The organism is Streptomyces sp. NBC_00354, from assembly GCF_036106915.1.
In the GTDB taxonomy this organism is placed as follows: Bacteria; Actinomycetota; Actinomycetes; order Streptomycetales; family Streptomycetaceae; genus Streptomyces.
In genome coordinates this window covers 3,835,902-3,893,572 of the sequence record NZ_CP107983.1, presented here as the reverse complement: position 1 = coordinate 3,893,572, position 57,671 = coordinate 3,835,902, and the positions used below count along the sequence as shown (strand labels likewise).

The 57,671-nt window shown below is 69.2% G+C and carries 46 protein-coding genes, 1 tRNA gene and 1 pseudogene (2 of these 48 cut by a window edge); 24 read left to right on the top strand and 24 right to left on the bottom strand.

All coding sequences use genetic code 11. The features are described from left to right. Together OHT74_RS17450 and OHT74_RS17445 are read left to right on the top strand one after the other, a co-directional pair. A protein-coding gene (locus OHT74_RS17450; RefSeq protein ID WP_266996223.1) for an alpha/beta hydrolase crosses the window boundary here: on the top strand, nt 1–290 show its final stretch. Its footprint begins 1,279 nt before the window's first position; 290 of the gene's 1,569 nt are visible here — the last part of the coding sequence; its start codon lies beyond the left edge, outside the window; it ends in the stop codon at nt 288–290. A 200-nt stretch (nt 291–490) separates the two neighbouring features. Beyond that, a tRNA-Thr gene (locus OHT74_RS17445) sits at nt 491–564 on the top strand. 288 nt (nt 565–852) lie between these two features. Here OHT74_RS17445 and OHT74_RS17440 read toward each other — a convergent pair. The 7 genes and pseudogenes from OHT74_RS17440 to OHT74_RS17410 all read right to left on the bottom strand — a co-directional run bounded on the left by OHT74_RS17440 (nt 853) and on the right by OHT74_RS17410 (nt 15,429). Continuing rightward, a complete protein-coding gene (locus tag OHT74_RS17440) occupies nt 853–2,058 on the bottom strand; it encodes a DNA sulfur modification protein DndB (protein ID WP_328620680.1) in 1,206 nt (401 codons plus the stop codon). A 233-nt stretch (nt 2,059–2,291) separates the two neighbouring features. Next, nucleotides 2,292–2,585, bottom strand: a pseudogene (locus OHT74_RS17435) (tyrosine-type recombinase/integrase); the annotation flags it as partial. A gap of 673 nt (nt 2,586–3,258) precedes the next feature. After that, a complete protein-coding gene (locus tag OHT74_RS17430; protein WP_328620679.1) occupies nt 3,259–5,124 on the bottom strand; it encodes a DUF1998 domain-containing protein in 1,866 nt (621 codons plus the stop codon). After that, on the bottom strand, nt 5,121–8,378 hold the full coding sequence (locus OHT74_RS17425) for a helicase-related protein (protein WP_328620678.1): 3,258 nt from the start codon (nt 8,376–8,378) through the stop codon (nt 5,121–5,123). Before OHT74_RS17425 ends, OHT74_RS17430 begins: the two co-directional genes overlap by 4 nt. Next, nucleotides 8,375–10,279, bottom strand: coding sequence for a UvrD-helicase domain-containing protein (locus tag OHT74_RS17420; RefSeq protein ID WP_328620677.1), 1,905 nt, complete (start codon nt 10,277–10,279; stop codon nt 8,375–8,377). Before OHT74_RS17420 ends, OHT74_RS17425 begins: the two co-directional genes overlap by 4 nt. Next, complete coding sequence (locus OHT74_RS17415; protein WP_443047708.1) at nt 10,276–15,039, bottom strand: sacsin N-terminal ATP-binding-like domain-containing protein; 4,764 nt, start codon at nt 15,037–15,039, stop codon at nt 10,276–10,278. The genes OHT74_RS17420 and OHT74_RS17415 overlap by 4 nt, the downstream gene beginning before the upstream one ends. Nucleotides 15,040–15,216: 177 nt before the next feature. Continuing rightward, nucleotides 15,217–15,429, bottom strand: a complete 213-nt coding sequence (locus OHT74_RS17410; protein WP_328620676.1) for a hypothetical protein — start codon at nt 15,427–15,429, stop codon at nt 15,217–15,219. A gap of 541 nt (nt 15,430–15,970) precedes the next feature. On the opposite strand from OHT74_RS17410, the gene OHT74_RS17405 reads away from it, so the two are divergent. Genes OHT74_RS17405 through OHT74_RS17395 form a run of 3 tightly spaced genes read left to right on the top strand, consistent with a single transcriptional unit; the run spans nt 15,971 to nt 19,992 of the window. Next, nucleotides 15,971–18,118, top strand: a complete 2,148-nt coding sequence (locus tag OHT74_RS17405) for a helix-turn-helix transcriptional regulator (protein ID WP_328620675.1) — start codon at nt 15,971–15,973, stop codon at nt 18,116–18,118. 3 nt (nt 18,119–18,121) lie between these two features. Next, the gene (locus tag OHT74_RS17400; protein ID WP_328620674.1) at nt 18,122–19,117 is read left to right on the top strand and encodes a hypothetical protein; all 996 of its coding nucleotides are present in this window, start codon (nt 18,122–18,124) and stop codon (nt 19,115–19,117) included. Continuing rightward, entirely contained in the window at nt 19,114–19,992 is an 879-nt protein-coding gene (locus tag OHT74_RS17395) for a DUF6339 family protein (protein WP_328620673.1), read from the top strand. The genes OHT74_RS17400 and OHT74_RS17395 overlap by 4 nt, the downstream gene beginning before the upstream one ends. A 16-nt stretch (nt 19,993–20,008) precedes the next feature. Here OHT74_RS17395 and OHT74_RS17390 read toward each other — a convergent pair whose 3' ends face one another. The 4 genes from OHT74_RS17390 to OHT74_RS17375 all read right to left on the bottom strand — a co-directional run bounded on the left by OHT74_RS17390 (nt 20,009) and on the right by OHT74_RS17375 (nt 23,661). Beyond that, nucleotides 20,009–21,373, bottom strand: a complete 1,365-nt coding sequence (locus OHT74_RS17390; RefSeq protein ID WP_328620672.1) for a DNA cytosine methyltransferase — start codon at nt 21,371–21,373, stop codon at nt 20,009–20,011. 11 nt (nt 21,374–21,384) lie between these two features. Beyond that, entirely contained in the window at nt 21,385–22,377 is a 993-nt protein-coding gene (locus tag OHT74_RS17385; protein ID WP_328620671.1) for a DNA cytosine methyltransferase, read from the bottom strand. Nucleotides 22,378–22,958: 581 nt separating this feature from the next. Further along, nucleotides 22,959–23,189 (bottom strand): hypothetical protein, encoded by a 231-nt coding sequence (locus OHT74_RS17380; RefSeq protein ID WP_328620670.1) that lies wholly within the window; start codon nt 23,187–23,189, stop codon nt 22,959–22,961. A gap of 7 nt (nt 23,190–23,196) precedes the next feature. Beyond that, nucleotides 23,197–23,661 (bottom strand): hypothetical protein, encoded by a 465-nt coding sequence (locus OHT74_RS17375; protein WP_328620669.1) that lies wholly within the window; start codon nt 23,659–23,661, stop codon nt 23,197–23,199. A gap of 191 nt (nt 23,662–23,852) precedes the next feature. Here OHT74_RS17375 and OHT74_RS17370 point away from each other — a divergent pair, with 191 nt between their 5' ends. From OHT74_RS17370 to OHT74_RS17355, 4 genes are all read left to right on the top strand, one after another. After that, entirely contained in the window at nt 23,853–25,100 is a 1,248-nt protein-coding gene (locus tag OHT74_RS17370) for a serine hydrolase domain-containing protein (RefSeq protein ID WP_328620668.1), read from the top strand. A 4-nt stretch (nt 25,101–25,104) separates the two neighbouring features. Next, complete coding sequence (locus OHT74_RS17365) at nt 25,105–25,566, top strand: GNAT family N-acetyltransferase (protein ID WP_266665250.1); 462 nt, start codon at nt 25,105–25,107, stop codon at nt 25,564–25,566. Between the two features lie 56 nt (nt 25,567–25,622). Next, nucleotides 25,623–26,138, top strand: a complete 516-nt coding sequence (locus OHT74_RS17360; protein WP_266665248.1) for a SigE family RNA polymerase sigma factor — start codon at nt 25,623–25,625, stop codon at nt 26,136–26,138. A gap of 62 nt (nt 26,139–26,200) precedes the next feature. Next, nucleotides 26,201–27,436, top strand: coding sequence for a hypothetical protein (locus OHT74_RS17355; protein ID WP_328620667.1), 1,236 nt, complete (start codon nt 26,201–26,203; stop codon nt 27,434–27,436). A gap of 93 nt (nt 27,437–27,529) precedes the next feature. Here OHT74_RS17355 and OHT74_RS17350 read toward each other — a convergent pair whose 3' ends face one another. After that, on the bottom strand, nt 27,530–29,218 hold the full coding sequence (locus OHT74_RS17350; protein ID WP_328620666.1) for a bifunctional 3'-5' exonuclease/DNA polymerase: 1,689 nt from the start codon (nt 29,216–29,218) through the stop codon (nt 27,530–27,532). Between the two features lie 329 nt (nt 29,219–29,547). Here OHT74_RS17350 and OHT74_RS17345 point away from each other — a divergent pair, with 329 nt between their 5' ends. Then, nucleotides 29,548–30,750 (top strand): DUF2786 domain-containing protein, encoded by a 1,203-nt coding sequence (locus tag OHT74_RS17345; RefSeq protein ID WP_328620665.1) that lies wholly within the window; start codon nt 29,548–29,550, stop codon nt 30,748–30,750. Here OHT74_RS17345 and tatA read toward each other — a convergent pair. Beyond that, complete coding sequence (gene tatA / locus OHT74_RS17340) at nt 30,747–30,926, bottom strand: Sec-independent protein translocase subunit TatA (protein ID WP_443047421.1); 180 nt, start codon at nt 30,924–30,926, stop codon at nt 30,747–30,749. The two genes, OHT74_RS17345 and tatA, sit on opposite strands and share 4 nt — an antisense overlap. A gap of 311 nt (nt 30,927–31,237) precedes the next feature. On the opposite strand from tatA, the gene OHT74_RS17335 reads away from it, so the two are divergent. Further along, nucleotides 31,238–31,474 carry a DUF397 domain-containing protein gene (locus OHT74_RS17335; protein ID WP_030868010.1) on the top strand — a complete coding sequence of 79 codons (237 nt, stop codon included), beginning with the start codon at nt 31,238–31,240 and terminating at the stop codon, nt 31,472–31,474. Between the two features lie 142 nt (nt 31,475–31,616). Here the strand turns inward: OHT74_RS17335 and OHT74_RS17330 are convergent, their stop codons facing one another. Next, nucleotides 31,617–32,135, bottom strand: a complete 519-nt coding sequence (locus OHT74_RS17330) for an ATP-binding protein (protein WP_266665238.1) — start codon at nt 32,133–32,135, stop codon at nt 31,617–31,619. Between the two features lie 345 nt (nt 32,136–32,480). Here OHT74_RS17330 and OHT74_RS17325 point away from each other — a divergent pair, with 345 nt between their 5' ends. The 6 genes from OHT74_RS17325 (at nt 32,481) to OHT74_RS17300 (ending at nt 39,331) form a co-directional block, all read left to right on the top strand. Further along, entirely contained in the window at nt 32,481–33,359 is an 879-nt protein-coding gene (locus OHT74_RS17325; RefSeq protein WP_266665237.1) for a helix-turn-helix domain-containing protein, read from the top strand. 89 nt (nt 33,360–33,448) lie between these two features. Next, on the top strand, nt 33,449–34,906 hold the full coding sequence (locus OHT74_RS17320; protein ID WP_266665236.1) for an aldehyde dehydrogenase family protein: 1,458 nt from the start codon (nt 33,449–33,451) through the stop codon (nt 34,904–34,906). A gap of 74 nt (nt 34,907–34,980) precedes the next feature. Next, nucleotides 34,981–37,062 carry a penicillin-binding protein 2 gene (mrdA, locus tag OHT74_RS17315; RefSeq protein ID WP_328620664.1) on the top strand — a complete coding sequence of 694 codons (2,082 nt, stop codon included), beginning with the start codon at nt 34,981–34,983 and terminating at the stop codon, nt 37,060–37,062. A gap of 85 nt (nt 37,063–37,147) precedes the next feature. Then, the gene (locus OHT74_RS17310) at nt 37,148–37,660 is read left to right on the top strand and encodes a DinB family protein (protein ID WP_328620663.1); all 513 of its coding nucleotides are present in this window, start codon (nt 37,148–37,150) and stop codon (nt 37,658–37,660) included. A gap of 84 nt (nt 37,661–37,744) precedes the next feature. Next, on the top strand, nt 37,745–38,503 hold the full coding sequence (locus OHT74_RS17305) for a MerR family transcriptional regulator (RefSeq protein WP_328620662.1): 759 nt from the start codon (nt 37,745–37,747) through the stop codon (nt 38,501–38,503). 84 nt (nt 38,504–38,587) lie between these two features. Then, a complete protein-coding gene (locus tag OHT74_RS17300; RefSeq protein WP_323139564.1) occupies nt 38,588–39,331 on the top strand; it encodes a DedA family protein in 744 nt (247 codons plus the stop codon). A 115-nt stretch (nt 39,332–39,446) separates the two neighbouring features. On the opposite strand, the gene OHT74_RS17295 is transcribed toward OHT74_RS17300, so the two are convergent. The 3 genes from OHT74_RS17295 to OHT74_RS17285 form a co-directional block, all read right to left on the bottom strand. Next, a complete protein-coding gene (locus OHT74_RS17295; protein WP_328620661.1) occupies nt 39,447–40,172 on the bottom strand; it encodes a hypothetical protein in 726 nt (241 codons plus the stop codon). Between the two features lie 275 nt (nt 40,173–40,447). Then, the gene (locus OHT74_RS17290) at nt 40,448–42,088 is read right to left on the bottom strand and encodes a threonine/serine ThrE exporter family protein (RefSeq protein WP_328620660.1); all 1,641 of its coding nucleotides are present in this window, start codon (nt 42,086–42,088) and stop codon (nt 40,448–40,450) included. Nucleotides 42,089–42,240: 152 nt separating this feature from the next. Beyond that, complete coding sequence (locus tag OHT74_RS17285; RefSeq protein ID WP_266672831.1) at nt 42,241–42,735, bottom strand: inorganic diphosphatase; 495 nt, start codon at nt 42,733–42,735, stop codon at nt 42,241–42,243. Between the two features lie 133 nt (nt 42,736–42,868). Between OHT74_RS17285 and dacB the strand changes: the two genes are divergently transcribed. From dacB to folE, 6 genes are all read left to right on the top strand, one after another. Continuing rightward, nucleotides 42,869–44,347 (top strand): D-alanyl-D-alanine carboxypeptidase/D-alanyl-D-alanine endopeptidase, encoded by a 1,479-nt coding sequence (dacB, locus tag OHT74_RS17280; RefSeq protein WP_443047420.1) that lies wholly within the window; start codon nt 42,869–42,871, stop codon nt 44,345–44,347. A 48-nt stretch (nt 44,348–44,395) separates the two neighbouring features. Then, nucleotides 44,396–45,523 carry a zinc-dependent metalloprotease gene (locus OHT74_RS17275; RefSeq protein WP_266665222.1) on the top strand — a complete coding sequence of 376 codons (1,128 nt, stop codon included), beginning with the start codon at nt 44,396–44,398 and terminating at the stop codon, nt 45,521–45,523. A 321-nt stretch (nt 45,524–45,844) separates the two neighbouring features. Beyond that, on the top strand, nt 45,845–46,906 hold the full coding sequence (gene tilS / locus OHT74_RS17270) for a tRNA lysidine(34) synthetase TilS (protein ID WP_328620658.1): 1,062 nt from the start codon (nt 45,845–45,847) through the stop codon (nt 46,904–46,906). A gap of 65 nt (nt 46,907–46,971) precedes the next feature. Then, on the top strand, nt 46,972–47,532 hold the full coding sequence (hpt, locus tag OHT74_RS17265; protein ID WP_030158549.1) for a hypoxanthine phosphoribosyltransferase: 561 nt from the start codon (nt 46,972–46,974) through the stop codon (nt 47,530–47,532). Between the two features lie 197 nt (nt 47,533–47,729). Beyond that, nucleotides 47,730–49,751 (top strand): ATP-dependent zinc metalloprotease FtsH, encoded by a 2,022-nt coding sequence (gene ftsH / locus OHT74_RS17260; RefSeq protein ID WP_266665217.1) that lies wholly within the window; start codon nt 47,730–47,732, stop codon nt 49,749–49,751. Between the two features lie 111 nt (nt 49,752–49,862). Continuing rightward, on the top strand, nt 49,863–50,471 hold the full coding sequence (gene folE, locus OHT74_RS17255) for a GTP cyclohydrolase I FolE (RefSeq protein WP_133897299.1): 609 nt from the start codon (nt 49,863–49,865) through the stop codon (nt 50,469–50,471). 104 nt (nt 50,472–50,575) lie between these two features. On the opposite strand, the gene OHT74_RS17250 is transcribed toward folE, so the two are convergent. The 6 genes from OHT74_RS17250 to OHT74_RS17225 form a co-directional block, all read right to left on the bottom strand. Beyond that, entirely contained in the window at nt 50,576–51,064 is a 489-nt protein-coding gene (locus tag OHT74_RS17250) for a DUF3180 domain-containing protein (protein ID WP_266665212.1), read from the bottom strand. Between the two features lie 72 nt (nt 51,065–51,136). Next, nucleotides 51,137–51,745: a 2-amino-4-hydroxy-6-hydroxymethyldihydropteridine diphosphokinase gene (gene folK, locus OHT74_RS17245; RefSeq protein ID WP_266665210.1), complete on the bottom strand. Its 609-nt coding sequence runs from the start codon at nt 51,743–51,745 to the stop codon at nt 51,137–51,139. Beyond that, nucleotides 51,742–52,101: a dihydroneopterin aldolase gene (folB, locus tag OHT74_RS17240; protein WP_030158540.1), complete on the bottom strand. Its 360-nt coding sequence runs from the start codon at nt 52,099–52,101 to the stop codon at nt 51,742–51,744. The genes folK and folB overlap by 4 nt, the downstream gene beginning before the upstream one ends. Before the next feature lie 129 nt (nt 52,102–52,230). Further along, the gene (locus OHT74_RS17235; RefSeq protein ID WP_266665208.1) at nt 52,231–52,674 is read right to left on the bottom strand and encodes a nuclear transport factor 2 family protein; all 444 of its coding nucleotides are present in this window, start codon (nt 52,672–52,674) and stop codon (nt 52,231–52,233) included. A gap of 49 nt (nt 52,675–52,723) precedes the next feature. Then, a complete protein-coding gene (gene folP, locus OHT74_RS17230) occupies nt 52,724–53,596 on the bottom strand; it encodes a dihydropteroate synthase (protein WP_266665206.1) in 873 nt (290 codons plus the stop codon). A gap of 156 nt (nt 53,597–53,752) precedes the next feature. Next, entirely contained in the window at nt 53,753–55,612 is a 1,860-nt protein-coding gene (locus OHT74_RS17225) for a phosphatidylglycerol lysyltransferase domain-containing protein (protein WP_266665203.1), read from the bottom strand. Between the two features lie 152 nt (nt 55,613–55,764). On the opposite strand from OHT74_RS17225, the gene OHT74_RS17220 reads away from it, so the two are divergent. Beyond that, nucleotides 55,765–56,874: an alpha/beta hydrolase gene (locus OHT74_RS17220; protein WP_266665201.1), complete on the top strand. Its 1,110-nt coding sequence runs from the start codon at nt 55,765–55,767 to the stop codon at nt 56,872–56,874. Here OHT74_RS17220 and OHT74_RS17215 read toward each other — a convergent pair. Beyond that, nucleotides 56,871–57,671 carry the 3' portion of an ABC transporter ATP-binding protein gene (locus tag OHT74_RS17215; RefSeq protein ID WP_328620657.1) on the bottom strand. The gene runs 162 nt beyond the window's last position, so only the last 801 of its 963 coding nucleotides appear in the window; the start codon falls outside the window, past its right edge — the gene reads right to left on this strand; the stop codon is at nt 56,871–56,873. The genes OHT74_RS17220 and OHT74_RS17215 overlap by 4 nt on opposite strands.

Sequence of the window (57,671 nt, the reverse complement as noted above, 5' to 3'; positions counted from 1 at the left end):
CCTGGGCCTCGCTGAACTGCACGTACTGGCCGGTCAAGGCCACCGGCACGGCCGGCGCCCTGAGCGCGAAGGGTGCCCCGCCGATCGTGGTGGTCGGCACCGTCCGGGACCCGGCGACCCCGTACAAGTGGGCCCAGGCGCTGGCGCAGCAGCTCGACTCGGGCCTCCTGCTCACGTACGACGGCGACGGGCACACGGCGTACGGCCGCGGCAGCGCCTGCATCGACACGGCGATCAACAAGTACCTGCTGACAGGAACTCCGCCGAAGGACGGCAAGAAGTGCACCTGACGCCCTGCCTCCCGCCGATCGCCCCGGCGGCACGGGATACCCACGCCTCAGGCGGGCCAGACGTCACCCATTGATCCCGATATGACCCACGCATCCCACCCCTCCACAACGCGGTTCAGGGCACCCCGTTTCAGCCTGTAGACTTGGCGCCGCTGCTGATGAGAGCTCCTCTCCGAGGGAACACTTGTCTGACCAGCGGTGCCGCCTTAGCTCAGTTGGCCAGAGCAACGCACTCGTAATGCGTAGGTCTCGGGTTCGAATCCCGAAGGCGGCTCTGTAGAAGCCCCAGGACTCACTCGCCGTGACCTGGGGCTTTTGCTATTTCGCACATTGGCGACGGCACCGAGCCCGGACTGCTCGGGGGCTCTCGGTCTCAGTTCCGGTCTCAGAGGCGTCCCCGGGCGGCCGCCGGGTTGGTTTGGGCGGCCTGTGCCGGCAGCACCGGAACCGAGCCGCCTTGCGCGGGCTGTCATGGGTGTGATGCAGACTGACGGTGGGACCCCCGGACCTCAATTCCGGGGGTCCCACTCAGCGACGGCATCGGTTGGCTGGACCGCCCGTGTCAGTTCTGACGCATCTTGGCGGCCAGCTTCTCGGCTGCCCCCTCCCAGGCGTCCCGCCCGGTGAGGGCCTTCTCCTTAGCCGTCAGGTTGCCGCCACCGTCGTACTTGGCCGGCTCGACGAGGGTGCCGTGGAACGTACTCCCCGCCCGGGTGAAGTCGATGATGGTGGCCGCCTTCATCGCCTCGGCGATGGTCGCGCCGGTGCCATCGGTGACCTCGCGCACCGCTGCGGCAAGCGCGTACAGGACGTTGGCACTGGTCAGCCAGGTGGTCTCGCGCAGCTTGACCATTCCGCTGGGAACCGACAGGGCGGTGGCCACGTCAGGCAGTGCGCCGAACCCGTTCCAGAAATCGATCATCTTCTGCAGCGCATCATCGTGCTGGGTGGTGGCGATACTGACGGCGACAGCCTCGTCCCAGGCTCGTGACGAGCGGGGTCCGGTCCCCACCAGGAGCGTGCCAGTGGCGTACCTGAGCGTTTTGAACCCTGTCAGCTTCGGCGAGAGCTTACCGGGCGAGTCGGTGAGGAACTCGACCCGCTTGCCTCCTTCGAAGAGCGCCACCCGGCCGCCTTTGATCACCTCTTCCAGCAGCATCTTGTTGATCGCCTGACGCCGGTCCATCGACTGCGCGATCGAGGCGTTGAGCGGCTTGGCGTTCTGCTGCAGGTCGGTGAAGTCCTGCGCTCGGCGTGCCTGGTCGTCGTCCAACACCACGATCACGGGCTGACCGTTGGCCTGCAGCCTGTGGAGTACCTCGTCGCCGTGTCGGTGGGCCTCGATGACGTCTCCGTAGGCGGAGGTGCGGTGACCGCCGTCACCCACCTTCGCCTTTGCCCCGGGCCGTACGTAGAGAGTTCCCATGCTGATCGGGGCCTCGGGGTCGTCCGCCACGAACTCGGCGTCGTCAAGGCTGTAGTACACGAGGACCGAGTTGAGGACGTAGTCCTCGGTCTCCTCGATGTACTTGGCGATGGCCTGACGGTGGTTCTTGTCCTCCTTGCGGTTGGTCCCGGTCCCCAGCAACGGGTCCCAGTTCTCGCGGTCACCGACAGTCCCGACGTAGGTGACCGGGTTCATGACGGTGGTCACCATCTGCCGGCTGCCCATCTTGTAACCGATGCCCGGATAGGCGACCTGCCCGTAGTTGATCTTCGGTCGCGACGGTGTGGTGGATGCGGGGCTGGTGTCTATGGAGTCTTCCATGGCGGGTATCCCTTGATCGCGAACGTCCAGTGCGCCTGATGCGAGACACGCTACGCAAAAATTTTCACGTAGACCACTTTGAATGCAGCGTACAGCCGCAGGTTGCGCAGGAGTTGAGATGCTGAGCTGTGAAAATGCGCCGTAGAAGCACTCCATGATGGTGTGTCACCACGACGCGACGGCCATCGCTTCGCGTTGCACGCTCAACTCATGTGGCCCTGGGCTGGGTTATCTCAGCGAACCTTGCGACGACGCCGGGCGCGCGCCGCACGGGTGCTCTGGTCTCGTTTCTCACCTCGGTGGGGGCCGCTGGACCGGGCAAGAAGGCCTCGCCCATCCGGCGCCTCCCGGGAGAGCTCGGAGCGACCCTTCACGTAGCGCCGTGTCTGGCTGATCTAGGTGTGCCTGAGGATCTCCATGATGGTCGGCATGTCGATGCCCAGCTCGTCCGGGATTGTCCCCGCCGTATGGCGGCTCCCGTCGTGCTGGCGGCGGTCGCTGATCCCGGCCTCCTCGAGTGGCTCCTTGATCAGACGGACTGCGGCAGGAGTTGAGCGACGAACGCGTCGATGGCGCCCGGAAATGGTGACCTTACCGACCGGGAGGGAGGTCGCCCGGCGGGTGGCTCAGCCCGTGTCAACGAACTCGTGTCCGACGTGATCACTCACGTCGTCCGGGGCGCTGCCGTGACGCAGGCCGTTTCCATGAGCGGCACTCACCTTCGTATCGGGGACCACGATCCGGACTTAAGAGCCTCATCGGTTCTCGTCGAGGCTACCGATGATGGCGAGACGGGTCGCAGCATGGCATTCGTCGCTGCCCACTCTGATTGGTGGGGCGTGCAACTTTTGGCCCACCGCAAGGTCACCTGGGTGGAACTCGCGACCAGTCTGAGCACCCCGCACAGTCACAGCCGGAACGTGAGGCTTCCAAGAAGTGCGGCAGCCTGCGGTCGAGGCCATCGCTGACCTACTTCATCGGCTCCGGGTCCACGGTCATGACGCGCAGGAGGTCCTCGACCGGCCCAGTTGCGCTTCGGGGCGGACGCAGAGCGTATGGCGCAGTGAGGGATTCGATGCTTGGGCTTGTGCCCTCCCGAAATTCCGGAGCCGTTGCGGCAGTTTCTCCGGTTCCGAAACCGGGAGAGCGGCATGGGTCGGATCACCGATCACCATCGGTGCCATTACGGATGATTCGACGTCACTGCCCCAGGACGCTCTCGAAGTACCCGAGTCGAGGATCATGGGAGGTACCGACGAGGAGGGCGCGGTCGAGCAGGATGTTGTTGTGCTCGCAACTCGTCTCCGGCAGCATCACGCAGGCGTGGCAGGCCGCCAGATTGATTCCGCCGGCACCGGATGCCTCGGTCTCCATGCAGAGCGGGTCAGACGAGCACCACTCGGCACGGCGGACGGCCGAACGCACCGTACGACCGAGAGCCTCCGGTTCACCTTGGGCGACCAGACCGCCGAGGCTGCCCGCCGAGTCGCTCGTCGCCGTGTAGACGAGCACCCCTGCCATGCCGTCGGCGGCGTACAGGCGCTCGCGCAGGGCCGCGGCCGGGTAGCCCGCCTCCAGGCTCCACTCGTTGATGAGGATGTGGGCCAGCGTGTGCAGGAGCACCATGCGAGGGGTTGCCGGGGAGGGTACGACCCTGCTCGGGTCATCGGCCCGCTGTGCGAGCACCCGCTGGTGGGCGATACGCATCCGCTCGACCCGGGCTGCCACCGCCAAGCTTTTCTCCCAGGCGCCGAGTCGGTCTTCGTTCAATCGGAGGAAGACTCCCTCGCCGCGCACTTCCATGGCCGGGAGCCAGCGCAGGCGCCGTTCCGACAGCGGCATCTCCCTGGAGTCGGTCGTCGACTCGGCGTCGGCGAGCCGGGTGAACGCCGCCAGGGCGCGCACCTCGCGAAGCTTCTTGACCAGCATGGGGCCGGTGACGCCGAGCGGGTCGAGCCCACTCTGGTCGCCCAGCGGGGCCTCACAGACGAATTGCTCGTCGTGGGAGTGGTCGCTCTCTTCGTTGCCCGCGCGGAGCCGCTCGTACTCCTTATTGCGCAGAGCGAGGTAGCGGTGGTCGAAGGTAGGGGTGGACTCGCTGTCGGGGGCCTCCTCGCGCTCCGCGTCGAGGAGCGCCATCACCTCGTTCAGCGGCACCGGACACCCTCCCTTGAAGGCGCCCTTGAGATAGATCTCGACTTGCTCGGGTGCGTCGTACTCGCGGAGCGCAGCCCAGTGTTCGGCGAGCGGATCCGACCGACCGTCGCTCCACGGCGGAATGGATAGAGCCGACCTCAGGACCGGCTGCCACAATGCCGACGAACCTCGCTGAAGTGTGCGCAGAGCGAGTCCGCACCCCGGAGCCGGGACGGACGCACCGAGCCACGGGCGGGTTCCTTGACACCGTAGGCCCAGGTCCTTGAGCGCGTTCCTGCGGAAGGAACCTTCCATCGAGACCTCGGGGACCTGCCCACAGGTGCAGGAGACGAGAATGGAGCGGAGCGAGGATGTGCGCCCTGACGTGCGCATTTTGAGCTTCCCACCGCACTGTGCCGCCCTCGCGTCACCACGGTCCGTGGAGCGGTGCAACCACTGTCGGTACGGGAACTCGCCGAGGTGGCCGGCCTCGCAGGCGACGACGAAACGGGAGGGGACCAGGTCGACCTCACACGTGCCGCAGACGCTTCGCCCGGCGGGCGGGTTGAAGTCGCGGTGTCGTTGCAGGTCGTTGCACTCCGGGCAGAAGTGCATCAAGGGGAATCGTCGGACCCGGAGCCCGTCCTTGCTGGTGTCGTCGGAAGCGGGCGGCAGCCGGAAGGAATCGACTTCGAGCACCCGGGCCAGGCGCCGTTCGTGGATCCTCGGAGACTCGTCACGGCTCCAGCTCTGCTCGGCATCGTCGAGTCCCGAGACGATGAAGGACTCGTGGTCGACTGCGATGAGCGACCCGACGCCGTACGTGGTGATCACCTGGGCCCGGCGGACTGCACCACGCCGCGGGAGGTTGTGGGCGGGTGCGGCGCCGTACGCACCGGTCCGTTGACGGCGGGCGGGGGGTGGGGTCATCGGGTTCCCTCCATGAACAGGGCGGTCTCGGCGTCCACGTCGCGCAGGCTCCACAGCGTGGGCCACGCCTCGGCGTCCTGTGATTCGTCGTCGTACGCCTTCAGCAGCGAGGGGGTACGCCTGCCCCTCTGAGGCTCGAACAGCAGGCCGTCGTGGATGTCGGCCTCGGCGCACCACCACTCGACGAACTCGTCGAAGGCCTGCGACACGGTGCTGGTCTCCTCCCCGGCAACCGCCTCCACGCGTTCCAGAAGGATCGACTTGATGCGTCCCCGGAGCACGTGTTCGTACGACTCGACCTTGCCGGCCCCCTCATTGGGGCGAGCGGTCGGAATCATGATGCGGGCGAGGGAGACGATCACCGCGTGCAGGCCCCGGTCGCGGGCCCGGGCGGAGAACGGGGTTACGGAAGTGGACTCGACCTCGCGGTACAGGGCCGAGTGGAAATGCTGGAAGCTCTCGTAGTGGGAGCGGTCCCGGGACCGGGTCGAGTTGAACATGACCGCGACCAGACCGGGGTGCGCCCGGCCGACCCGGCTGGTGGCCTGGATGTACTCGGCGGTCGTCTGCGGCTGGCCCATCACGGCCATGAGACCGAGGCGGTCCACGTCCACGCCGACCGCGATCATGTTGGTGGCCAGGAGCACGTCCACGGTCTCATCGCCGGGCAGCCGCCTCTCGATGCCTTTGAGGCGGCTGGGGATCTCGCTGGCGTCGATACGACTTGTCAGCTCCGAGTAGTTGGTGACCGAACGGACCTCCACCCCCTCGCGCTCGGCGAGCATCTCCAGGTAGGCCACCACGTCGTCATGGACCTGGAGTTCGGCCGCGGACAACAGCCGAAGGCTGTTGAAATAGCCGACGAGACTCCAGTACGCGTCGCGCACCTCGTCCTCCGTCTCCGCCTGCTTGGCCCGGTGCAGCAGGGTGGCGTACGTGCGGATCAGGAGGGTTGACTGGCTGGTGCCGGGGGCCAGGAGGCCGACATAGCGGCGGCTCGCCTTTTCCTCACGTGGGGTCTCCACGGCGAACCACGAGTCGCGGGCGTCCAGGCCGGCGGGCGGGAACTGCCGCACTTCGCGAGCGAAGAGGTGGCGGCCCTGATCGGCTGCGCGACGGATGGTCGCCGTGGAGGCGATCACCTTGGGCCGGTCGGCGAGTGCGTCCACGGCGGTCTCGTAGAGACCTGTGAGCGTGCCCAGCGGTCCGGAGATCAAGTGGAGTTCGTCCTGGACGATCAGTTCTGGGGGCGGAGTGCCGCCCTCCGGGTCGTCGTCGCGGTTGAAGAGCGCGGAGGTCTGCGGGCGCCATGGCATCGACGCGAACTTGTCAACGGTGGCGATCACCAGGGTCGGTCGTGCGGCGTACACCGCCTCATCGATCAGATGGACGGGCAGGCCGTCGGTGAAGTCGCAGTCCGGGCCGGGGCATCGGACATGCATGCGCTTGGCGTCCCCATCGACTTCGTAGTTCCGTGCGTCGAGGCGGGTCCCGCACCAGGGGCAGGCGTGCAGCTGAACGGGATTCTCGGTGGCGAGTCGCTTGTCGAGATTCTTTTGCAGCTCATTGAGCTTCTGGCCTGCCACGACCAGTGTGTTGGGGGTGGCCGAACGTCCCACCCACATGCCGACGGAGAACGCCTCGTGGCCCAACTCGGGCGTTCGGCGCCGCATGCGCTCCATGGCGCAGAGCAGAATCGCGGCGCGCTCGAACTGCTGGAGGGTGAGCAACCGCAGCGTGTAGCGCATGAGGACGGTGACACCGCCACCGTCCGCTCCCTTGCGGATCCGACGCAGGAACGACGTGAAGGCGATCAGCCCGAGGTAGGCCTCCGTCTTGCCACCACCAGTGGGGAACCACAGTAGGTCGGAGATCCGCCGGTCGTGGTGCTGGGGGTCGTCGATGCCGGCCAGGCAGAGCAGGACGAACGCGATCTGAAAGGGGCGCCAGTGCCCGGCGGCCGGATCGGGGGCCCCGACCCGGCCGTCCTTCACCCACTTGCTGCGGGCACGCTGGTCTGCCATGGCGCGGTTCGCGAGACGGAACGCGTGCATGAGATCGGACTTGGTCCGCAGTAGCTCGATTCCCTCACGGATTCGGTGGAGCGCTTCGCCGCAGGCTTTGACCTGCTCCCGCGCGGGCACCTCGTGAGGGCCGTCCGTCAAAGCCTCTGCCTCGGCCGACTTGCTGTCGATCCAGTGCTGGTAACCCGTGGCGAGATCCTCCAGAGCGGCCAGCACCTCGGCATCGGACTGCTCTGCCAGCCCGAGCATGGACAGCGCCGAACTGTCGATCTCCGGGTTGGAGTCGGTGAGCAGCACCTCCACGGTGGGCACGAACTGGCTCCGCACCTCGGGGACGGCGGGCGTTTCGGCCTCGGTCATACCGACCGGCTGGGGGGTCCAGTCCCACTCGGCGGCGCATCCGTGACCGACCGCGAACGTCGGGGCGTGGCGGTGCAGCAACCGACTCGTGGCGATCTCGGGGTCGTGGGTGGCGGCCGGGGCCGGACGCTCGACGAAGGCGGTGGAGCCGTCGGCGGCCCGGACCGTCAGACCACACTGAAACAGAGAGAAGGCGTCCTGAAGATCCCGCTCGCCGACTTTCTGCCCATTGATCAGTGTGACCGTGACCGTGACCGTGTTGTGGACCGGATCGAGGGGCCGGACGTTGACATGCAGCGATGCCTCCGGAGTGAGCTCGATCGTCTTCTTCGGATCTGATCGGGTCACGTCAATGTGCTGGTCGGGGAGTGCGAGTTCCCTGCGCCGCCACTGCTCCCGCTGGTCGGCGGTGGTACGGGCCTCGGCGCGGCGAGCCGGGACGGGCGTGCCGTCGGCGTCGGTGGGTACGTAGGCAGCCGCGCGCGCAGAGACCACGATCACTCTGCTTATGGTCGGGCGGACCGCGAAGGTGAGACCCATCGAGGAAGGACGCCTGTCCCCTGAAGCGCCCACCTCCTGCGCGGTGCCGGACTCCTCGGCCTCTTCTCGGTTGAGCAGGGGGGCGGCGTCCAGGCCGTCCTGCTCGGCTGCGTCCTCGTCCTTCCGCTCCTTCGCGGCTTTGTCCGCCGCCCGCGGATAGAGCACGCCGGTCAGATAGCGGTCGATCGGTGCGTCCTGGGTGAGTACCTCGTCCCGATCGTCCGGCACGGCCTCCTGACCGGGGCCGAGGAGTTCACGGCGAAGCCCCACCAGTAGCTCCTCGTCCCGGACCCGGTAGTGCTCGGAGTGGGGACCTGCCACCTGCGTCATGAGCGCTGCTCCTCGTAGTCGTCGGCTCTCCGGTACCGGCCGATGCCGGTGATCCGCGGGGCGATCCACACACCGCGCTCACCCAGTCCGGCGTTCGTGCCGGCGGCGGTGCTGCCCGTCACGGTCTCCAGGGTGTCGATCCGCAGGTCATGGATCTCGTCGGGCCACCAGGGGTCCCAGTTACGGTTGACCTTCTGTACCTGGAAAAGATCCTCACGGAACCGCTGCGAGGCCTCCCCTATCTCCATGCCGTCGCGCATCAGGGCGTACGGCGGGCTTTCGACCTCGCCCATCGGCAGGTCGTGGCGCTTGCGCAGCAGCACCTCCTGGCCGGGCCGCACCCGTTCCAGGAGATACGCCTGGGTGGCGACGGCATCGGTCCGGTGGCCGGGCGGGTCGTTGCGGCAGACGTCGCCCGCCTCGGCGACGATCCCGTACCTGTCGTACGACCGCCACGACCCGAGGTAGCGGCGGCCGTTGCGCCGGCTTCCCGCTCGCCTGAAGTGCGGCAGTTCGGGAGGGGCCACGTGATAGAGATCCTGGCGAGCGCGCGTCATGGCCACGTACAAGGCGCGGGCTTCGGCGGGAAGGTCCAACTCGTCCTGGTGTTGCTTGTGGAGCTCGGCGGGGGTCGGTGGCGTCAGGACGATCACCCGGTCGAACTCCAGGCCCTTCGCGCGGTGCACCGTCGAGACGACGATGCGGGCGGTCTCCGGATCAGCCGCTTCGTCCGGAAACCGGCCATCGGCGACCGCACGGCGCAGCCGGTCCAGGTCGAGCACCCCGCGCCCCGCTCCGCGCGCGACCCTGCGGAGCACCGTCCACAGGGCGGTGGCGTCGGGTTCGTAGGGAAGAGGGATGTCCGAGAGGAGCGTACGGAACCGGTCCTCGGTGAGGCCGGTCGCCTCCGTGCGACGCAGCAGCTCGGCCACCCAGTACGGCACCGGACGCTCCTCCAGTGGGCGCTTTATCCGGTGGTCGATGCCGTGCGCGTGCAGCAGTGCGGAGATCACGAGGGCTTGCCGGTTGTCGCGGGTGAGGACGGCGCAGGTGTCCGAGAGGTCCCGCAGCCCTTCCAGGGTGAACTCGTCGACGAGATCACCCATGCCGTTCGCCGGATCCAACAGGAGATCGCGCAATTCGTCGTAGTGCTGCTCTGCTTCGTCCGGCTCGGTCACCTGCTGGAGGAGAGGGCCGTGCGCCAACGCGATCCCGGCCTCGGCGGTGGTGGCCCGGAAGTTCCTTGTGAGACGCAGCTCCACCAGGTCGTCGGGGTAGGAGCAGCGCAGCCAGTCGAAGAACCGACCGGTCTCGTCGGCGCGTTCGCCCAAGTCCTCGATCTGGAAGCCGTACACGGACTGGGCGGCGTCTCCGACGACGGTGAACCCGCAGCTGTCCTGGTACCGGTCGAGGAGCGTCTCCACCAGCTCACGGCGCCCGCCCAGCAGGTCCTGCACCTCGTCGATCACGACATGGGCCGGTGGCACCGCGTCGCCGTCCTCCAGCGCGCCCTTCTCGATCGCGCGGGTCGCGGCGGCGATCCGTGCGTCGAACCCGACCGCACCCCACTCGCCGTCCGGGTGTGCCTGAAGGAGCACCTCATAAGCCCACGCGTCGAAGGTACGGGCGCGCACTCGGTGAGCTCGTTCCCCGTGCCGAGAGATCCGTTCGCGCAGTTCCCGAGCCGCCGCTCGGGAGAAGGTGAGTACCAGGATCTCGGCGGCTTCCAGCGCCTGCTCGGGGTCCTCGTCACTGCACAGCGCGTCGAGCCGGCGAACCAGGGTGTGGGTCTTTCCGGCTCCGGCGCCGGCCGTGACCAGTACACGGGCATCCCAGGGCTGCTCGACCACGGCCAGCTGCTCGTTGGTGAGCGTCGGGCTGTCCTGGTAGACGTCGGTCACTTCCGGCTCCAGAGGTGCTCGAACTGAGTGAAGGCGAGGTTGGTGTCGAAGTTGGCGATGTTGTCGCTGACGTTGAGGACCAGGCAGCTGTCCTTGCCGCCGTTCCGCGGCCCACGCAATCCGCGACCGATCATCTGCTGGTACACGTTGGTGCTGTAGACCGGCCGGGCCACGACCACGGCACGAGTGGCAGGTGCGTCGAACCCTTGGGCGAGCACACCGTAGTTGGTGAGAACCCGGATACGACCGCTTCGGAAGTTCTCGATGCGAGTGCGACGGTCCTGCGTACTGGTAGTCGAGTCCACGGCGGCGGACGGGACACCCCGGTCGTTGAGCATGGCCGCCAGGTACTTGGCGTGATCGACGGAGGTGGCGAAGAGCAACGTCGGCCAATCGTCCGGCAGACCGGCCACCGAGTCGACGATGCGCCGACTGCGCGCGTGGTCGTCGGCGAGTCGGTGTTCGGCAGAGCGGGAGAGCACGGCCATGCGGTCGGCGTGTGTCTTCTCGTCCTGTGTGAGTTCGATACGGCCGCCCTCGAGGGTGCGGTGCTCGACCTGGGCGAGCATGCCCCAGTCCTGGAGATCGCGATACGGGTCGCCCGACGGGAAGACGCCTTCGTCGAGTCGCCGATTCCCGAAGCGCCGGACCAGGCGGCGGGTCTCCTCTTCGTTGGCGTTCCGGAACGGGGTGGCGGTCAGGCCGAGCAGGTGCCGGCCCGTCTCGTACTGGGTGAGTCCCAGTTGGCCCAGAATCTCGGTGTATCGCTTGGAGATGGCGGTGTGAGCCTCGTCCACGATCACCAGGGCGGCCTGGCGCAGCCAGGCGTACTGGTCGGTGCCCAGGCACCGTTCCAACTTGGCGTCGATGGCGACCACCAGGTGAGGGTGGTCGACGACGTCACCCACCTCGTTGGTGCTCCACAGCCGGCTGATGGTGAGCGGGCGTTCGGCGCCGACCTTGCTCCAGACGAACTTCCAGCTCTGGACGGCCTGCTCGCACAACTCCTCTGTCTGTGCGATCCACAGCAGTGGACCTTTGAGGTCGCCGACTCGCTTCACCCAGCGGATCGCGGCCTCGGCGGTGACCCGGGTCTTGCCGGCGCCGGTCGGCAGCGACAGCATGCCGCGCTGGGGTGCCAGTCGGTCGAGCATGGTGGAGATGTTCCGGACCAGGTCCTCCTGGTACTCGTGGAGACTCGGGAAGTCCCGAGGGCCCTCGACGGTCTCGAACGGCGGTGGGGACGGAGTCTTCGAACCGGCGAACGCGATCGGCAGCCTCAGCTCCGAGACGAACGCGATGGCCGCAGAGGAACCTCCGTAGGCGATCGGGGCGTTGGGGAAGCGTCCCTGGATGTCTCTGGCATGCTGCTGGAGCACACCGTCACCGTGTGCGTTGAACGCCATCTGCGCGATGCGACGCGCGGTCGGCTCCACGCCGTCGGTCGACTGCAGTTCGGCCTCCATCAACCCCTCGGGGAGGCCGGTGCGGAGTGCGTCGGCCCCGACCAGCAGCTCGATCTTGGTCACCACGTCCGTGGAGTCACGCACCGCCTTCTGCGCGGCCTTCAACTCGCCGTCCCGTTCCATACGGTCCTGGTGATCGAGTACCGCTCGGCATCCGGCAGCGCCGAGGCCCAAACCGAGTTCGCGGTCGATCAGGCGCAGCATCGGCTCCCGGGCCAGGGGAACTCGGAGCTTGACGGTGCCGTCCTGGCGCACGGCATCCAGGGGGGAGGCGTGTGCGCCCCTGGGCGTGCGGGTGACCTCCTCCAGTTCGCTGCACTGTTGCACCATGCTGTTCCGGTTCCCGCTGTTCAGACGCTGCCGCAGGGCAGGGAACAGCTCGACCAGCGGCACGGGGTCGCCCACCGGTACTTCACGGGTCTCGAGGCTGATCACGTCGGCGTAGCGGAGCATGCCCCACTTTTCGATCATCAGCTCGGCGTCGTCGGTGGTCGGCACGAGCAGCGCCGGGAGCTGCTCGGCGCGCAGCGCCTGGTACTGAGCGGTCCCGACGGCGACGGTGATCTCGCTGTCGGGCCGAGTTTCCCAGGCGTCACCGATCCGGCACCGGGTCAGGGAGTCCTCGGGGAAATCCGCGCCGAATCGAGTCAGCATCACGTAGGTGGCGCCGACGAAGGAGTCGTCCGCGCTGCGGGCCACCTCCTCGAGGAGCGCGTCCCAGCGGTCGGCGGGTACCTCGTCAACGGTGGTTGGGAGCCGCAGCCTGCGGGCTTTCTCGGGGGAGATGTCGGCGACCGGCAGCACATCTCGGTAGCCGGCGAGCTGGGGGCCGACGGCCTCCTTGACCGGCTTGATCCCCTGGGAGGTGGCGATCGTGCCGAACTTCCTCAGCATCCATCGGATCGGCGAGGGTACGGCCTGTCGTGTGTTGGTCTGTGCGCCGATCTGGCGCGTCCAGTTGTCCACCACGGCGTCGTCGGGCAGCACCTTCAGGAAGGCGGCGCGGGATTCCTTGGACAGGGCGCGGAAGAGGTGGAGCGGGCCGCCGATCGCGGCGCCCTCGACCTTCATCCGGCTCAGCGCGGGGCGCGGGGCGCGAGTGTCCAAGCCGCGCAGGTAGGCGGCGTGGAGGGCTTCGCGGTACTCCACGAACCAAGCTTCGTCTTCCTGGGGGCGGACCCCACCGGACGGTCGTTCCCGCAGGCCGACCTGTGAGAAGAAGGGGGTGTCGTCGGAGTGGAATGCCATGTCGACAGCGATTCTGGGGTCGCGCTTCGCATCGACCACGACACCCGGCAGCATGCAGTCCTCGACCGGCCGGAACCGACCGTCGGCGGTGCGTACCCGGAGCGCCGAGCGTGGAGTGGGCACCTTCTCCAGGACCGTGTGGGCCAGCCGGCGCACCCCCGCCTGACGGAACAGCTCCCAGAACCGCTCCCAGTCCGAGTCGCCGTAGTGGTCGAAGCCCTGATCGAGGACGCTGACGAACCGGCCCTCGACATCGGCCTCCCTGATGCCCAGGACGTTGAGCGCGTGAGCCAGAGACGGGTCCTGGGCGAGCTTGTCGACCACGTACACCAGGGTCTCGCGTAGGCCGCCCTGAGTGGCACGGCGGAACACGTTGCCGTGCACGGGTGCGACGAGACCGTGCTTATCGGTGAGCACGATCTGGGCCTTACGGGCCTCTTCGGCATGGGGAGAGCGGTTCTCGATCATGTCCGCGAGGATGCGAACGGCCACCGCCGACGCCTCGGGGGTGCCGCTCCCGACCAGAGCCTCCAGCCATTCTCGGACACCAGTCCGCTCGTGCCCGGCCACACCGAGGATGTGCTCGACCTTTCCGGAGCGCAGGGCGTCCGCCTCGACACTCGGGTGAAGCCAGTTCGAGGGGCGTCCGGGGCACTCATGCCACATCCGCAGCCACTTGGACAGTTTCTTCAGGTCCTTGTCGAGGCGCGGGTGGATCCTCAGCGCCGTCGGGATGCGCAGCACGCCGTCCTGGTCGGGCAACGCCGGACGGTCCGTGGTGCGGGCCCAGATCTCTCGGGTCAGGAACTCGTCGGCCCAGCTGATCGCTTCCTTGGTTCGACCGGGCAGGAGGGGGAGATAGGCGGCAGGGTCCTCATCGGGTACAAGGGCAGGGAGGGAGTCGACCACCAGCTTTGCCGACATCCGGATCATCTCCTGGTTGAAGGGAGAGGAGTCGAGGAGGTTCTGGCGGTCCTCGTTCGTCTTCCAGGCGCCGTTGAGGATGCCGCTCAGCGACATCTCGTACTTGGTCGGGAAGAAGGACCAGAACTTGCCGCGCCCGCGTGATCGCGGGCTGACGTACAGACCGCTCTCCCGGTCCTTCTCCAGGGCGGGGACGGCCCAGGCGAGGTTGAGTGAGAGCCGGTCGTGCAGTTCGCCGGCGTCCGCGCGGGCACTGGGACCGGGTTCGTGGGTGGTGGTGAACACGCGCCACCGGTCGGTGGCGACGGACTTCCCGGTCCGCTCCTCGATCAAGGTGTGCAGGTCGCCGGTCCGCTGGGCGGTCAGTGTCCGACGGGCCACAGGCCGTGGCCGGCGGTCCTCCAGCACGACTTTTGCGACGTGCGGCGAGAAGAGCTGGAAGCCGACCGGGAATTCCTCGCGGGGCTCGCCGTGGTCCTTGCCACGTCCACCGTGCATGTCCCGGCCCAGCCGGTCGTCCGCCTTCGGGAGCAGGGGCAGACGAACGACGGTGGTGGCCCAGTTCAGCAGCTCGTTCAGGACGTGATCGGAAGCGCGCTCGGCCTGCACGTCCAGAGGTCGGGCCATCCGCAGCACAGGCGCGTCGAACTCGGGGCCGTAGCGCGCAGTCACGCCGGGCACGGCCCTGATCTGCTCGTACGACCAGGCGCGGTCGAATCCGAAACTTCCGGTGCTGCTGAAGAATTCCGGCGCGTCGGTCACCACGAGAACCGATTTGACGCCCACTCCGAAACGCCCGATCTGGCCGCCACGCTTCTTCGACATACTCATCCGAAGAATTGTCTCCGCGCCTTCCGGGGAAACCGGATTACCCTCGTTCGCGCAGTACAGGTGGGTTTCCGTGAGGATGACGTAAACTCGCCCACCCGACTCGTCGGCCATTTCATCTGCCGCATTCTGAACGAGCTCGAAAAGCTGGCGATCGCCGTATCCGCCCTGGGTGATACGGCGCTCTCCATTGGCGTGCTCGGCCACGAGGCCGGGGTCCACGGCGTAAGTCTGCAGGACACGCGAGGACTGTTCGAGAACGGTTTGAACGACCGAAGAGGACGATGACGGCACTGCTTCTGCGCTCCTGAGTGTCAAAGATCGGGACGAAAGAGCGAACGACGGGCCGGCCGGCCCGTGCTCGTCGTGGCGTTGGGCGTTGCTTTCCACAGTGCCTTCGTGAAGCGGAGGGTTCACTGCGAAGGCGCCGTTTGTTGCGAGACCGAGACTTCAGGCCCTTGACGTGCTGAATCAGACCGGGGGACCGGCCTCCTCCGGAACGTCCGGCAGGCCCTGAGCCACCTTCGCCAGAACGGGGAACCTGTTGGTGAAAGCGTCCTCGGACAGGTCGTGTTCGTGAAGAATCCCGAGAACCGCGGCCTTGCTTCCAGCCGTCTTAATTGCCATCTCGAATGCGCTCGACTCCCGAAACGAGTCCCATGATTCACTGTCCTGCTCATTCATCTGATCCACTCCTGTTTGGTTGCATCCTGCAGCTGCACAGGGGTGTATTTGGGTACACGTCCCCGTGTGAAGCGATCGGTAAATCTCAAGTCTCGGGTGAGACTTCCTTCCTCGCTAAGCTAGGGGATGTAGGTCTCGTGCAGCCAGTGCTTTGCGGAAGGATTTCCTCTGTGCGGCTCTGGAGGCGTCTGCCGGGCATGGAGTCGGAATTTGGGCGCACTTCTTCCCGGGTCGCCCGGCCTCCCGGATTTCGGGTTTTGCGAGCGAGATGGGATCCCCATCGTCAACGACCCTATCGGGTATTCACTCGAACATGCAACCCGAACTCCCGCCGCTTTAAAGGGAGTTGATGGGTCCTCTTGTAGAGGATCGCCCATAAGGCGAATACTTGATTATTTAGGGCAAGTCGGACACCAGGCTGATGCGGTCTGGTCGATCGAGCCCGATCAACTGCTGGTTGACGCCTGCGCCTTTGTCAAATTAGCCTCGTGATCCACACCGTGCGATCGGCATGGGACTCCCAGGAGAGAGCAGGCGGCGCGTGGAGACAGGCGAGGAGTTCGGGCCCTGGTTGGCCCGACAGCTCAAGCTTGCGGGGAAGACGCAGGCCGAACTGGCCGACGAGCTCAACCTGACTCGGGCCGCAGTGTCCGCGTGGATCACCGGCAGGTCGACTCCTCGTCCGACCGTCATGACGGACATCGCCAAGGCGCTCGGCACGGACGTGGGTACGGTGCACACCCGCACCACCGATACCCAGGCCGGCCTCCCGGTCACCTGGTACCACCGCCCCGGCTATCCCGATGGCGGCCGCGACCTGGGCAATGCCGCCGCCTTCGCCTTCGACGCTGACGTGCAGGTCCTCGCGCGGGAGACGTGCCAGAACAGCCTGGACGAGCGACTGACGGAGAACGGCCGCCCCGTCAAGGTCCGTTACACCCTGCACGAGCTCACCGGCGACGCCCTGGACGCCTTCCGCGAGGCGATCCTCTGGAACGATCTCTTTCCGCACTACTCCGCCGTCTCGGAGACCGCCGGTAACCAGAAGGTCGGTCGTGTCGTGGACGCCGGAGTGCGCGACATGTACGAGAAGGGCCGTTTGATCCTGCTGCGCGTCGACGACTACAACGCTTCCGGGCTGATCGGCGACGATTACGCGGACGGCAAGTTCGCCGCCGTGGTCAGACGCCAACTGGAGAGCCTCAAGTCCGGTCCTGGCGCCGGTGGGTCGTACGGCTTGGGCAAGGCGACGCTGTGGGCCACCAGCTCCCTCGGGCTCGTGCTCATCAACTCCACTCTCTCCGTGCCTCACGAGGGACGTACCGAGCGACGGGTCATCGGCCGCCTCGAACTGCCGTGGCGTGAGGTCGACGGCGAGTCGTATGCAGGCCCCGCCTGGTTCGGGCGCCCTGATCCACACTCTCCCGGGGCCCTGGTCGCCCGTTCCTGGTGGGCGGACGAGGAGACCGTGGAGAACCTGTATCTGGCCCGGGAAAGCGACGAACCCGGCACGTCCTTCCTCATCGTCGGTGCGCACGATGTGGCCGGCCTCGCGGCGAACTCCTACGAGCCCGAGGACGGATTCATCGGCGACGAGGAGAGCGATGAGGACACGCGTGATATCACCACGATGCACGCCCGACTGGTCGAAGCACTGGGGCGTGACTTCTGGGCCGCGATGACCGGCGGGGGCAGCAAACTCCCCCTCCTGGAGGTCTCGGTCCGAGCCCTGCGAAACGGCAAGGAGGTCGTGGCGGAGCAGCAGGTGGACCCGTCTGTCGAACAGCCTGCGCGGACCCGTGCCCTGAGGGCGCACTACGAGGGCACCACGGTGGATCGTCTCACCGAGGCCGGGCAGGTGGCGGCGCGGAGCGTCCCGTTGAAGCTGCCGTTGTCCGGGGGCGCGCATGGGACGTTGGGTACGCACCAAGCGGTCCTGCTCGTCACGGAGGCCGAGGGGGACAGGGACGGGGCGAAGAACCGGATGCACTCGCTGCGCGGCAATCGTATGACCGTCAAGAGGACAGTGGTCCCGAGGCTGCCGAACAGCACCAACCCCTTCCAGGCCGTTCTGCTGGTCGGGGAGGCAGCCGGAGAGACGACCCCCTTCGCGAAGGAGGCCGAGGACTTCCTGCGCGCGGCGGAACCTCCCGAGCACGACCGTTGGGGGCAGACGGAAGAGCTGACACTGCGGTGGTCACCGTCCGCCTACCGGCGGATCAACGCGCTGACCGCCGAGGCCAACAACGCAGTGAGAGAACTCGTCGCACGGCCGAAGCGCAGCAGCGGCGAAGGCGGTGAGGCCCTGCGCAAGGCGTTGACGGTGCGGACGAGGCCCAAGGCCAAGACACCCGCCGGCCCCGTGGTTCCCCTCCTGGACGGACTCGACGCGACGGTCGGCGACGCAGGGGAGTGGCGGATCACCGGCGAAGTGAGCATCCCGCGTGGTGACGAGATCGTCCCGATGGTGCCGGTGGCCCAGCTGGACGTGCGCTCGGGGAGTCGACCCCGCCTGGACTGGGCGGAACTGGTGGGCGTCGAGGGCTGCGAAGCGGTGGACGGAGTGCTGTGCTTCACGCCCGGCGCTCGGCGTGCGAAGTTCCGAGGAACCACCGACGTCACCGGCCACCCGGTCAGGACCACTCTCACCCGTCTTGTCGTCGAACTCCGCGCCGGCAAGGGGGAGTGACACGTGAAGTTCTACCCGTACAAGCGGCTCAACCGGCCGATCACGCTCAGAGTGACCTCTGTTTCCCTCAAGCTCTCCGACGGCACCCGCGACCAGTTGGAGACCCTTGCTTACTCGAACCAACAGCAGGCCGTCGCGCTCGGCATCGCCGGCCACACGGAATGGGTGAGCGCCAAGATCGACGTTTCGGCGACGCTGCCGCCCGGGGCGAACGCGCCGGACGCGCCCTGGTCGGATCTCTGTGTCCTTGCCGTGCTCACGGACGGCGAGACCAATGTCCGTACCTCTGTGAATCTCACGCTCGACGCGGAGGCCGGCCGGGACTGGTCCGGCTCGCTGGAGGTGTTCCGTGACGATCACCTGGGGCGGGCCTCCGTCGCCGTGTACGCCATCGGGACGGTGGAAGGAGTGGGCGCACGGTCGATCGCCGAGACCGACCGGAGCTGGATCATCGACACGGTGTCCGACGAGCCGGTACGTGGGCTTCAGCTCGACGTCCAGAAAGCGTCGTTCAAGAGGAGCTCCCGGGCGTGGCTCCAGGCCTACGCCGACGCGCCCTGGGTTGTGGACACCTCGGCCCGAGTACCCACCGTGTTCGTGAACACCGATGTCGAAGGCGTCATCGATCTGTTGGACAGCAATGGCTCGGGTGTGGACAGCAAGGTGCGTGACCTCTTGGTCGCCCAGATGTCCACCGACGTCTGGACCGCAGTGTTTCACGGCGCCATCGGCGATCTGGAGGTGGAACCCGGTGGCGGGCCGGTCTTCCCCACCGACTGGCAGGGGGAGGTGTTGCGGGAGATGCTTCCGGACGTGATTCCCGGCGTCCACGTCGAAGAGGCCCTACGGCAGGTACATCGCCGGCGCACCGGCGAATCGGGCTGGGTGGAGCTGCAGACGCGTATCCATTATGCGGCTGTCCGCCGCGCCGATGCCAACAAGGCGCTTGCCTACGTCATCCGCAGTCTGGAACAGATGAACCGCGAGAGTGAGACGTGATCACCCAACCGAACCACGTACCGGAGCGCCTGGGGCTGCTCGCCACCTCTGCCGTCGATCCGTTCCTCACCGAGGAGCTGCTCAAAGGCGAACAGGTTCACGGCGGCATCGATCTCGCCAAGGTCGTCGAGCCGCTCCCCGAGGACGACGCCAGGTGGTGGGTCGAGCCGATCCGGAGCCTGGTGGAGGACGCCATGTTCGAGTTCCGGGAGGACCGCACCCGCGCCGACGCCTGGCTCGCGCCACGGCTCCATGCCACGCTGCGCCTGACGCGACGAGAAGCGGCGGACAAGCGGCTGTGGAACCACCTCGCCTTGGCTGTGGCCCCGGACTATGTGGTCTGGCGGCACCTGTCGGAGCCAACGGCGAAGAGCCCGGAAAGGCGCGTCGCCGCTGAGCGCTTCCGTGGCCCAGCGGACCGTCAGTGTTTCTCGCGCCTGTGGTGGGCGGCCGAGCTCTTCAGGAACGGGCCTGACTACGAGCCGGTCGAGGTCGCCTGCGGAAATCAGGACCTCATTCACACCGTTCTCCGGAGCGAGTTGATCGATCACCGTCCCACCGCTCAGGCCCTGGTCCGTCTTCTGAACAGCGGCCAGATCTCGGGCGGGCGAGAGGTCAACGGCCTCAGTGTCGCGATCAATGCGGCGGGAGCGACCTTGCTCTACGACATCCTCGCGCCGGATCGGCCCCGCGACCCCGCCCGACTGCGGGACTGGATCGCGGAGGCGGAATCGGCGCCACCGGTCGAGCGGTACGAACTCCCGAACGGGCCCGACGAGGACCGTGTCCCGGAGGAATCCGTGGCGGCGCTCACCGGCTACTTCACGGAGCTGTTCGAGACCGCGCCGGTCAGGGGCAGGAAGAGCGGGGATTGACCTGGGCTGCTCCGGACTACTTCGCCGATGCCTTCTTGCTCTTACGAGGGCGCACGGAGGACGGGGGCGGCACCTGGTCCTCGGGGCGTGGGCACCTGTCGGTGCAGGCGTCGGCGGCCCCGCAGCCGTCGCTTTGGAGCTTGGCCCGCTGTTCCTCCGTGGCCGGCTGCCATGGCTTCCGCAACGCCTCCGGGTCCGGCTTGGGCAGCCCCAGAGCGGCGCTCAGCAGGTGTGCACCGAACAGGGGCGGTACCGCGTTGCCCACCTGCTGGGCCTGCGCCGTACCGGACCACGGATAGTCCGGCGGAAAGCTCTGCAGCAATCCGGCCTCATTCATGCTGAACCGCGAGCCCTCGTAGACGATGTTGTCGTCGAGGTGCTGGAAGACCACGAAGCGGCTGATTTTGCCGGTGACGGTGAAAGCAGGCTGCTGGTCGCTTCGTACGCCTCGTCGTCCCGGGTGGCTGGAGCTGCCGTAGTTCGAGCGAACCAGGAAAGGAGTGCGGCGCCCCTGGTTCGCGAGGGCATCACCCATCGATCTCCAGGGCTGCCGGACCTCGTCGCTTGCTGCCTGGTGATCATCGGTCTCCGGCTTGGCGCCCTCGTAGAGTGTCGCCTGGTGGACCTGGCCGGCGGCCTGGTCGCCTTCGTTCTTCCCGTTCCTTCGGTTCCATTCCTTGGCTTCGTAGGAAAAGTGAGTCGGCGAGGGAAGCGAGGGCTCGCCGAGCCCTTCGCGCCGAGCGATCAGTACCGCGCGGGATCGCGTCTGCGGAACCCCGTAGGTCTCGGTGTCGAGGACATCGACGACGACCTTGTACTTGGTCCCGTCGGGAAGCCCCGTCTCCTCCAGCACCTTGGCATAGTGCGTCCAGAGCGCCTCGACCTCGCGGACCTGCTCCAGGACGATGACGTCGTATGGGCGGTGCTCCCGATTCGGGCTCCTGGTCGCCTGAATCGCGTATCGGAGAGGTTCGAGAACCAACGCGGTGCGCGGATCGGGGAGCGTTTTGAGGTCCTCGTCGATCTTTTGGTCGGGCTCGCCCGCCATCAGCCGCTCGATGTACTCCTTGACCCGGTCCAGGGCCTGGCGTCCGGCGCCGTGCCCGGCCACCGAGTAGGTCTGGCACGGAGGGCCACCTGCGAGCACGTTGATCTCCGGTGGCAGGGACTCGAAGGAATCCCTGCGTACCGCGCTCACGTCGGCGTGAAGGGTGTCCAGCCCGGCCGCGTATCGCGTGAGGCACGCACTTCTCTCCCACTCGATGCCGAGACTCGGGACGTCGAGCACCTGCCCGGCGACATCCAGCCCTCCGGGTCCTGCGAAGAGGTCCAGGACAAAGGGTTTGTCGAGGATGGGCTGGTGGTGCGCCGAGCTGGTCATGTGGCGAAAGTTTAGCCGGCCGCGGGCCCTCGCGGATCCCCGTTCAACGCTTCGGCTACGGCCCGTCCCAGCGCCTCTGCGACAGGCGGCGGGGTGGCGTGTCCGATCTGGCGGTACCGGGCGGTCTTGAGGCCGGAGATCCGCCACGCTTCGGGGAAGGCTTGGAGCAGAGCGGTCTGGTCCACCGTGATCCGTACCAGTCCGTCGTCACCGAGTGACGGATTCCATGTGAAGTCGGGGCCGGGCGGTTCGTTTCCGAACGACTTCGTGTAGACCCCCATCCGTCGCCACTTGGCCTTCGTGCCGCTGGGTCCGAAGTCGGGGCCGCCGTGCGTCTTGGATCCACCCACCAAGGTAGGTGCCACGCTCGTCGCCTGGGCCGCCCAACGGTCGGCTTCCGGCCAGCCGCAGGAACGCATCGACGGCGCCAGCGCTGCCCCGACCGACACGTGCTGGTGGACGCTGGGTCGGGGCGGTCGGAAGGCACTGGCCCACCGCTGCTTGACGGCCACGACGATGCCTTGCAAGCGGTGCTGGGGCACTCCGAAGTCGGAAGCGTTCAGGATGAACCAGGTCAGTGCGTAGCCGAGGTGCTCCAGCTCTTCGCGGAGGAAGTCCCGTATCGGCGCCAGGGAGTCCTCGTCGACCAGGGTGGGCACGTTCTCGATGATCAGTGCACGAGGCTGGACGGCGTGGACCAGATAGGCAGTCGCCTCGATGAGGCGTAGTTCGGCATCCGACCGACGCGTCACCGTCGCGCTCGACCTCACCCTGGGGAGGCCGGCTGTCAGCAGATCGACGTCGTACACCTCGGGGTGGTCCACGGGGTCGAAGTCGAGAAGGTCCGCGTTCAGCACGTTCCAATGCGGCCGGTTGGCTTTGAGCGTGTCGCAGGCAGTCGGCTCGTTGTCCAGGAGGAGCCGAGGCGTGAAACCCGCTCGTTCCAGCCCCAGGGCGAGTCCACCTGCCCCCGAGCAGACGTCGACAAAACTCAGCCCGCTCAACGATTCCTCCCCCGTCCCCGCTGGACCCTCCGCGGCTCCACCGCCGCCGCGATACGGAGAGCCACGTCATCCGGTGCTTCATGCTCCGGCCTCACGATCGTGGCTCGCTCCCGACGACAGTCGAGTCCGTAGCGTCGAGCCGCCTGAGTACGGCTGTCGTGTCGATTCCATCACGGGGCCGAGCGCTGCCGCACCGGATTCCGCCTGCCGGGCCGCACCGCCGATGCAGGCAGCCTCGGGCATTGCCGCATCAGACAGTCGCCCGTTTTCAGGCCCCGGGCCGCCGTGCGTGAGCGATGCGTGAGCGGACGGGACGGCACCCGTTGGATTGAGCGTCACGCCGCCAAGCCCGGCAAGTCTCTGACCTGGCAAAACCGGACCGAACACGATCAGGCGTCGCTGCCCGTCACGATCTTGTGGGGCCTCGTAATGCGTAGGTCTCGGGTTCGAATCCCGAAGGCGGCTCTGTAGAAGCCCCAGGACTCACTCGCCGTGACCTGGGGCTTTTGCTTTGCCAGGATGGTTTCGCAGCCCATCTGCTGTTTCGGGACCGCGAGTTCGTCCGGGGCATCGCCGTGGATCTATCCGGGGTGGGTGCGCCTTTTTCTGAGGCGGTATTGCAGCGCCCAGCGGGCGAGTCCGCCGATGGCGAGGGCGGCGATGATCGCGCCCCAGTCGATGACGTGTGGCAGTCCCGGGAAGAAGGCAAAGAAGGCGAGGGTCGCGGCGGCGCCTGCGAGGAAGGCGCCGATTCCGGAGCGTCGGAGTCTGGCATCTCGGGCAGGGTCTTCGGACGTGCTCTCGGGGCTCATGTGCGGCTCACTTCGTGATGTGGTGGCACTGGCCGGCCCGCCGGACGCCATTGACGTGGATGTATGCGCATGCCTTGCCGTAGCGGGGGAGTTTCTGGGGTGCGTTGTCCCGCATCGGGTTGATCTTGCACTCGTTGTGCGTCTTGCCGCGGGACGTGCGGTAGATCTTGTTGTCGGTGTCCGCGTAGGTGAAGTCGATGCGCCAGTTGCAGAAGCCGGCGTTGAGGGCCCCGACGAAGCCGCAGTCGACGCCGGCGTTCTGGTAGGTGATGGTCTTGCCCTCACCGCGGATGACGTGGGTGAACATGCAACCCGTGGGGACCTTCATGGTGACTCCGCCGACCTGGTAGTCGAAGGTGGCCACGGGTGTCGAGCCGATGGCGCCGGCGTGTGCCTGCGCGGGGGGTAACAGGGCGAACGTGGCTGTCGTGGCGAGAGCGGCGATGATCCGTGCTGTAAGGCGCTTGCCCATGCGTGTCCCCTTCTGGCGGAGTATCCGTACAGACCGGAACTCGTTTTGTACGTTCAGGGTTCTGTCTCGAAGCACAGTCCACTACGAAGAGTGACTGACCAGGTGCTGCGTCGACGGCCCGGTCGCTCGGGGGGCGGGGCGGGGCTAGGTTGGGAAGGCTGGACCTGGGCGACGCGTGGCAGGAGGCCGGGATGTCGACACGGTTGCGCAAAGTGGCGGTCGGGGTGGCCGCAGTGGGCCTGGTGGTGGTGCCTCTGGGGGTGGGGGCGGGGTACGCCCTGGATACATCGGTGGCCTCCAGCGCCTCGGCTTCGGCCCCGGTTGCCGTCGGCGCATCTCCGTCGTCCCCGGTCGCCGCCGACGGGGAGTTCCCGCAGCTCACCCCCGCCGTGGCACGGCAGTTGGACGATGCCGTCCGGAAGGTGATGAGCGAGGCCCGGATACCCGGGGTGATGGTGTCGCTCTCGGCTCCCGGCAAGGGTGACTACGTGCGGGCCTTCGGTGTCGCCGACAAGGCCACCGGCCGGCCGATCAGCACGGACATGAACATGCGCATCGGCAGCGTGACCAAGACCTTCACCGTGACCGCCCTGCTCCAGCTGGTCGACGAGGGCAAGGTCGGGCTGGACGACCCCATAGGCAAGTACGTGTCCGGGGTGCCCAACGGGGACCGGATCACGCTGCGCGAGCTCGCCGGGATGCGGAGCGGGCTGTTCAACTACTCCGAGGACGAAGGTTTCTTCAAGGCCCTGACCAGCAATCCCCGACGGCCCTTCACCCCACAGGAGTTGCTCGCGTACTCCTTCAAGCACCCGGTGCTGTTCGAGCCCAACGCGAAGTTCTACTACTGCAACACCAACCTGATCCTGCTGGGGCTGGTGGTGGAGAAGCAGAGCGGGCAGAAGCTCGACGCCTACATCAACCAGAAGGTCGTCCGCCCCGCCGGTCTGCGGCACACGCTCTTCCCCGTCGGCGCGGAGTTCCCGAGTCCGCACTCCCAGGGGTACACGGACCAGACCGCGACCGGGAAGGTCGAGGACGCGGCCGACTGGAACCCCTCGTGGGGCTGGGCTGCCGGCGCCATGATCTCCGATCTCGGTGACCTCAAGACCTGGGCGAGGGTCCTGGCAACGGGCACGCTGCTGAAGCCCGCCACCCAGGCCGAGCGGCTGAACGTCGTCGATGCGCTGCCCGGCACCGGCTACGGCCTGGGCATCTTCAACGTCCAGGGCTGGATCGGCCACAACGGCTCGCTGCCCGGCTATCAGGCGCTGGTCGTGTACCTGCCGCAGGCGAAGGCCACGCTGACGCTGACGCTGAACACGGACATCGCCTACAAGGGTTCCGAGCCCAGCACGCTCTTCGGCGAGGCGATCACCAAGATCGTCACCCCGGACCACGTCTTCAGCCTGCCTGCGCAGCCCGTTACCGGACACTGAGTGCATGGATGATGTGAATGTGGTGGTGCGCGTTGCCGGTGAAGGCGATGTCGACGTCGCGGGCGCGCTGTTCGGCGGGTACCTCGACTTCTACGAGGTGAAGGTCGAGGACCCGGACCGGCCTCGCGCCTTCCTCGCGGAGCGGATCCGGGCCGGTGAGTCCCTGGTGCTGCTCGCCGACGTGCCGGAGGCCGGCACGGTCGGGTTCGCGCAGGTCTACCGGACCTTCTCGTCCCTCGCCCTGCGGCCCGTGTGGATCCTGAGCGACCTGTACGTCGACCCGTCCGGCCGCCGCACCGGCGCCGGGCGGGCGCTGCTGCGCGACGTACTGCGCCGGGCGCGGGAGGCCGGGGTGGCCGGGGTGCAGCTGGAGACCGCGTACGACAACCATGTCGCGCAGAGCCTCTACGAGGCGGAGGGCTTCGAACGCGACGCGTTCCACGTCTACTTCCACGGACTGGGGTGAAACATTCCGGCACCTCCGTCGCGTCATTGGGGTGAGACGGACGCGAGGGGGAGCGAATGCGGGAGGGGCGCAGGGACGGGTTCCGCGAGTTCGCGGCGGGCCGGTCGGGGCATCTGTACCGGTCGGCCTGTCTGCTGACGAGCGGGGACACGCACCTCGCGGAGGACTTGGTGCAGGAGACCTTGGGGCGGATGTACCTGCTCTGGGGGCGGATCTCCCGTATCGACAACCCGGCGGCGTACGCGCAGACCGTGCTCGTACGGGCCTTCCTGACGCACCAGCGGCGCAGATCGGCGGGGGAGCGCCCGGTCGGGGAGTTCCCCGAGTCGGGCGCGCCGGCGGCCGGCGGCGGTGATCCGGCGCTGCGGCTGACGCTGCTGGAGGCGCTGGGGCGGCTGGCGCCGAAGGACCGGGCGGTGCTCGTGCTGCGGTACTGGGAGGACCGCAGCGTGGAGGAGACCGCCGACGCGATGAACGCCAGCTCGGCGGCGGTACGGACGCGCACCACGCGGGCGCTGGGCCGGCTGCGGGACCAACTGGGCGGATCGCTCAGTGAGTTCGCCGGTCTCTGAACCCCTCATCGCCACCTCGATCGTCTCTTGCCCTTGCCGCTCGATGGAAGGTCTGGTTCCGCATGCCCTTTGAAGATGAGCTCAGCGAAGCCCTGCGGCGTACGGGGGACGGCTTCACGCCCGACCCGCACGCCCTCGTCGCCGCCGGTGAACAGCGCGGACGGCGTCTGGTGGCGCGCCGCAGGGCCGCCGTGGTCGGCGGATCGGTGGTGGCCCTGGCGGTGATCGCTGCCGGCAGCGCCTACACCGGCGGCCTCTTCGACGGCGCGGGCGGCTCCGGCACGACGGTCGCCGCGCCTCCGGCCGTCCCGACGGAGCCGCCCGGGCCGAAGGAGAAGACCGGCGGCGGCGCCGTCTCTGCCGATCAGCTGATCGGCGTGTTCAGGCAACTGCTGCCCGGCGGCACGGTGTCCGGAGCCAAGGCGCGCGGTACGGGCGAGACGGAGTCCCCGAGGGTCTCCGGGCTCTACGACGACGGGGAGGGCCCGGCGGCCCTCGGAGTCGGCCTCTCGCGGGTCGACCCGAAGGGCCGGACCGCCGCCCAGTCGGTGACCTGCCCAGACAAGAACCTCCAGGACTTCGACGGCTGCACCGCCGAAACGCTCGCGGACGGCTCGAAGCTGATGGTCTTCCAGGGCTACGAGTACCCCGACCGCCGGGAGCCCACGAGGGTGTGGCGGGCCGTGCTGGTGACTCCGCAGGGCCACCAGGTGGACGTACAGGAGTGGAACGCTCCGGCCGAGAAGGGGCAGCCCGTTTCACGGACCGATCCGCCGCTGTCCCCGGCCAAGTTGAAGGCGTTCGCGACCTCGCCGCTGTGGCAGCCGGCGCTGAGCGACCTGCCGGCCGCCGAGCCGGATGCCGCGGCCGGGCCGACGGCCACGGCACCGGGCGCCGGCGCGGTACTGGAGTCCCTGCTGCCGAAGACCGGGATCACGGTCGACAGCAAGGGCGGCGAGGCGGAGTACGGCTATGCCGTGCTCGACGACGGCAAGGGCAAGTCGCTCGTGCAGGTCAACGTGCAGGCCGGCATGGGGGATGCGCTGCGGGGCCACTTCGGGGCTGGGGCCGTCACCCAGCCCGACGGCACGAGGGTGAAGTCCGAGGTGCAGGCCGGTGAGAAGGGCGACGCGAACGTCGTCTGGTGGACCGTCGACACGCTGCGGCCGGACGGCCGGCGCGTGGTCGTCTCCGCCTTCAACACCGGCAACCAGAACAAGCCCGCGACCCGGGACAAGCCGATCCTGACGATGGAGCAGCTGAAGCAGATCGCGCTCGACCCGAAGTGGTTCGGGTGATCATCCGGGGCACGTGCTCCTGCTTCGCGTCTGCGTCTGCTCCTGCTTCCCGTCCGGTCCTGCTTCGCGTCCGCTTCTCCTGCGCGTCCGCTCCTACTTGGCGTCCGCGTAGCGCTCCACGATCGCCGTGCTGAACGGGAACCGGACGGGGGTGTCGCCGAAGGCGATCCGGCCGGCCCGGTCGCCGGCGGCGCGGATCGCCTCGGCGACGGCCTCGGCCTCCTCGGCGGGGCAGTGCACCATCACCTCGTCGTGCTGGAAGAACACCAGCTCGGCCCGCATCCCGGCGCCCGCGATGGCCTGCCGGAGGGCTGCGAGCAGCAGCAGGGCCCAGTCGGCGGCGCTGCCCTGGACGACGAAGTTGCGGGTGAACCGGCCGCGGGCCCGCGTGTTGGTGGAGGCGTAGCTCGGAGTCCAGCCGTCCTCCCTGTCCTGCGGGATCCCGGCTTCGCCGTCCTCGTCGGCGCCCACCGGCGGCGGGCAGGTCCGGCCCAGCCAGGTCCGTACGAGGCGCCCCTCCTCGCCCGCCTTGGCGGCGTCGTCCACGTACGCCACGGCCTGCGGGAAGCGGCGGCGCAGCGCGGCCAGGTTCTTCAGGCCGTCGCCGGAGGTCTGCCCGTACACGGCGCCGAGGACGGCGAGCTTGGCCATGTCCCGGTCGCCGGAGAAGCCCTGGCGGGAGATGGCCGTGTACAGGTCCTCGGGACGCCCGGCCACCTCCATGAAAGCGGGGTCGCGGGAGATCGCGGCCAGGACGCGGGGCTCCATCTGATCGGCGTCGGCGACGACGAGCCGCCAGCCGGGGTCGGCGACGACGGCCCTGCGGATCACCTTCGGGATCTGCAGGGCCCCGCCGCCGTTGGTGACCCAGCGGCCGGTGAGGGTGCCGCCGGGGACGAACTCGGGGCGGAAGCGGCCGTCGTGCACCCAGTCCTGGAGCCAGGACCAGCCGTGGGCGGTGTAGATCCGGTACAGCTTCTTGTACGCGAGCAGGGGCTCCACGGCGGGGTGGTCGAGCTCCTGGATCTCCCAGCGGCGGGTGGACTTGAGCCGGATCCCGGCCTCGGCGAAGGCCTTTATGACGTCGGCGGGCAGATCCGGGCGCACGCGGCGGCCGAAGGCGGCGGAGATCTCGTCGGCCAGCTCGGCGAGCCGGCGGGGCTCGCCGCCGCCGGCGTAGCGCTCGCCGAGGAGCTCGGTGAGCAGCGCGCGGTGGACGTCGGCCCGCCAGGGGAGGCCGGAGCGGTGCATTTCGGCGGCGATCAGGAAGGCGGCGGACTCGGCGGCGATGAGCAGGCGCAGGCGGTCGGGGTGGGCGGTGGCGGCGGCGCGCTTCGCCTGGTCGTGGTAGATGGCGACGAGCGCGTCGAGGGGGAGGGGGGTGTGGGTGGGCTGGGGGTCGAAGAGGGAGTCCTGGGTGGTGGGTGTGGCGGTGCGCTGCGGGGGATCGGGGGGTACGGGGGCTCCGGTGAGCCGGGCCCAGGCGGCTGCCGCCGAGCGGGGTTCGCCGGAGCGGCCCTCGTGGGCGAGGAGGAGGAGCTCGGCGTCCTCGATGTCGTGGCAGCGCTCCACCCGGGTGCCGGCGGCGAGGAGGCGGGGGTAGACGGCGGTGGTGCTCCGCCAGATCCAGCGGGTGGTGGCGGGGGCGGAGCGGATCGCGTCCGCGGGGTTGTGGACGGTGAGGGGGTGGCTGCCGGGGGTGAGGCCGGGGGTGAGCGGCATGGCGTGCCAGAGGCCGTCGCCGGCTTCGGCGAGGGCCCAGTGGGGGGTGGGGTCGCTCATGGGTGCGAGTGTCCCACCGGGGTCTGACAGCCGGCCTGCCCGGCGCTCCGGGGGCCCGGGTTCCGCTGCGCGGTGCCATCTCCCCGCCCCGCCCCTTCTCCGTTTCCCAGGGGCTCCGCCCCCGGACCCCCGCGCCTCAAACGCCGGCGGGGCCGGGGTCGTGCCGCCAAGGGGCTCCGCCCCCGGACCCCCGCGCCTCAAACGCCGGCGGGGCTGGATTGGGCGCGGCGGGGGTGGAGGGCCAAGCGGGGGCGGAGGGGGCAAGCGGAGGCGTGCCGCCAGGGGGCTCCGCCCCGGACCCCTGCGCCTCGAGCGCCGGCGGCGCCGGGATGGGCGCGGTGGGGGCGTGTAAAGCTGAGGGGGTGAGAGAGATTGTCGATCGTGCCTGTGAAGCCGCCCTCTACAGCCAGGACGATGCCGGGCTGGATGCCGGGGCCTCGGTGCTCGTCGGGGACGGCGGGCAGTGGGGCGGGGTCGGGCGGGAGCTGTTGGGGCGCGGGGAGGCGTACGTACGGCAGGCCTGGGAGCGGGGGTGGCAGCCCGCCGACGTGCTCCGGCTGGTGGGGCGGGACCTCGGCGACCGGCATCTGCGGATCGCCCGCGACGTGATCGCCGCCGAGGCCCGCCGGTACGCCCGGCTGCCCGAGCGGTGGACCGACGCCGAGGTGTGGTGGGGTGATGACGGCGCCTACGGGGAACGGCTCGTGGGGCGGGAGAAGGCCGATCGGTTCAGCCTTGCCACGGCCTTGCTCGAGGTGTTCCGGCTGCTGATCCGGCTGCCCTCCATCGAACCGGTGGGTCCGGTTCCCGGGGACCCGGCCGCCGATGCCCTGGAGCACGCGCACATCGAGCCCCGCATGCTCGGCCGCATCCGGGCCCTGCTCGCCAAGGCCGAGGCGACCACCTTCCCGGAGGAGGCGGAGGCGCTCAGCGCCAAGGCCCAGGAGCTGATGGCCCGGCACACCGTCGACGAGGCCCTGCTCGCGGCGAGCGGCAAGGGGCCCGCCCAGGTGCCTGCGGCCTGCCGGATCGGGGTCGAGGCGCCGTACGAAGAGGCCAAGGCCGTGTTGCTGGATGCCGTCGCCACTGCCAACCGGTGCCGGGCGGTGTGGAACAGCGCCTACGAGTTCTCCACCGTGGTGGGGTTCGAGAGCGACCTGGAGGCCGTCGAGCTGCTTTATACGTCCCTGCTCGTGCAGGGGACCGCCGCCATGACCCGCGCGGAGGCCGCCCAGCGCTCCGGCGGGCGCAAGCGGACCAAGACGTTCCGGCAGTCCTTCCTGCTCGCGTACGCCAGCCGGCTCGGCCAGCGCCTCGCCGAGACGGCCGAGCACACCGTGGCCGAGGCCCCCGACAACCTGCCCGCCCTGGTGGCCCGCGACGTCGCCGTCACCTCCCGGGCGGACGAGATGTTCCCCCGGACCACGACCACCCGGCTGCGCGGGGCCACCGACCACGCGGGCTGGGAGGACGGCACGGCCGCCGCCGACCGCGCGCACATGGGCGGCAAGCGCCGCCCGCTCCCGCGCTAGGGCCGGTCGCCGCGGTCGCCGCCCTCACCTCGCAGGGCCTGGGTCTCCGACTTCAGGATGCGCATCGACCTGCCCAGGGAGCGGGCCATGTCGGGCAGCTTCTTCGAGCCGAAGACCAGCACGCAGACCACGAGGAGCAGGATCAGGTGCCAGGGCTCAAGGGCATTGCGGAGCATGCGCGTTCCCATCTTCGGGCGGCGACAGGGGTTTCGGATGGACCCGACCATCGAACAGCTCCGCACGCATCCGTACAAATCTGAAGGAGTGCTGAAAGGGGGCACTGAAGGCGTGCCGTGCACCTCGACGACTCCTGCTCCGCCTTGATCCAGTCCTTATAAGGGTCTGATTCGCCCCTGATCCACCCGAGTTCTTCCCTGACAGTGATCGGGAGAGCACCCTCTGCGTGCACGTGCATCTGCCCATGCATGCGCTTATGAACACAGCTATGATCCGGTGCAGTTGACATCTGCACTATCGGGGGCTTCCTGTGGACCACGCGTACAACGGGATGGCAGCTGCAGAACTCGACGGAGTGACCTGGCAGAAGAGCAGACACAGCAACTCGCAAGGTTCCTGTGTGGAGTTCGCCAAGCTGCCGGGTGGAGCTGTCGCCATGCGCAACTCGCGCTTTCCGGACGGGCCCGCGCTCGTCTACACGCCGGCCGAGATAGAGGCGCTGCTGCTGGGCGTCAAGGACGGCGAGTTCGACCACCTGATCGCCTGATCGACCGATCGGCACACCGCCTGATCGCTCCGAGGAACGGCGCACCGATCAAGCCATGCACGTGCACTGGCCGGGACTGATCGAAATGATCAACCCCGGCCAGTCGTCGTATGCCCGTGTGTGCCCGCGGACAGTCCGCTGCCTATTCGTGGAGCATGAAAAGCGCCCAGACCACCTTGCCGGTCAGCCGTCCCGCGAGCGGGTGCCAGCCCCAGCTGTCGCTGTACGCGTCCACGAGGAACAGCCCGCGCCCCGACTCCAGGTCGCAGTTCTCCTGCGTCCGCTCAGGCGCGAACGACCCGCCCGGCCGGTCCTCGCTGGGGTCCCGAACCGCGCACACCAGCCGGGTGCTCCACCGCATCAGGTGCAGCCGTACCGAGGCCTCCGGCTCGCCCGCGCCGCCGGTCGCCGGCCTGGTGTCCTCGGGCAGGGCATGGCGCAGCGCGTTCGTGACGAGTTCGGAGACCACCAGGGCCACGTCGTCGAAGCGGTCGTCGAGGCTCCACTGGGACAGGGTGGACCGGGTGAACGAACGGGCGCCCCGCACCGCCTCGAAGCGGGCGGGCAGAGCGCAGGAGGCGGACCCGGAGACAGCCGTGGGGTCGACCGGGGGCAGCCCCTGCCGTAACGGCTCGAGCATGGTCGATCCATTCGTCCCCATGCGAGGCACTCCCGGGATTCGCGGGCGGAGCGGCGCGCTCCGTCCAGAAAGAACTGCGGGGTGGGTCCGGCGCCGGCGCGAAGAGCACGCAGGTGCGCGGCACCATCGTTCCGAATGCAGAAGCTGGATGCAAGGGCAGATGCACGTGCACGCGCCGGACCTGTCCACTCCCGTGATGGTTCTTGCTCATTTCTTCCTACGCATACTTACGGACTTCTTTTCCGGCAGGTGGGATTCCGTTACAGAACGAGTACGGACCGATGCGTTTTGGTGGCAGACTGCGGGGCCTGGGGTGCGGGGGCCCCGGCGACGCACATCACGCGCAGACCACGCGTACACATGGCGATGGGGAGGGCTGGACTAGTGACCGCAGAAGCAAGCGGTTCTGTGGTGCGCCGCATCCTCCTGGGCTCTCAGCTCAGGCGACTCCGAGAATCCCGCGGCATCACCCGTGAGGCGGCCGGCTACTCGATCCGCGCATCCGAATCGAAGATCAGCCGCTTGGAGTTGGGAAGGGTGAGCTTCAAGGCAAGGGACGTGGAGGACCTCCTCACGCTCTACGGAGTCACGGACGGCGCGGAGCGGGAGTCCCTGCTGGGACTGGTCCGCGAGGCCAACGCGGCTGGCTGGTGGCACAGTTACGGCGACGTGCTGCCCGGGTGGTTCCAGACGTACATCGGCCTGGAGGGCGCGGCCTCGCTCATCCGGATCTACGAAGTCCAGTTCGTCCACGGCCTGTTGCAGACCGAGGCGTACGCCCAGGCCGTCGTCAGCCGCGGCATGCCCGGCGCCACGAAGGCCGAGATCGACCGCCGCGTCGCGCTGCGCCTCGAGCGCCAGAAGGCGCTCGTCTCCGAGAGCGCCCCGGTCTTCCACGCCGTGCTCGACGAGGCCGCGCTGCGCCGCCCGTACGGCGACCGCGAGGTCATGCGCGGCCAGTTGGAGCATCTCATCGAGGTCTCCCAGCGACCCAACGTGCAGCTTCAGGTGATGCCGTTCTCCTTCGGCGGCCATGCCGGCGAAAGCGGAGCCTTCACGCTGCTGCGCTTCCCGGAGTCCGACCTCCAGGACATCGTCTATCTGGAACAGCTCACCAGTGCCCTCTACCTGGACAAAGACGAGGAAGTGGCGCAGTACGAACGGGCGATGGAGCGGCTTCAGGCCGACTGCCCCGACCCCGACCGGACCCGGGATCTTCTCCGCGGCCTGCTCCAACTGTCTTGATTCGCACGTAGTATGACGTCTGATCAGTGCATGATGACCGATCGGTCTCCGGTGCAGCGCACGGGTGCGCGCTCGCAGTAAGGGATGGCATGTCCATATTCGACGACCTGGCTCACCAGTACATCGACGGCGAATGGCTGGCCGGCACCGGTTCGTGGGACATCATCGACGTCAACCCGTACAACGGGGAGAAGCTCGCGGCCATCACCGTGGCCACCGTCGAGCAGGTGGACCGGGCCTACCTCGGCGCCGAGCGCGCCCAGAGAGAGTGGGCCGCCACCAGCGGGTACACCAGACGCGCCGTCCTGGAACGCGCCCTGCGGATCACCGAGGAGCGCGAGAAGGAGATCATCGAGGCGATGATCGACGAGCTCGGCGGGACGCGTCCCAAGGCCGAGTACGAGGTCCACCTCGCCAAGGAGTTCATCCGCGAGTCGATCCAGCTCGCCATCCGCCCCGAGGGCCGGATCCTCGCCTCGCCGGTCGAGGGCAAGGAGAACCGGGTCCAGCGCCTCCCGGTCGGCGTCGTCACCGTGATCAGCCCCTTCAACTTCCCGTTCCTGGTCACCCTGAAGTCGGTCGCCCCGGCCCTGGCGCTGGGCAACGCGGTGGTGATCAAGCCGAACCAGAACGCACCCGTGGTCGGCGGCGGGGTCATAGCCAAGATCTTCGAGGACGCGGGCCTGCCGGCCGGGCTCCTCAACGTGCTGGTCACCGACATCGCCGAGATAGGCGACGCGCTCCTCACGCACCCCGTCCCGAAGGTCATCTCCTTCGCCGGCTCCGACCGGGTCGGCCGGCACGTCGGCTCCGTCGCCGCCCGGCACTTCAAGCGGACGGTCCTGGAGCTCAGCGGCAACAGTGCCCTCGTCGTCCTCGACGACGCCGACCTCGACTACGCGGTGGACGCGGCCGTCTTCAGCCGCTTCGTCTACCAGGGCCAGGTCTGCATGGCCGCCAACCGGATCCTCGTGGACGTCTCGGTCGCGGAGGAGTTCACCGAGAAGTTCACCGCCCGGGTGCGGAGCCTGAAGACCGGCGACCCCCACGAGGCGGACACCCACATCGGCCCGCTGATCAACTCCTTCCAGGCCGACGCCCTGACCGCGCTCGTGGACCAGGCCGTGGAATCCGGGGCGCAGGCCCTCGTCCGCGGATCTACGCGCGGCAACCTGGTCGAGCCGACCGTGCTGGCCGGTCTCCCCGAGGACTCCCCGCTGCTCGGCCAGGAGATCTTCGGCCCCGTGGCGCTGCTGGTGGTCTTCGACGGCGAGGACGAGGCCGTACGGCTGACCAACGCGACCCCGTACGGGCTGAGCGGCGCCGTGCACACGCGGGACGTGGAGCGCGGCGTACGGTTCGCGCAGCGGATCGAGACCGGCATGATCCACGTCAACGACTCGACCATCGGGGACGAGCCGCTCGCCGCGTTCGGCGGGGAGAAGTCCTCGGGCCTGGGCCGGCTGAACGGCGAGGCCACGATCGAGGCGTTCACCACCCAGAAGTGGATCTCGGTCCAGCACGGCCGGACGAGTTTCCCCTTCTGACCGCGTTTCCCCTTCCGAGCTCGCTCTAGACTCGTGCGAGTCAGCGGCAGGCAGCGTTCCGGGGGAGACCTGAGTTGAGCAACATTCCGGAGACGGGGCGTACGCCCCGGGTCCAGAACCGCCTGGTCGTCATACAGGTGGTCGTCTTCTCGCTGCTGCTCACCCTCGGCGGGCGCCTCTGGTACCTCCAGGTGCGCAACGGCGAGGAGTACACGGACGAGGCGAAGAACAACCACACCCAGCAGGTCGTCCAGCCCGCGGTGCGCGGCTCGATCCTGGACTCCCGCGGGGTCCCGCTCGCCGACAACGAGACGCGCATGGTCGTCTCCGCCAGCCGTACCGACCTCACCAGGATGAAGGACAAGGGCAAGGGCGTCCTGACCCGGCTCGCCGGCGTCCTGGGCCTCAACCCCGAGGACGTGGTCAACAGCGTCCGGCTGTGCGACGCCAAGACGCCCAAGCCGTGCTGGAACGGCTCCCCGTACCAGCCGATCCCCGTCACCGACGAGGCGACCACGGACCAGGTGCTGGAGATAAGGGAGCACGCCGAGCAGTTCCCCGGCATCACCGCCGAGCCGACCGCCCTGCGCCGCTACGCCGGCCCCGACGGGGCCAACACCTCGCAGGTGCTGGGCTACCTCTCGCCGGTCACCGACCCGGAGATCACCAAGGCCAAGAAGACCGACTCCCCGTACCTGCGCTCCGACCAGGTGGGCCGCTCCGGCCTGGAGCGCACGTACGACAAGGAGCTGCGCGGCAAGGCGGGCATCACGCGCTACGAGGTGGACAACCTCGGGCGGGTCATCGGGCAGGCGCAGGCCGACAAGCCGACGCCCGGCTCGAACGTCGTCACCTCGATCGACTCGCGCGTGCAGGCCGTGGCCGAGCGCGAGCTGAACAACGCGATGATCGAGGCCCGCAAGGGGTACGACAAGAACACGCGCAAGAACTACGAGGCCGACTCGGGCGCGGTCGTCGTCATGGAGGCCAAGACGGGCCGCATCGTCGCGATGGCCTCCAACCCGACCTACGACCCGAACGCGTGGGTCGGCGGCATCTCCGCCAAGGACTACGCGTCCCTCACCGACAAGGACTCCAACTACCCGCTGCTCAACCGCGCGATCCAGGGCCAGGCGGCCCCGGGCTCGATCTTCAAGGTCGTCTCCTCGACCGCCGCGGTGAACGCCGGGTACCCCTTCAACGGGCGGTACGGCTGCCCCAGCTCGTACTCGGTGGGCAGCCAGACCTTCACCAACTTCGAGTCGCAGGGCTACGGCGACATCACCATCGGACGGGCCCTCGAGGTCTCCTGCGACACCGTCTACTACGCCCTCGCGGACAAGGAGTGGAAGAAGGACGGCGGGATCAACCCCAGGAAGGACCCGGGCGACTGGTTCCTCAAGACGGCCCACGAGTTCGGCCTGGGCAAGGCGACCGGCATCGACCTGCCGAACGAGGTGAACGGCCGGGTCCCCGACCGCCAGTGGAAGAAGGACTTCTTCGAGGCGAACAAGGCCGCCTGGTGCCGGGACGGCAAGAAGGACGGCTCGTACGCCGAGAAGATCGCGTACGAGAACTGCCGCCAGGGCAACCAGCTCCGCGAGGGCGACGCGATCAACTACTCGATCGGCCAGGGCGACACCCTCGTCACCCCGATACAGATGGCGTCGATCTACGCGGCCATCGCCAACGGCGGCACGATGCACCAGCCGAGCGTCGGCAAGGCGATCGTCAGCGCCGACGGAACCTCGGTCAAGGAGATCGGGCCCAAGGAGCAGGGCAGGCTGCCCATGGACGCGGAGCTGCGCGACGACATCGACGGCGCGCTCGCCGCGGTGGCCACCACGGGCAGCGCGGCCTGGCGGTTCGGCGGCTGGCCGCAGAAGCAGATCCCGATGCACGCGAAGACGGGCACCGCGGAGGTCCAGGGCAAGCAGACCACCTCGTGGTTCGCCTCGTACACCGAGGACTACTCGATCGTCATGACGATCTCCCAGGGCGGTACGGGCTCGGGGGCCTCCGGGCCGGCGGTGCGCAAGATCTACGAGGCGATGTACGGGCTCGACGAGAAGGGCAGCCAGGACCTGTCCAAGGCCCTGCTCCCGAAGCCGCAGACGGCCCTGCCGGCGATCCGCCCCGACGACGCCGGAAATTGAGCCGGGATTGAGGACAGAAGCTGACCTCAATCCCCCGTACCGTCGTTCTTGTCAGCAGGAAGACCCACGGAAAAGGCGGTAGGTCATGGCTCACCTCTCCGAAGAGATCCCGGGCGACGAGCGCGGCACGCTCCTGCTCTTCGTCGAATCCCAGCGCACGGCGATCCGTGAATCGCTGGCCGGACTCACCGAGGAGCAGGCGGCGAGCCGTCCCAGCGCCAGCGAGCTGTCGCTGTCCGGGCTGCTCAAGCACGTCGCCGAGGTCGAGCTGGGCTGGCTGCGTCTGGCGCAGCAGCGGCCCAACGAGATCCAGCGCGACCGTGAGGCGTGGGGCGAGGCCTTCCTCCTCGTGGGGGCCGAGACCGTCCCGTCCGTCCAGGCCTTCTGGGAGGGCGTCACGGCAGAGCTGACGGCCTTCGTCCGGGACCTGCCCAGCCTCGACGAGACCTTCCCGCTGCCGCAGGCGCCCTGGTTCCCCGAGAACGGCAAGGTCTCGATGCGCTGGATGCTGCTGCACCTGGTGGAGGAGTTCGCGCGGCACGCGGGCCACGCGGACGTCATCCGGGAGTCCATCGACGGCACCAAGGCCATGGGATAGCCCGTAGCCCCGGCGGCGGACTTGCACCTCACGCGGCGTGAGGACTCAGAGTGAAGGGCGTACCCAACCAGAGGAGCGGGAGCGATGAGCTACTCCGTGGGACAGGTCGCCGGATTCGCCGGAGTCACGGTGCGCACCCTGCACCACTACGACGAGATCGGCCTGCTCTCCCCGAGCACCCGCAGCGGCGCGGGGCACCGGCGTTACGACGACGCCGACCTCGACCGGCTGCAGCGGATCCTGTTCTACCGGGAGCTCGGCTTCCCGCTCGAAGAGGTCGCGGTCCTGCTGGACGATCCGGAGTCGAACCCGAGGGAGCACCTGCGCCGGCAGCATGCCCTCCTGTCCGACCGGATCGCCCGGCTCCAGCAGATGGCCGAGGCCGTGGAGCACGCCATGGAGGCAGAGAGAATGGGCATCAACCTCACGCCCGAGGAGAAGTTCGAGGTCTTCGGGGACTTCGACCCCGACCGGTACGCGGACGAGGCGCACCAGCGCTGGGGCGGCACGGACGCGTACAAGGAGTCCGCCCGCCGGGCGGCCACCTTCACGAAGGAAGACTGGAAACGCTTCCAGGCCGAGGCGGACGAGATCAACCGGCGGTTCGCCGAGCTGCTGGACGCCGGTGCGTCCGCGGAATCCGACGCGGCCATGGACGTGGCCGAGGAGCACCGCGGCTGGATCGGCCGGCACTGCTACACCTGCTCGCACGAGATGCACACGTGCCTGGGTGAGATGTACGTCGCGGACGAGCGGTTCACGGCCTACTACGACACGGTCCGTTCCGGTCTGGCGGTGTTCGTACGGGACGCGATCCTCGCGAACGCCGTCCGCAACGTGTAGACAGCCGGATGTTCCCCACACGGCCCCCTCCCGGTGACTGGAACCGGGAGGGGGTCCTGTGCGTTGATAATTGAAACCGCCGTCATGTCCGATGCACCCTCGGACGCCCGCCGCGATACCCCGATCCAGGAGAGCCCGGAACTCGTGTACACGCTTGCGCTCGCCCCTGAGTGGCTGTCCCCGGACTATCTGATCTCGCACTACGGCCTGATCGGCATCCTGGTCATCGTCTTCGCGGAGTCCGGACTGTTCGCCTTCCTGCCCGGCGACTCCCTGCTGTTCACGGCGGGCCTGCTGGTCGCGAACGGCGAGTACATCAAGCAGCCGCTGTGGCTGGTCTGCACCCTGATCTCGGTCGCCGCGATCGTCGGTGACCAGGTCGGGTACATGATCGGCAAGGTCTTCGGGCCGAAGCTCTTCAACCGGCCGAAGTCGAAACTCTTCAAGCGGGAGAATCTGGACAAGGCGCACGAGTTCATGGACAAGCACGGCCCGAAGGCCATCGTGCTCGCCCGCTTCGTGCCGATCGTCCGTACGTTCGCCCCGATGGTCGCGGGCGCCGGCTCGATGAAGTACCGCACGTTCCTGACGTACAACGTCATCGGCGGCATCGCCTGGGGTGCGGGGCTCACGGTCGCGGGCTTCTGGCTCGGCCAGATCGACTTCATCAAGACCAACGTCGAGGCGATCCTCGTCCTGATCGTCCTCCTCTCGCTCATCCCGGTGATCTTCGAGGTGCTGAAGGCCCGCAAGGAGGCCAAGGCGAACGGCGGCGGCTCCGATGCGGCGTCCGCCGGCGGCGAGCGCCGCCGCCACGCCAAGCGGTAGACCGCACTCCGGGAATCCGACCGCCTTACGTGCCGAGGGCGGGCACCCTCACGGGTGCCCGCCCTCGGGCTTTTGCCGTCGGTCCTGCGGTCAGCCTGAACCGTCGCGGTAGCGATCAGAAGGGCCAGGGCAGCGGGATCGGCAGCGGGTTCGGGATCTTGGGCAGTGGGATGGGCAGCTTGGGCAGCGGCGGCACCGGGATGGGCAGCTTGGGTACGGGCGGCAGCGGGATGGGCAGCTTGGGTACGGGCGGCAGCGGGATGGGCAGCTTGGGTACCGGGGGCAGCGGGATCGGCAGCTTCGGAGGCACCGGCAGCGGGAACTTCGGTACCGGAGGCAGCGGCAGCGGGATCTTCGGCACCGGGATCGGGAACTTGGGTACCGGAGGCAGCGGCAGCGGGAACTTCGGTATCGGGGGCAGCGGCAGCGGGATCTTCGGTACCGGGATCGGGAACTTGGGTACCGGGGGCAGCGGGATGGGCAGCTTCGGAGGCACCGGCAGCGGGAACTTCGGTACCGGAGGCACCGGCAGCGGCAGCTTGGGAACCGGCAGGCCCGGAAGCGGCGGCAGCGGCAAGGGCAGCTTCGGCGGCGCCGGCTGCTTATTGTGCCCGCCGCTCCCCTTCCCCTTTCCCTTCCCGTGCTTGTTGCTGTTCTCTTTTCCGTTGCGGTTCTTGTTACGGCCGTCATTCTTGTCGTTGACAAGGTTGGTGTGACTGACTGTGGCAGTCTTGTGCGGCGTCGCGGCGAATGCGCTCGCGGGCAGCGCCACGACTCCGGCCGCTAGGGCGGTCGTCGTCGCCAACGTCACGAAATGCCGGGTCAAGGCTGTCTTGGGCATGGGATTCTCCTTGTGCGTCGAGAGGGGTGGATCCCGGCTCCGGCGCTGGTCCGGCCGGTGCCGGGATGTCAGAAACTGGTCGGCCCGTGCCTCAAGTAAGCGCGGGTCGGCGCACGAGGACACGTCCCGGGAATTCGGGACTTGACAGGTCGGATTGACGCATTTGTTGAATCCGCGGAACCCGCACTGCGGTTTTCCGGAAAGGCGCCCATGCCGCGGCGACGGCATCCAGAAAACCGGAATGCCGTCGAGTGATCAGCTTGACGAAAAGGGCCTTAGAAGCCGCGGGTCCGCTTCGCCGCGCGGCGCTTGGCGGCGCTGGCGGCGCCCGGGATCCGCATGAACAGCCGCGAGGTCTCGGAGCCGAGGTTGACCCCGATCGCGATGGCCAGCGCGATGGCGGCGGCGTTCACCAGCGAGCCGAGGCCCTCGTTCAGCCGGTTCTCGGCGATCAGCAGCAGCCCGTAGTACGTCGCCGAGCCCGGCAGCAGCGGGCCGATGGCTGCCGTCGTGTACGGCAGGGCCGACGCGAAGCGGTAGCGGGAGAAGAGCTGGCCGAACAGGCCGACCAGCCCGGCGGCGATGGCCGTGGAGGGCACGGGCGGGATGCCGCCCGCGTAGTGCAGGGCCCCGAAGGTCACCCAGGCGACCCCGCCGTTCAGCGTCACGATCCCCACGGTGGAACGTTCCTGCTGGAGCAGGATCGCGAACGTGAACACCAGCACCATCGAGGCCGCGATCTGGATCAGCGGCCGCTGGGTGATCTGGAGGACCTCCTCCGGCTTCGGCGCGGCGCCGAGCTGGAGCCCGAGGTACAGCACGACCAGCACGCCCATGATGATGCCGATGAAGAGGTACATGACCTCCAGCAGCCGGGCGGAAGCGGTGATGTAGAAGCCGGTCAGGCCGTCTTGCACGGCTGCGACCAGGGCCCGCCCGGGCAGCAGCGCGAACAGCCCGCCGGTGATCACCGCGGAGGCGCGCACGTCGGTCTCGGCCAGCTTCAGGGCCACGCCGATCGCGGCGGGCGGCATCGCCGCGACCACGAACTGGTAGAACTCCGGCAGCCCGCGCCCGGCGCACAGCCAGGCCAGCCGGTCGCCGAGCATCGCCCCGATCGCGGCCGCGAAGAAGACGACCACGCCACCGCCGACCAGGGTGGAGGCGGCCCCGGCGAGCAGCCCGGCGGCGGCCGTGAGGACCCAGGAGGGGTACGGGTGCCGGTTGCGGCGGATCTCGGCCAGGCGCCGGTAGGCCTCCTCCAGCGAGAGCTCGATCTCGTGCGCGCTGATGTCGTCGACCAGCTGGTAGACGGCGGCCAGGCGGGTGTAGTCGGTACCGCGGCGGCGCACGGTCCGGCTCGCCGAGACCGGGTCGTCGACGAGGGAGGGCTGGTGGGTGATCGACAGCAGCGTGAAGGTGACCGTGGGCTCGCAGCGGTCCAGCCCGTAGGAGCGGGCGACCGCGAACATCGCGGCCTCCACGTCCTCGGCGCCCTCGCCGCCCGCGAGCAGCAGCTCGCCGATGCGCAGGGTCAGGTCGAGTACGCGGCCCACGGCGGGCCCGGTCTCGCTGTGCTTGTGCACGGCCTCCGGGACGGGCCGCACGTCGACCGGCATGCGCAGCATGGTGCGCATGCGGTCCTGCCAGGGGGATTCCTTCATCAGGGAGACGGGGAAGCCCTGGCCGGGGGTGTAGGCGGGCGGGGACAGCCGGCCGCTGTAGGTGGCCGGGGGCGCGAAGGCGGAGCCCTCGGGCTCCGGCTGCACCGTTTCGGCCCCTGCCGGACGGACGAACTCCGAGGTGGGCTGGTCCTCCTCGGGAACCTCCGGCTCCATCCCGGGCGGGGCTGCGAAGGCGCTGTGCGCTTCGTCGGACTGAGGCTTCCTGTCCTCGGCCCCATCGGCCTCCGCCACGCGTCCTCCAGTCCGTGATCACCCGGGGGTACCAGTATGCGGAACCCATTCGTCCCCGGCGAAACCAGATGACGAACGGGCGGTACCCCCTCGATGAAGGGGTACCGCCCGTCGTGTTCGAGCCTGTTACCGGCTGAGCGGACTCAGCGGATTCAGTGGTGCCCGCCCTGCGCCTCGAGGCGCTTGTACGAGGCCTCGATCTCGGCCTCGGCCTCGGCGCGGCCGACCCAGTTCGCGCCCTCGACCGACTTGCCCGGCTCCAGGTCCTTGTAGACCTCGAAGAAGTGCTGGATCTCCAGGCGGTCGAACTCGGACACGTGGTGGATGTCGCGCAGGTGCTCGACGCGCGGGTCGGAGGCCGGCACGCACAGCAGCTTGGCGTCGCCGCCCGCCTCGTCCGTCATGTTGAACATGCCGATCGCGCGGCACTTGATGAGGCAGCCCGGGAAGGTCGGCTCGTCCAGGATGACCAGCGCGTCCAGCGGGTCGCCGTCCTCGCCGAGGGTGTTCTCGACGAAGCCGTAGTCGGCCGGGTAGCTGGTCGAGGTGAAGAGGCGACGGTCCAGGCGGATCCGGCCGGTCTCGTGGTCCACCTCGTACTTGTTCCGCGAACCCTTGGGGATCTCGATGGTGACGTCGAACTCCACGTCCTGCTCCTCCATGATCAGCTTCATTGCTTCGAGACTGCGTTGATTCACCTGCGTGCACGACCGGCCCAGCTCTGCCTGGTGGGGTGCCATGCTCGCGGCAAGACGCAGTGGTTAAGTGTCCCTCACGCATATGTGTGATCGCGAAAGGGGCTGGTCCGAGGTGCCATTGGTCAAGACGTGGCAGCTCATCGCGGTGTCGGCCGTCGCCGGCCTCGCCCTGTCGGTGGCTGCGGTGGCCGCTGCCGGTCCTTGGGACTCCGGCCAGCGTAAGGCCGAGCGGGACAGGGCCGCCTCCTGGGGCCTTACGGGTGGCGCAGATCACGGTGCGGACCACGGCGGCGGGGCCCTGCCGCAGGCCGCGCCCAGTGCCCCCGGGGTGCTCCCGGGGATCGGGCCGGGCGTCGCGCTCAAGGCCGGGAGCGGGGTCGCGGCCACGGATCCCGGGCGGCTCGCCGCGGCCCTGCGGCCGCTCCTCGCCGACCCCGCGCTCGGGACGGTCCGTACCGCCTCGGTCGTCGACACCGCCACCGGCCAGGTGCTCTTCGAGTCCGGGTCGCGCGAGGCCATGACCCCCGCCTCCACCACCAAGATCGCCACCGCGACGGCCGCGCTGGCCGCGCTCGGCCCCGAGCACCGGATCCGGACCACCGTGGCCCCCGGCGCCGGCCCCGGGGAGATCGTCCTGGTCGGCGGCGGCGACCCCTCCCTCACCGCCAAGAAGAAGAGCCCCGCCGGATCCGGCGGCAGCCTCGTCGCGCTCGCCGCCGACACCGCCCAAGCCCTCAAGGCCGCCGGCACCGACAGCGTGCGGCTCGGCTACGACGACACCCTCTTCACCGGGCCCGCCCTCCACCCGATCGGCGAGAACCCCAACATCGCGCTGGTCACGGCCCTGGCGGCGGACGAGGGCCGCCCGGACGACTCCACCTCCGGCCCCGTCGAGCGGGTCGAGGACCCCGCCCAGGAGACCGCCCGCTCCTTCGCCGCCCTCCTCAAGGAACGCGGCATCAAGGTCACCGCCGACCCCGCCAAGGCCAAGGCGCCCGCCGGCGCCCAGCCGCTCGCCACCACCCTCTCCACCCCGCTCGCCGGGCTCGTCGAGCGGATGCTGACCAACAGCGACAACGACATCGCCGAGGTCCTGGCCCGCCAGACCGCCCTCGCCTCCGGGCAGCCCGCCAGCTTCGAGGGCGCCGAGAAGGCCGTCAAGGACCGGCTCACCGCCCTCGGCATCGACACCTCCGGCGCCCGCTTCGCCGACGGCAGCGGCCTGGGCCGCGCCGACAAGATCAACACCAGCCTGCTGACGGGGCTCCTGACCAAGGCCGCCGACCCGCAGCGGCCGGAGCTGCGGCCCGTGCTCACCGGACTGCCCGTCGCCGGATTCACCGGGACCCTGCGCAGCCGCAACGCCGGCAGCTCCCCGGCCGCCGGCCTCGTCAGGGCCAAGACGGGCACCCTGAACGGGGTGAACTCCCTCGCCGGGACCGTCGTCGACCCCTCCGGCCGACTCCTCGCCTTCGCGTTCCTGACCGCGAACACCACCGACGCGGGGGCCGCGGAGAAGGGCCTCGACAAACTCGCCGCCGCCGTCGCCCGCGCCTCGTAGCGATTCCGGGGGGCTCCGCATCGGCGCTGGTCCACGTACCGTTGACGCATGACGAGCATCGGTGGTGCCGAGATGGTCGACTGGAATCTCGCGGTGGCGACCGCGACCCGGCTGGTCCGGCCGGGTCCCGAGGTCAGCCGTGACGAGGCCCGGGCCGTGGTGGCGGAACTGCGCAGGCATGCCAGGACCTCCGAACGCCACGTGCGCGAGTTCACCCGGATGATCCCCGAGGGCGCGGCCGTCCCCGACACCCCCGTCCTCGTCGTCGACCGGGCCGGCTGGGTCAAGGCCAACGTGGCCGGCTTCCGCGAGCTCCTCGCGCCCCTCCTCGGCAAGATGCAGGACCGACGCGCCGGCGCCCCCGGCGGCGCCGTCCTCGGCGCGGTCGGCGGCAAGGTCACCGGCGTCGAACTCGGCATGCTGCTCAGCTTCCTGGCCTCCCGCGTGCTCGGCCAGTACGAGACCTTCGCCCCGGCCGGCCGCGACCTGCCGGGCTCGGCCGCAGGCGGCGGCCGGCTGCTGCTCGTCGCCCCGAACATCGTGCACGTCGAGCGCGAGCTGGACGTGCGCCCGCACGACTTCCGGCTGTGGGTCTGCCTGCACGAGGAGACGCACCGTACGCAGTTCACGGCCGTGCCCTGGCTCCGCGACCACCTCGAGGGCGAGATCCAGACGTTCCTCGGCGCCACCGAGGTGGACCCGGCGACCATCCTCGAGCGGCTGCGCGAGGCCGCCCAGTCCTTCGCCGGCGCCCGCCCCGACACCGAGCAGGGCGACGAGGGCCGCTCCCTGGTCGAGCTCGTCCAGACCCCCGAGCAGCGCGAGGTGCTCGGCCGGCTGACCGCCGTCATGTCCCTGCTGGAGGGCCACGCCGACTACGTCATGGACGGGGTCGGCCCCGCGGTGGTGCCCTCGGTAGCCGAGATCCGGGAGAAGTTCCAGCAGCGCCGGGCCAGCGGCGCGGGCCGCCTCGACGGCGCGCTGCGCAAGCTGCTGGGGCTCGACGCCAAGCTGCGCCAGTACCGCGACGGCGAGCGCTTCGTACGGGCCGTCGTCGGCCAGGTCGGCATGGACGGCTTCAACCGGGTCTGGACCTCGCCGAACACGCTGCCGACCAAGGCGGAGATCGCCAAGCCCGCGGACTGGGTCGCGCGCGTGCATCGCAAGGGCGAATAGAGGCGAAGGGGAGTGACTCAGGGGGCGTAAACATGTCTCACTGGGGGAAGCAGCGTCACCCGTCCGAGGGACCGTGAGGCGTGGAAGGCCGTGCGATGCTCAGGGAACGGCTCGGTTCTGTCACCATCGACGCACTCTGAGTGACAACCCCTTCATCTCGCGGGGGCTCCCGGCGGGGGCTCCTCACGGGGCCGGGGCACCGGGCAGCGTCGAACAGCACCGAACAGCAGCCGTTCCAGCACCACACCCCATGGGGGCACCTCCCGGCGTCGGCCGGGGGAAGCCTCCGAGGCATCCGAACTCCACCGAAGGGCACCGGACATGGGTCCCCATCCTGCGGTCGCGGCGATACGCCTGGCGGTCCGCCGCGTACTCCACGACGTCCTCACCGACCTCACCGACCGTCCCGCCGGCCTCTCCACGGCTCCGCCCGGGGGGACCCCCGCCCCCGCGGCCGGCTCCCCGCCACTCGTACTCGTCGCCTGCTCCGGCGGCGCCGACTCCATGGCGCTCGCCTCGGCCCTCGCCTTCGAGGCGCCCAAACTCGGCATCCGGGCCGGCGGCATCACCGTCGACCACGGACTCCAGGTGGGCTCCGACCTGCGCGCCGCCGAGGTCGTCACCCGCATGACCGCACTCCGCCTCGACCCGGTGGAGTCCGTCGCCGTGCGCGTCGGCCGCGGGGGCGGACCCGAGGCCGCCGCCCGCGACGCCCGCTACGCCGCCCTGGACGAGGCCGCCGACCGCCTCGGCGCCGCCGCCGTACTGCTCGGCCACACCCGGGACGATCAAGCCGAAACCGTCCTGCTGGGGCTCGCCCGTGGCTCCGGCATCCGCTCGCTGTCCGGCATGGCCGAAGTTTCCGGCGGCCCCGGCCGCAGCCACCGCTACCGCCGCCCCTTCCTCCAGGTCGACCGGCAGACCGCCCGCAAGGCCTGCATGGTCCAGTCCCTGCCGGTCTGGGACGACCCGCACAACATCGACCCCGCCTACACCCGCTCCCGGCTCCGCCACGAGGGACTGCCCGCCCTCGAGAAGGCGCTGGGCAAGGGCGTGGTCGAGGCGCTGGCCCGCACCGCCCAGCTGTCCCGCGACGACGCCGACGCCCTCGACGCCTGGGCCGTCGAGGCCGAGGCCGGCGTACGGGACGCGGACGGCCGTCTGGAGTGCGCCAAGCTCTACGCCCTGCCCCCGGCCGTCCGCCGTCGCGTGCTGCGCAGGGCCGTGGTAGCGGCCGGTTCCCCGGCGGGCTCCCTCTTTGCCCGTCACATCGAGGAAGTGGACCGACTCATCACCGGATGGCGGGGCCAGGGTGCCATCAACCTGCCCGGCCGGGTCGAGGCCCAGCGGCAGGGTGGCAGACTTGTCATCCGGCAGGGCTGATTGGTGCTGAAACACGGCTGAGTCCTCCGGGGGCACCCCCGGAGCCGCGGCCGCAAACGAAAGTGATGCGGGTGGACGAGAAGGACATGGGCAGCGACCTCCAGTCGGTGCTCATCACCAAGGAAGAGATCGACGCGAAGCTGGCCGAGCTGGCCGCGAAGATCGACGCGGAGTACGCGGGCAAGGACCTGCTCATCGTCGGCGTCCTCAAGGGCGCGGTGATGGTGATGGCGGACCTGGCACGCGCCTTGTCCACCCCGCTCACCATGGACTGGATGGCGGTGTCCTCGTACGGCGCCGGGACCCAGTCCTCCGGTGTGGTCCGGATCCTCAAGGACCTGGACACCGACATCAAGGACAAGCACGTCCTGATCGTCGAGGACATCATCGACTCGGGCCTGACCCTGTCCTGGCTGCTGTCGAACCTGGGCTCCCGCCAGCCGGCCTCGCTCGAGGTCGTCACGCTGCTGCGCAAGCCCGACGCCGCCAAGGTCGCGATCGACGTGAAGTGGGTCGGCTTCGACATCCCGAACGAGTTCGTCGTCGGCTACGGCCTCGACTACGCGGAGAAGTACCGCAACCTGCCGTTCGTCGGCACCCTCGCGCCGCACGTCTACGGCGGCTGAGGCCGCGGGCCCCGGTCGGGGTCCGCACAGGGGAACCCTGGAACGATTCCTGCCGTTGGAGCAGGGGAAAGCAGTTCTGTCAGCCGTCCCACGAGGCCGCGGGTGACAATACAGGGGTACATTCCGAAGAACAGTCTTTACTCACAGCAGCATTTACCTACGGGCAGGAGGGACGGGGCGCCTGGCGCCCCGTATGGATGGACGTGAAGCGATACTTCCGTGGGCCGGTCATGTGGATCGTGCTGGCCGTCCTCGCCGTGGTCGTGTTGATGAACGTCGTCGGCTCCGGCGGCGGCTACAAGTCGGTGGAGACCAGCGAGGTCATCAAGGCGATCAACAGTGGCCAGGTGGAGAGCGCCAAGCTCACCACCGGTGACAGCCAGATGATCAAGATCGAGCTGAAGAAGGACCAGAAGCTCGGCGACAACGACGGCACCAAGTTCCAGGCCAACTACATCGGAGACCAGGGCGTCCAGCTCGCCCAGAACCTCCAGACCAAGTACGAAGCCGGTCAGATCCCCGACGGTTACACCGTCTCGCCGGACAAGACCAGCCCGTTCCTCAGCGTGCTGCTCTCCCTGCTGCCCTTCGTCCTCATCGTCGTCGTCTTCCTGTTCCTGATGAATCAGATGCAGGGCGGCGGCTCCCGGGTGATGAACTTCGGGAAGTCCAAGGCCAAGCTCATCACCAAGGACACCCCGAAGACGACGTTCGCCGATGTCGCGGGCGCGGACGAGGCCGTCGAGGAACTCCACGAGATCAAGGAGTTCCTGCAGGAGCCGGCCAAGTTCCAGGCCGTCGGGGCCAAGATCCCCAAGGGCGTGCTGCTCTACGGCCCGCCCGGCACCGGCAAGACCCTGCTGGCGCGTGCCGTCGCCGGCGAGGCGGGCGTTCCGTTCTACTCGATCTCCGGTTCCGACTTCGTCGAGATGTTCGTCGGTGTCGGTGCCTCGCGTGTCCGCGACCTGTTCGAACAGGCCAAGGCCAACGCCCCGGCGATCGTCTTCGTCGACGAGATCGACGCCGTCGGCCGGCACCGCGGTGCGGGCCTCGGCGGCGGCCACGACGAGCGCGAGCAGACGCTGAACCAGCTGCTCGTCGAGATGGACGGCTTCGACGTGAAGGGCGGCGTCATCCTGATCGCCGCCACGAACCGCCCGGACATCCTCGACCCGGCGCTGCTGCGCCCGGGCCGTTTCGACCGGCAGATCGCGGTCGACCGTCCGGACATGCAGGGCCGTCTGGAGATCCTCAAGGTCCACCAGAAGGGCAAGCCGGTCGCTCCGGACGTCGACCTCTCGGCCGTCGCCCGTCGCACCCCCGGTTTCACGGGTGCCGATCTGTCCAACGTCCTGAACGAGGCGGCGCTCCTCACCGCCCGCTCGGACCGCAAGCTGATCGACAACCACATGCTGGACGAGGCCATCGACCGCGTCGTGGCGGGCCCGCAGAAGCGGACCCGGATCATGTCGGACCGGGAAAAGAAGATCACCGCGTACCACGAGGGCGGCCACGCCCTGGTCGCGGCGGCTTCCCCGAACTCCGACCCGGTCCACAAGATCACGATCCTGTCCCGCGGCCGGGCCCTGGGCTACACCATGGTCCTGCCCGACGAGGACAAGTACTCGACCACGCGCAACGAGATGCTCGACCAGCTGGCGTACATGCTGGGCGGGCGCGCGGCCGAGGAGCTGGTCTTCCACGACCCGACCACCGGCGCGGCGAACGACATCGAGAAGGCCACGGCGACGGCCCGCGCGATGGTGACCCAGTACGGCATGACCGAGCGCCTCGGCGCGATCAAGTTCGGCGGGGACAACACCGAGCCGTTCCTGGGCCGCGAGATGTCGCACCCGCGGGACTACTCGGAAGAGGTCGCGGCGCTGGTCGACGAAGAGGTCAAGAAGCTCATCGAGACCGCGCACAACGAGGCCTGGGAGATCCTGGTCGAGAACCGCGACGTCCTCGACAACCTGGTCCTCGCGCTCCTCGAGAAGGAAACGCTGAACAAGGAGCAGATCGCCGAGGTCTTCTCGACGATCGTGAAGCGCCCGGCCCGCCCGGCGTGGACCGGCTCTTCGCACCGCACCCCGTCGACCCGTCCGCCGGTGCTCTCTCCCAAGGAGCTCCAGCTGACGAACTCGGCGAACGGCACGGCGGCGAGCACGCCGGCCGTGTCCGTGGAGAAGGACCCGTCCCCGGAGGACCGCGCCGAGTAGCCCTCGGCCGGACCGTCCCGGAATGGATGCCGCGCCCCCCAGGTTCTAGCCTGGGGGGCGCGGCACTTTTGCGTGCCCGCGAGCGCCAGTGCACACAGGAACGAGGAAGAGATGACCGACCCAGTGACCCTGACCGGTGACGAGGGCACGATCGGCGAGTTCGACGAGAAGCGCGCCGAGGCGGCGGTCCGCGAACTTCTGATCGCGGTCGGCGAGGACCCGGACCGCGAGGGCCTCCTCGAGACCCCGGCACGCGTGGCGCGGGCGTACAAGGAGATATTCGCCGGCCTCTACCAGAAGCCCGAAGAGGTCCTGACGACCACCTTCGACCTGGGCCACGACGAGATGGTCCTGGTCAAGGACATCGAGGTCATGAGCAACTGCGAACACCATCTCGTGCCGTTCCACGGCGTCGCGCACGTCGGCTACATCCCGTCCACCGACGGCAAGATCACCGGCCTGTCGAAGCTGGCCCGCCTCGTGGACGTGTTCGCCCGCCGCCCGCAGGTGCAGGAGCGGCTGACCACGCAGATAGCGGACTCCCTGATGGAGATCCTGGAGCCGCGCGGGGTCATCGTCGTCGTCGAGTGCGAGCACATGTGCATGACGATGCGCGGGGTCCGCAAGCCCGGCGCGAAGACCATCACCTCGGCGGTCCGCGGCCAGCTCCGCGACCCCGCGACCCGCAACGAGGCCATGAGCCTGATCATGGCGCGCTGACCGGGTGACCACGGGGGCGGTCGCAGGCCCCCGCCACCGGACGGGCTACGGCGAGGCGTGAGCCCCCGCGGCGGGGGACCCGCCGACCGCCGCCCGGGGCCGTTTCAGGCGCGGGCCGGGGACTGGGGGGTGGTGTCGTCGTCTTCCGGGAGCTTCAGGACGTGCTCCAGGAAGAGGGCGGCGGCGATGACCGCTGCGCCTGCCAGGACCGAGAAGGCGGCGTACCAGGCCTGGTCGCGGCGGGCGGGCACCTCCAGGCCGTCGGCCAGCAGGAAGACGCCCACGCCGCCGTACATGCCCGCGACGAGGGCCGCCACGAGGGCGCTGGCCTGTCCGAAGACGACCGCGCGGGCCGCCATCAGCGGCTCCACGCCCTTGGCGCCCGGCCGCCGCTCGCGCTGGGCCTTGAGACGGGACCGGAGCGAGAGGGCGGTGGCCAGCAGGACGACCGCGATGGCGCCGAGGACGATGGGCGCGGCCAGCGGGACGCCCGGCAGGGTCCCGTACGCGTTCCACAGCCGGGCGCCCGCCCAGGACAGCACCCCGGCGACGACGAAGATCCCCGCCAGGACCGCCGGCCTCAGTTGCTTCACGTGCCCGTTCCCCGCTTTCCGCGCCAAGTCGTCAGCCGCCGCAGTCCACAGGCGGCAGCCACAGGTTAACGACTACTCGGGGAGGCGGAGTTCCAGGTCCGGGCGCGGCGTGACGCCCGCCAGGCCGATTCCGGCCAGAAGGGATGCGACCGGGCCGTGCCCGGGGATCTGCGCCTCGGGGTCGATGTCGTTCCACGGGGCCAGGACGAAGGCCCGCTGGTGGGCCCGCGGGTGCGGGAGGGTGAGGACCGGGTCGTCCGAGACCACCTCGGCGTACGACACGATGTCGACGTCGATGGTGCGCGGGCCCCAGCGCTCGTCGCGGACGCGGTCGAAGGCCTCTTCGATGGCGTGGCCGCGCTCCAGCAGGGAGGACGGGGGCAGGGTGGTCCGTACGCGGACCACGGCGTTGAGGTACGACGGCTGGGAGCCGGGCGCGACGCCCCACGGCTCGGTCTCGTAGACGGGGGAGACGGCCTTGACCCGCAGGCCGGGAGTGTCCCCGAGGGCGTCGATGGCGCCCTGGAGGGTCTCCAGGCGGTTGCCGAGGTTCGCGCCGAGCGCGATCACGGCCCACTTCGGGTTGGAGAGGGTCGTGTCGGCCGCGTCCACCGTCTGGACGACGGATGCGGGCACCGGCTGGACGGTGGGGTCGCTCTGGGCGTTCAGTGCGTTGTTCACACGCGGCTCCGGGTGATCGTGATGGTCACGTCGTCGAAGGGGACGGTGATGGGGGCGTCCGGTTTGTGGACGACGACCTCCACCTGTGCCACCGCTTCGTGCTTGAGGCACTGCTGGGCGATCCGCTCGGCGAGGGTTTCGATCAGGTCGACGGGCTCTCCCTGGACCACATCGACGACCTCCTCGGCGACGACCCCGTAGTGCACGGTCTTCGCCAGGTCGTCGTCGGCCGCCGCGGGGCGGGTGTCGATGTGCAGCACCAGGTCGACGATGAAGGTCTGGCCTTCCTCGCGCTCCCGGGGGAAGACGCCGTGGTGCCCGCGAGCCTTGAGGCCGCGCAGCGCGACACGATCCACGCGAATCACTCCTGCTTTCGTAGGTGCTTCCGGTCCGGGACTCCCGGATCCATGGGCCTACGCCGAGTGCGGTCGGCGTCGTCCGTCTTCGAATTTACCTGCGAAAGACCTCGGATCCAGCCGGAGGGGTCAGGCGGAGTCCTCCTCCTCGTCTTCGTCGGAGTCCGTCAGGACGGGAGAACCGTGGTGGGACCAGAGCCGCCAGCCCTCGGATGTGCGTCGGAACACATTCGTGGCGACGACCAGCTGGCCGACGAGCGGGCCGAGCTCTCCGCCGTCCTCGGCGGGCCCGCCGCTGAGGATGTTCTCCGTGCACGTCACCAGTGCGGTGTCGCCTATGACGGCGACTTTCGTGTCGGTGAGGAAGAACTGGATGTAGTCGGTGTGGGACATGATCAGCGCGTACGAGCGCAGCACCTCGCCGCGGCCCGAGAGCACGGGCCAGCCCGGGTGCACGCAGGAGATCTCGTCCTCGAGCCAGAGCGCCGACAGTGCGTCGAAGTCCCCCCGCTCCATGGCCTCGTAGAAGGCCGTGTTGACCTCTTCGACGGCTTCGATGTCGCTGCGGCTCACCGTTCCCCTCTCCTGGCTGCTGTACGGGTCACACCGCCGGCGGGGCGGATCACAGGGCCCCTTCCACGGCGCGGGCCACCCGAACCGCGTCGGCGGTGGCCCGTACCTCGTGGACCCGTACGGCCCAGGCGCCCTGGTGGGCGGCGATGGCGGAAACGGCGGCGGTGGCGGCGTCGCGCTCGCGGGCGGGCGGCGGGGCGGCGTCGGCGGCGCCGGCCAGGACCCGGCCGAGGAAACGCTTCCGCGAAGCGGCGACCAGCAGCGGGAAGCCGAGGGCGCGCAGCTCGGGGAGGTGGGCGACGAGGGCCAGGTCGTGCTCGGCCATCTTCGCGAAGCCGAGGCCGGGGTCGACGACGAGCCGCTCGGGGGCGATCCCGCCGGCCACGACCGCGTCGATGCGGGTGCGGAGTTCGGCGGTGACCTCGGCGACGACGTCCTCGTAGACGGCGAGGCGGTTCATGCCGTCGCTGAAGCCGCGCCAGTGCATGACGACGAACGGCACCTCGGCGGCGGCGACGGCCGGGATCATGCCGGGGTCGGCGAGCCCGCCGCTGACGTCGTTGACCAGCAGCGCGCCGGCGGCGACGGCCTGGGCGGCGACGGAGGCGCGCATGGTGTCGACGGAGACGGTGACGCCCTCGGAGGCCAGGCCGCGCACGACCGGGACGACGCGGCGCAGCTCCTCCTCCTCGTCGACGCGGGAGGCGCCGGGGCGGGTGGACTCGCCGCCGACGTCCACGAGGTCGGCGCCCTGGGCGACGAGGTCGAGGCCGCGCTTGACGGCGGCGGTGGTGTCGAACCAGCGCCCGCCGTCGGAGAAGGAATCGGGGGTGACGTTGACGACGCCCATGACCCCGCAGCGGTCCCAGTCCGGCAGGCCTGCGACCCGGCCCCTGCCGGCGGCCCCGCGCTTGATGTTCATGGCTCCAGGGTAGGGCCGCGTCCCTGACCGGGCCGTACGCGGGTTCCGGGCCCCGGAGCCCGGGCGCGCAAACGCCGGAGCCCGGCCTGCCGCGGGTGCGGCGGGCCGGGCTCCGGCGGTAGGGCTCCGGGGGCCGGGGCAGGGCCCGGGCCGGGGTCAGGCGACCTGGACCTCGCGCTCGGGCTGGGCCTGGACCGGGACCTTGGCGCTCACGTGCGTATGGGCGCAGGTGCGGACCGGCTTGGGGCGGCGCCGGCTGGCGAAGAGCCGGGGCAGGGCCACCGTCACGAAGCCCTCGGCCTGCATCACTGCGAAGCCGATGCGGGGCAGGTCGCGGCTGTTGCGGTAGACCATGAAGCGCGGCTCCCAGCGGGGGCGGAACTTCGCGTTGAACTTGTACAGCGACTCGATCTGGAACCAGCGGGACAGGAAGACCAGCAGGCCGCGCCACATCCGCAGGACCGGGCCGGCGCCGATCTTCTCGCCGCGGGCGAGGGCCGAGCGGAACATCGCGAAGTTCAGCGAGACCTTCTCGATGCCGAGCGACGGCGAGGCCTCCAGGGAGGCGACGATCAGCAGCTCGTTCATGCCGGGGTCGGCGGCGCGGTCACGGCGCATCAGCTCCAGCGACATGCCGTCCTTGCCCCACGGGACGAAGTGCAGGACGGCCTTGAGGTCGCCGAACGGGCTGGTGTCGCCCTCCTCGACCCGGTGGGCGGTGGCGATGTAGCAGTCGCCGTCGCCCGGGTCGCCGACGCGGCCCAGGGCCATGGAGAAACCGCGCTCGGTGTCGGTGCCGCGCCAGGCCTCGGCCGCGCCGCGCACCTGCTCCAGCTCCTCCTCGGTCAGCTCGCTGACCCGGCGGACCTTGGTGGTGTAGCCGTTGCGCTCGATGCGCTTGACCATCTGGCGGACGTTGCGCATGGGACGGCCGGAGAGGGAGAAGTCTTTGACGTCGACGATCGCCTCGTCGCCCAGCTCCAGGGCGTCCAGCCCGGTCTCGCGGGTCCAGACCTCGCCGCCGGTCTCGCTGCAGCCCACGACGGCCGGGGTCCAGGAGTGGGCCTTGGCCTCCTCCATGAACCGCTCGATGGCGCCGGGCCAGGCCTCGACGTCGCCGATGGGGTCGCCGGAGGCGAGCATCACGCCGGAGACGACGCGGTAGGTGACGGCGGCCTTGCCGCTGGGGGAGAACACGACGGCCTTGTCGCGGCGGAGCGCGAAGTGGCCCAGCGAGTCGCGGCCGCCGTGCTTGACGAGCAGCTCGCGCAGCTTGAGCTCGTCGTCGGCGGTGAGCTGCGCGGCCGGGTGCTCGGGGCGGAAGGCCAGGTAGATCGTGGTGAGCGCCGTCAGCATGCCGAGGGCGCCGAGGGAGTAGCCCACGGTCCAGGACACGCGGCCGGAGTAGTCGACGGGGCCCTCGAAGCCGAAGAGGCCGTACACGACGTGGCTGATCTGCTCGTAAATACCCGGATGGCCGACGACGCGGCTCGGGTGGGAGTTGACGATGACCAGACCCAGGCCGATGGAGCCGGCGCTCATCAGCACGAAGTTGGCGAGCGCCTTCCAGCGGCTGCGCGGGTCCGGCAGCGCCTTGAATTCACTCTGGTGGCGCACGATCAGCCCGAGGAGGACCGCCGCGATGACCACGCCGATGACGGAGTGCCGGTACGTGAACTGCGCGACGGCTCCGGCCGGGAGCAGGACGACCGCGGCCCGCCAGGCACGGCGCTTGCGGCGCTTGAGGCCGTGGGCGAGCAGGAGGAGCAGGACGCCCGCGCTGATGGCGAGGGCGGCTGCGAATGGGCCCAGCGAACCGGGCAGCACCTCGGTGACTGCGTGGAACCGGCTGTGCCGGAACCGCGGGAACACCCCCGCCGCGACGTCCAGAAGGCCGACGATCATGACGGCCGTACCTACCAGGCCGGGCACCGACTCCGGTCGTGGGCCGCGGAAGATTCGGCGGACCTGCTTCGGAACCTGTCCCGACTTATCGCCATCTATCCTGCTAGACATCGCTTCCCGTTGCTCCGCGAGAGATCATGTGGCCGAAGGCCGCGACAGCCTCCGGAGTGTGGTGCGTCCACTAGGACGACATCGGGGTCGAGCGGGTTCACTCTTCCGCCGAGAAAATCTAGTCCTGCCATCAGAAAGTCGACTGACTGCTCATGGGTCTCACCAGTAATACGGTCCTGGCGCTGGCCATCGTCGCCGGTGTGCTGCTGTTCGCAGCCACGGTGTGGTTCTGGCCCCGGCTCTCGGGCCGCACCTGGCGTGCGCTGCTCGGCCGGGTCGGGCTCCTGCTCGCGACCCAGCTGGCGCTGTTCTCGGCCGTCGGCCTGGCGGCGAACAAGTCCTTCTCCTTCTACGGCTCGTGGGCGGACCTGTTCGGCCAGCAGACATCTGTCGGCAAGGTCGTGGACCACTCGATGAGCAGCAAGGACATCAAGGTCGTCGACAAGCAGAAGCTCGACGTGCCGGGCGGCGCCCAGCCCCAGGTCGGGGGACAGATCCTGAAGGTTGCCATAACCGGGCAGAAGTCGAAAATAACGAGCCCCGGGTACGTGTGGCTGCCGCCCGAGTACTTCCAGCCGCAGCACAAGGACAAGAACTTTCCGGCCTCCATCGTGCTGACGGGCTATCCGGGCACCGCCGAGAACCTGATCAAAGGGCTGAACTACCCGATGACGGCCTTCAAGCAGGCCAAGGCGGGCAAGATGAAGCCGATGATCCTGGTCATGCTGCGCCCGACGATCGCGCCGCCACGTGACACCGAGTGCGTGGACATACCCGGCGGACCGCAGACCGAGACGTTCTTCGCCCAGGACCTGCCGCAGGCCATCCAGGACACCTTCCGGGTCGGCAAGAAGCCGCAGAACATGGGCTTCATCGGCAACTCCACGGGCGGCTACTGCGCCCTGAAGATCGCCGCGCACTACCCGCAGACCTTCGGCGCCGCCGCGGGTCTGTCCGCGTACTACGACGCCGCGAACGACGCGACGACGGGCAACCTGTTCCAGGGCGACGACAAGCTGAAGAAGCGTGCGGACGTCCTCCAAAGCATCGAGCACAAGCAGCCGTCGGGTACGTCCTTCCTCGTCACCAGCAGCGAGCAGGGCGAGCCGAACCTCGGCGACACCAAGAAGTTCATCAAGCTGGTCAAGGGCCCGGACCGGGTCTCCTCGATCATCCTCGACAGCGGCGGCCACAACTTCAACACGTGGCGCCGCGAGATCCCGCCGATGCTGGTGTGGATGAGCAACCGCATCCAGGCCTAGGCTTCTTGCAGTTGGGCCCGGCGCAGGGCCCGGTGGACGCCCTCCGGGGTCAGTACGCCGACCAGCGCGCCGGTGTCCGGATCCGTGACCCCGATCCGTCCGGAGTCCTCCTGCAGCAGCAGCGCGAGCGCCTCGCGCAGACTCGCCCCCAGCGCCACTTCGGCGGTGGGGGCTTTCCCGTCGGCCTGCGCCAGGTCGGCCTGCCCCACCGGGGTGACCGCGAGCCGCTTCAGGCCCCGGTCCGCGCCGACGAAGGAGGCCACGTAGTCGGTGGCCGGCGCACCCAGCACCGCGGCCGGGCGGGCGAACTGCTCGATGGTGCCCGCGCCGTAGACGGCGATGCGGTCGCCGAGCCGGACCGCCTCCTCGATGTCGTGCGTGACCAGCAGGATCGTCTTGCGGACCGTCTTCTGCAGCGCCAGGAACTCGTTCTGGAGGCGTTCGCGGACCACCGGGTCCACCGCCCCGAACGGCTCGTCCATCAGCAGCACCGGCGGATCGGCTGCGAGGGCGCGGGCGACGCCGACGCGCTGGCGCTGCCCGCCGGAGAGCTGCTCCGGGTACCGGCCCCCGTACACGGCCGGGTCCAGCCCCACGAGTTCGAGGAGCTCGGCCGCCCGGGCGCGGGCCTTGGCCTTGGGGGTGCCGATCAGCTGCGGCACGGTCGCGGTGTTCTCCAGCACCGTCTTGTGCGGGAACAGCCCGACCTGCTGGATGACGTACCCGATGTGCCGGCGCAGCTCTACCGGATCGGCGTTCGCGATGTCCTCGCCGCCGAGCAGGATCCGGCCCGAGGT

Bases quoted from the DNA above. Each gene is read 5' to 3' on its own strand.
- OHT74_RS17440 (WP_328620680.1), bottom strand. From the start codon at position 2,058: ATGGAAGACTCCATAGACACCAGCCCCGCATCCACCACACCGTCGCGA.
- OHT74_RS17430 (WP_328620679.1), bottom strand. From the start codon at position 5,124: ATGACCCCACCCCCCGCCCGCCGTCAACGGACCGGTGCGTACGGCGCC.
- OHT74_RS17425 (WP_328620678.1), bottom strand. From the start codon at position 8,378: ATGACGCAGGTGGCAGGTCCCCACTCCGAGCACTACCGGGTCCGGGAC.
- OHT74_RS17410 (WP_328620676.1), bottom strand. From the start codon at position 15,429: ATGAATGAGCAGGACAGTGAATCATGGGACTCGTTTCGGGAGTCGAGC.
- OHT74_RS17390 (WP_328620672.1), bottom strand. From the start codon at position 21,373: ATGACCAGCTCGGCGCACCACCAGCCCATCCTCGACAAACCCTTTGTC.
- OHT74_RS17380 (WP_328620670.1), bottom strand. From the start codon at position 23,189: ATGAGCCCCGAGAGCACGTCCGAAGACCCTGCCCGAGATGCCAGACTC.
- OHT74_RS17375 (WP_328620669.1), bottom strand. From the start codon at position 23,661: ATGGGCAAGCGCCTTACAGCACGGATCATCGCCGCTCTCGCCACGACA.
- OHT74_RS17370 (WP_328620668.1), top strand. From the start codon at position 23,853: ATGTCGACACGGTTGCGCAAAGTGGCGGTCGGGGTGGCCGCAGTGGGC.
- OHT74_RS17365 (WP_266665250.1), top strand. From the start codon at position 25,105: ATGGATGATGTGAATGTGGTGGTGCGCGTTGCCGGTGAAGGCGATGTC.
- OHT74_RS17360 (WP_266665248.1), top strand. From the start codon at position 25,623: ATGCGGGAGGGGCGCAGGGACGGGTTCCGCGAGTTCGCGGCGGGCCGG.
- OHT74_RS17355 (WP_328620667.1), top strand. From the start codon at position 26,201: ATGCCCTTTGAAGATGAGCTCAGCGAAGCCCTGCGGCGTACGGGGGAC.
- OHT74_RS17350 (WP_328620666.1), bottom strand. From the start codon at position 29,218: ATGAGCGACCCCACCCCCCACTGGGCCCTCGCCGAAGCCGGCGACGGC.
- OHT74_RS17345 (WP_328620665.1), top strand. From the start codon at position 29,548: ATGGGCGCGGTGGGGGCGTGTAAAGCTGAGGGGGTGAGAGAGATTGTC.
- tatA (WP_443047421.1), bottom strand. From the start codon at position 30,926: ATGCTCCGCAATGCCCTTGAGCCCTGGCACCTGATCCTGCTCCTCGTG.
- OHT74_RS17330 (WP_266665238.1), bottom strand. From the start codon at position 32,135: ATGGGGACGAATGGATCGACCATGCTCGAGCCGTTACGGCAGGGGCTG.
- OHT74_RS17325 (WP_266665237.1), top strand. From the start codon at position 32,481: ATGGGGAGGGCTGGACTAGTGACCGCAGAAGCAAGCGGTTCTGTGGTG.
- OHT74_RS17320 (WP_266665236.1), top strand. From the start codon at position 33,449: ATGTCCATATTCGACGACCTGGCTCACCAGTACATCGACGGCGAATGG.
- OHT74_RS17310 (WP_328620663.1), top strand. From the start codon at position 37,148: ATGGCTCACCTCTCCGAAGAGATCCCGGGCGACGAGCGCGGCACGCTC.
- OHT74_RS17305 (WP_328620662.1), top strand. From the start codon at position 37,745: ATGAGCTACTCCGTGGGACAGGTCGCCGGATTCGCCGGAGTCACGGTG.
- OHT74_RS17300 (WP_323139564.1), top strand. From the start codon at position 38,588: ATGTCCGATGCACCCTCGGACGCCCGCCGCGATACCCCGATCCAGGAG.
- OHT74_RS17295 (WP_328620661.1), bottom strand. From the start codon at position 40,172: ATGCCCAAGACAGCCTTGACCCGGCATTTCGTGACGTTGGCGACGACG.
- dacB (WP_443047420.1), top strand. From the start codon at position 42,869: ATGTGTGATCGCGAAAGGGGCTGGTCCGAGGTGCCATTGGTCAAGACG.
- OHT74_RS17275 (WP_266665222.1), top strand. From the start codon at position 44,396: ATGACGAGCATCGGTGGTGCCGAGATGGTCGACTGGAATCTCGCGGTG.
- tilS (WP_328620658.1), top strand. From the start codon at position 45,845: ATGGGTCCCCATCCTGCGGTCGCGGCGATACGCCTGGCGGTCCGCCGC.
- hpt (WP_030158549.1), top strand. From the start codon at position 46,972: ATGCGGGTGGACGAGAAGGACATGGGCAGCGACCTCCAGTCGGTGCTC.
- ftsH (WP_266665217.1), top strand. From the start codon at position 47,730: ATGGACGTGAAGCGATACTTCCGTGGGCCGGTCATGTGGATCGTGCTG.
- folE (WP_133897299.1), top strand. From the start codon at position 49,863: ATGACCGACCCAGTGACCCTGACCGGTGACGAGGGCACGATCGGCGAG.
- folP (WP_266665206.1), bottom strand. From the start codon at position 53,596: ATGAACATCAAGCGCGGGGCCGCCGGCAGGGGCCGGGTCGCAGGCCTG.
- OHT74_RS17225 (WP_266665203.1), bottom strand. From the start codon at position 55,612: ATGTCTAGCAGGATAGATGGCGATAAGTCGGGACAGGTTCCGAAGCAG.
- OHT74_RS17220 (WP_266665201.1), top strand. From the start codon at position 55,765: ATGGGTCTCACCAGTAATACGGTCCTGGCGCTGGCCATCGTCGCCGGT.